Origin of the sequence: Pedobacter hiemivivus (assembly GCF_005144565.1) — a bacterium.
In the GTDB taxonomy this organism is placed as follows: Bacteria; Bacteroidota; Bacteroidia; order Sphingobacteriales; family Sphingobacteriaceae; genus Pedobacter; species Pedobacter hiemivivus.
Genome location: NZ_SWDX01000014.1, coordinates 1 through 57671, shown reverse-complemented (window position 1 = coordinate 57671; position 57671 = coordinate 1). Strand labels below are relative to the sequence as shown.

Here is a 57671-nt window from a genome sequence, read left to right as displayed (position 1 = left end):
AACTCTACAAAACGTAAAGCATCATCATCCCAAACAGCAGTGTTGCCTGAAGTTTGGTAAGCTACGTGTACATCTTGTTTCTGATCCGCTAATCTGATAAATGTACCGCCCATAGAGATTACATCATCATCAGGGTGTGGTGAGAAAATGATAGAACGTTTTTTAGCCGGCTCTGCGCGTTCAGGTCTTTGCGAATCATCAGCATTAGGTTTACCACCTGGCCAACCAGTAATGGTGTGTTGTAGTTTATTAAATATATCGATGTTGATGTTGTACACCGGACCTCTTTCAACAGCCAGTTGAGCCATACCGTGGTTGTTGTAATCGTCTTCAGTAAGTTTTAATACTGGTTTTTTAAGGGTATTGGATAGCCAGATTACTGCTTTTCTAGTTATTTTTTCATCCCATACACAGTCTTTAACCAACCATGGTGTATCAAAACGGGTTAATAAACATGCTGCATCCTGATCTAAAATGAATTCAACATGCTGAGATAACTGTAAATAAGTTGCAGGAACTTCACTTGAAATTTCTCCTTCAACGGTTTTCTTAATGATTGGTGCTTTTTTCTTATTCCAAGCCATTAGGATAATTTCCCTGGCTTTGAAAATGGTACCTACACCCATGGTAATTGCTTTTGTTGGAACAAAAGATTTACCCCCAAAGTCTCTTGCCGCATCTCTTCTGGTCAAATCGTCTAGTGTAACCAGACGTGTTCCAGAGTTTGGTGCAGAACCTGGTTCATTGAAACCGATGTGACCTGTACGTCCGATACCGAGGATTTGTATATCTAATCCTCCCAGGTCCCCAATCTTTTTCTCATAATTCAGGCAAAATGCAGGAATTTCTTCTAAACTTAATGTACCATCAGGGATGTTCACATTGTCCTTATCGATGTCGATATGATCAAATAAGTTTTCATTCATGAAGGTCACATAACTCTGCGCAGCATTTGGCTGCATAGGGTGATATTCATCAAGGTTAAAAGTAACCACATTTTTAAAACTCAAACCTTCCTCTTTATGCATTCTTACCAGTTCGGCATAAACGGCAATTGGTGTAGCTCCAGTAGCTAAACCTAAAACTGCCTGAGCATTGTTTTTTTGTTTTTCCTTAATCAGTTTCCCGATGCGATGAGCAACGCTAAGTGATGCTGCTTTAGGGTTTTCAAAGACAGAAACAGGCAGTTTTTCAAAGCGTGTTTCTTCTAGAAGATTTAATCTAGCCATTTAGTTTGTTCTTAAAATTTGTACGGAGCAGTAAATATAGGCACTCTTGGGACTTTATCAAATTTTTTAATTACAAGATACTCTTTTTAAAAAATGTTTTTTTGAAGCGCTGGCTTCCAAAAGGTTGGTAAAATAACAAATCATCCTGTAAAAAAGTTCTTCATGGAGGTCTAATTGCGGACCTCTCATTAACTTAATGGTTTAGTGGATGTTGTATTGGTATTTATATTATATTTATAACAAGATAACCGTTTGTAGCCAATGACAGAAAACAAGGGTTTAAAGAAAACGCTCAGTCCTTTTATGCTCTGGGGACTTGGGGTAGGGTATGTGATCTCGGGCATGTACTTTGGTTGGAACCTAGGCCTTGAGAAAGGAGGTACCGGGGGAATGGCCATTGCAACCCTCGTAATCATGGTGATGTACGTCACTTTTACTTTTAGTTATGCTGAGCTGGCTTGCGCCATTCCAAAAGCCGGTGGGGTGTTCGACTATGCGAATAAAGCAATGGGGAAAAACATCGGGTTTATAGCCGGCATTGCCCAGATTGTCGAATTTATCTTAGCACCACCTGCGATAGCTTTTGCCATTGGCGCTTATTTCAACGCCTTTTTTCCGCAAGTACCCATACTGGCCTCTGCGGTATCAATCTATTTTGTATTCACTGCCCTAAATGTTTATGGTGTTAAAGCTGCTGCTTCTTTTGAAGTGATCATCACCATCTTTGCAGTTGGCGAGTTGTTGCTTTTCTCGGGAATAGCAGCGCCAAAATTCCAGATGTCTAATCTTACTCATCATGCTTTCCCCAATGGATGGGGAGGTATTTTTGGCGCTATTCCCTTTGCCATTTGGTTTTTTCTGGGAATAGAAGGGATTGCAAATGTAGCCGAGGAGACTAAAAACCCACAAAGAGATATCAGTAAAGGATTTGGCTGGGCCATATTTACACTTGTCATTCTGTGTATATTGATTTTTGTTACAGCCACAGGGATTTCAGGCTGGGAAACGATTGTCTATAAAAATGGCGTTAGTGGAGAAACGTCAGATTCGCCGCTTCCACTTGCCTTGGCAAAAATAACAGGGAGCAATCATTTGATGTATCACTTACTCATCACTGTTGGCTTGTTTGGCTTGGTCGCTTCCTTTCATGGCTTGATCCTTGCAGCTGGTCGATCTACCTATGAGATGGGAAGAGTGCACAACATACCTGCTTTTTTAGGTAAAATCTCCCCGCGGTTTCATACCCCGGCCAATGCGCTGATCGGAAATATGATCATTGGTATTTTGGCGCTATTGTCAGGTAAAACATCCGAAATTATTATCATATCGGTTTTTGGTGCGCTCACATTGTACATCATTGCAATGGTCTCCGTTATTATCCTCAGGAAAAAAGAACCGGAATTACACCGACCTTTTCGCTTGCGTTTTTACCCTGCTTTCCCTATTATTTCTTTGCTGATCGCCGTGGTATCTATTGTCGCCATGTTTATTTTTAACCTTAGGCTGGGACTTATCTATTTTTCGATCCTGATTATTACTTTTTTACTGTATAAATTTTTTAAACCTGTAGACCGATGACAACAGAAGAGATTTTAACCTATGTAAAAGAACATCCTTTGGGCAAAGTAAAAATTGCCGTATCTGATATTGATGGCGTGTTAAGAGGCAAGTACATTTCGGCAGAGAAGTTTGCTTCGGTTGTAGCGGGACGCTTAGGTTTTTGCGATGTAACCTTTGGGTGGGATATGGGCGATGTGGCTTATGACAATGTAAAGTTTACAGGATGGCATACCGGCTATCCCGATGCACAGGTAAAGCTGGATCTTACGACTTTCCGAAAAATCCCATGGGAAAACAATATCCCCTTTTTTTTAGGTGATTTTGTAGATGAAAAGCTTGTTCCTGTATATACCTGTCCAAGGCAATTGCTTCGAAAAGTGTTGGCGGATGCGGAAGCTTCAGGCTATCAAGCCTACTTTGCACAGGAATTCGAGTGGTTCAACTTCGCGGAAACTCCTGAAACAGCGCATCAAAAGAATTTTAGTGGCCTAACGCCGCTAACTCCAGGTATGTTTGGTTATTCTATTTTGCGTAGTACGTTGAAAAATGAATACATGAGCGACCTGTTTGATCTCTTGAGCATGTTTGATATTCCTATAGAAGGCTTACATACCGAGACCGGGCCGGGGGTATATGAAGCTGCCATAAAGTATGCCTCGGTTTTAGTCGCGGCTGATCAGGCGGTGTTATTTAAAACGGCAGTTAAGGAGATTGCTTATAAGCATGGGGTCATGGCTACTTTTATGGCCAAGATTAGCGAGCACCTTCCGGGCTGCAGCGGGCATGTGCATCAGAGTTTATGGGATAAGGAATCTAAACAAAATCTATTTCATGATGAAACGGATGAACATCAGATGAGTGGGCTGATGAAAAGCTATATCGCCGGACAGCTGCATTGTCTGCCTCATATTTTACCCATGATTGCCCCAACTATTAACAGCTATAAACGATTGGTGGAGGGCGCTTGGGCACCAACTACGCTGACTTGGGGCATCGACAACAGGACTGTTGCCTTAAGGGCATTGCCTGGTCATGCGAAGACCTGCCGACTGGAAACCCGTGTGGTAGGTTCTGATAGTAATCCTTATCTGGCTTTGTCGGCCTGTCTGGCCGCTGGATTGTACGGCATCAAAAACAAGATGAAGCTAGATAAAGAAGCGACCAATGGTAATGGTTACAAGGATCTCTCCAATGGTGTTTTGCCTCAAAATCTTTATGAAGCAACACAACGAATGAAGCAGTCGGAGATTGCAAAAGAGCTGTTCGGAGCTGATTTTGTAGCGCATTTTACGCAGACCAGAGAGTGGGAGTGGCGTCAGTATGCAAAGGCAGTAACCGATTGGGAATTAAAAAGATATTTCGAAATTATTTAACCGTAATTATTCTATTCGCTATGACATTTGATCACATATATCAGTATAATTTTCCAACTACGATCCGGTTTGGAGCTGGGGCGATTAAAGAATTGCCGGCGTACCTCAGGCAAAATGGGTTAAAACGACCATTGATCGTCACAGATTCAACAATTGCTGCTCTTCCTTTTTTTAAGACGATTGTCAGTGATTTGCGTATTCACGGTATTGCAGCAGAGGTGTTTAGTGATATTCATAAAAATCCCGTAAAAAGCGATGTGTATAAAGGTACGGAGGTCTGGGACGATACCGCCAGAGATAGTGTAATTGGAATTGGAGGTGGTGCAGCGCTGGATGTGGCCAGGGCAATTGTGCTGCGGGTGAATCATCGTGAGGATCTGTTTAAGTACGATGACCTGATTGGGGGTGATGTTTATGTGACCAATGAGGTGCCACATTTTATTACAGTACCCACTACTTCAGGCACAGGTAGCGAGGTGGGGCGGAGTGCAATTATTGCCGATGATGAGACTCATCAGAAAAAGATTTTGTTCTCGCCAAAGCTCATGGCTAAGATTGTATTTGCGGATCCTGCCTTAACAATGGATCTGCCATCATTTATTACCGCGGCGACAGGTATGGATGCGTTAACGCACAATATGGAAGCTTTTTTAGCCAAAAATCCACATCCATTATGTGATGGGATCGCCCTTGAAGGTATTTCGCTAATCAAGGACGCACTAGAACCTGCAACAAATCGTCCGGATATCGAAAGTCGAAGCAAAATGTTGATGGCATCTATGATGGGGGCTATTGCGTTTCAAAAGGGGCTTGGGGTGGTACATTCCCTTGCGCATCCGCTTTCTTCTTTATTAGATACGCATCATGGCCTGGCCAATGCTGTAAACCTTCCTTACGGGATGGAGTTCAATATTGAAGGATTTGAAGATAAATTCCGTCGCATTGCCCGAACGCTGGAATTGAAGGAGGAAAACGGAAAGGCTGTAGTCGAATATCTGTTTAACCTCAATACTAAAATTAATATCCCGCATCACTTGGGTGATATAGGCGTGAAATCGGAGCATATTGAAACACTGGCCGATCTCGCCTTCGCCGATTTTGCCCACCCAAATAATCCAAAACCAGTGAGCAGAGCTGACTTTAAGCATTTGTATTTGACTGCGCTTTAATTAAATTGCAGTTGAAACAAATTTATACTGATGAAAAAGAAGTTAGGGATAAGTTATAGTGAAGCTAATTTTCAGAACTATTGGAACTGGTTTACTGCCGATGAGCTTGGTATTGAAATAGAATTGGTCGAGCTTTCCTTCCGGAAAAACAACAGGAGCGATATAGAGAAATGTGATGGTTTTGTATTGACCGGAGGAATTGATGTACTGCCCGCAATATATGGCGGAGCGGAAGAGTATCCTTATAAACCAGATGTATTTTTACCAGAACGGGATGAGTTTGAGCGATTGATTTACGACTATTCGCAAAAGGCCAAATTGCCGGTGTTGGGTATTTGCCGGGGGATGCAGTATATCAATATCCTGGAGGGGGGAAAGGTTTTTGAAGATAATGGTGCAGCGCTGAACGAGTTACATAAGAAAGGTTCTGAAGATAAAGTACATGGGCTAAACATTGTTGAAGATAGCTTGTTATATGCGGTGACTGGTAAAGCGGTAGGGCAGGTAAACAGCGCCCATCATCAGGGAGTTGATCCTGAGCGTTTGGGCAAGAACCTGATGGCGAATGCTTATGCAGATACGCCAGATGCACTTATTGAAGGATTGGAATTTAAAGATAAAACCGGGAAAGCTTTTATGCTTGGCGTACAATGGCACCCCGAAAGAATGAAAGAAAAGGAACTCAATCCTTTGTCACAAAAAATTAAGGAACAGTTTATACAGGAAGTCAAAAATCATAAACGATGAACATTGTTAATCCCGCCACCGAAGAAATTATAGCAACAGTAAAGGAAGATGACAGCAAGTCGCTTGCTCATAAGCGCAATCTGCTCAAAATGGGACAAAAGGACTGGGCTTCCAAAACTTTGCAGCAACGTATACTGATTATCGAAAAGTTTTACAATCTGCTAGGTGTGGAAATAGAGCGCCTTGCTGCAGTATTGACTTCGGAAGTGGGTAAGCCTCTATTGCAATCTCGCAATGAGATTAACGGGGCAAGAGGAAGAGTTAGGTGGATGTTGGATCATGCGTCGCAGTACCTTTCTGATGAAATCGTAACGGATACACCAGAATTGAAGGAACAGATCTCCTATGATCCCTTGGGTATTGTATGTAACATATCGGCCTGGAATTATCCTTATCTGGTAGGGGTAAATGTTTTTGTGCCTGCGTTATTAGCAGGGAATGCGGTGATGTACAAGCCTTCGGAGTATGCGACTTTAACCGGACTGGAAATAGAAAAATTATTAAAACAAGCCGGATTACCTGATGAGGTATTTAAGGTGGCTATTGGTGCAAAAGAAACGGGAGAACATTTGCTGGATATGAATTTTGATGGCTACTTTTTTACCGGATCTTATAAAACAGGCAAGTATATATATGAGCGGGTGGCGCCAAAAATGGTGCCTTGCCAGCTTGAGTTAGGGGGTAAAGATCCACTATATGTTGCTGATGATGTAAAGGATATTGCTGCTGTGGCTGCGGCGACAGCAGATGGCGCCTTTTATAATAATGGCCAGAGCTGCTGCGCAGTGGAGCGGATTTATGTGCACGAAAAAGTTTACGACGATTATATCGCCGCCTTTGTGGCAACGGTACAATCCTGGGAAATTGGGGCGCCAACAGATGCTGATGTTTACTTGGGGGCACTGACCAGAAAAGAACAAATTGAAGTATTGGAGCAACAGATTAAAGACGCGTTGCAACATGGTGCTTTACTTTTAACCGGAGGTAAAAGAAAAGGACAAAAAGGCAATTATTTTGAACCTACAGTATTGGTTAATGTTACCAATCACATGAAGGTGATGCAGGAGGAGAGCTTTGGCCCTATCATTGGTATTATGAAGGTGAATGATGATACTGAGGCCACCTATTTAATGCAGGATACGGTATATGGTTTAACTGCCGCTGTTTATTCGGAAAGCATGGATAGGGCAAAGCGGATCCTTTCTCAAATGGATTCAGGTACAGGTTACTGGAACTGTTGCGATAGGGTAAGTGCAGGCCTTCCTTGGAGCGGCAGACGTCATTCTGGTATCGGAGCAACGCTTTCTCATCAGGGCTTGCGTGCCTTTACCAAGCCCAAGGCCTGGCATTTTAGAGCTTAATTAAGTTTATTGCTACTTTTGAATTATTCACCTTATTTTTAAGACCACGCTTATGAACTCAAACTGGAAAAGAATCTTCAATATCATTCAAAAGTCTGAACGCTTAATTATAGGATTGATGTCTGGCACCTCTATGGATGGCTTGGATATTGCCCTTTGTGGGGTCACGGGTAGTGGGATTGAAACTCGCGTTAGGCTGATCGAATTTAAAACGAAAGACTATACCAATGAATTTAAAGCGGAGATAAAGTCGATTTTCTCCAGGCGTGATGCTGATTTGCAAATGGTATGTCTGATGAATGAAAAAGTGGCGCTTTTGCATGCCGAAATGATATTGGAAGCAATTGCCGAATGGGGGCGCCAGCCGGAAGATATTGATGTGATTGCCAGTCATGGGCAAACTATTTTTCATGCGCCAAAGTCATTGCATGGCCTTGAAGATTATCCTAATGCGACTTTGCAGATTGGGGATGGCGACCATATTGCTGTTAAAACCGGGATTGTTACCATTGCTGATTTCAGACAAAAACATATTGCTGCGGGTGGCGAAGGTGCTCCATTGGCTGTTTATGGGGATTATCTGCTTTTCTCAAAAAAGGATGAAGACCGCATCATGTTGAATATTGGTGGAATTGCCAATTTTACCTACCTGCCTGGTAGTAACGATGCAACTAAAGTATTCTCAACTGATGTTGGGCCCGGAAATACCTTGATGGATCAGTTTGTACAAAAACATTATAAAGGGTTGTATTACGATGAAAATGCAAGTATAGCGAGTGCTGGTGTGGTTAACGGTCAGCTTTTAAAAGAGTTGATGGAATCTGATTTTCTGGAGGCCGATTTTCCTAAAACAACGGGGCCGGAACTTTTTAATTTAGCGTATTTAGCAGCAGCACAAAACAACTCAAATACTTCGCAGATCAGCAAGGAAGATGTTATGGCTACGTTATGCAGTTTTTCTGCTCAGGTAATTGTCAATTCCGTTGAAAAATGCTTCGGAAAAGATAAAACTCCATCTATTTATATCAGTGGTGGCGGGATGCACAATCCCTTGCTTTTGCAGCAGCTTAAAACAAAGTTGAGCAATGCAAGCTTTCACTCCACTGATGCCCTCGAAATAAACCCAGATGCAAAAGAAGCGGTTTTATTTGCTATTCTGGCCAATGAGACATTGGTGGGCGATAAAATTGATTTTGGTAATCGTGCTGGAGTGCCATCTGTACAGATGGGAAAGGTCTGTTTGCCTTAGGGTTTACATTATTCTATACACTTTCTTAACAAAAAGGTGCTTTTTGTGGATCGGGAATGAAAAAGGTGTGAATAAGGTGTGAAGTAGTGTGCAATTTTGGGTTAGTGTTTTCTTTGGCGTAAACAATTTTATTCGAAAGAATGTTTTGTTTGAAATAGATAACTCACATGAAAATACTGTACTCACAAGGCTTCTTCAAAATTAAGTTTATTTTCTGGGTGCCAATCCTTCTGTTGCTGCTTGCTCATGTCGCAAACGCACAGACAAAACGATACACTTTAACCGGCAGGGTTACAGACGGTACGTCTGCTGCTGGGATCCCGGGGGTAGTTGTTAAAGTACAAAGCACAAATTTTGCAATGGCAACGAATGAGGATGGCCGGTTCAGTTTAAATGCTGATCTGTCACCAGGGACTTATCAGGTTGTGTTTTCTTCAATTGGTTACAAGTCTCAAACTAAATCTGTAGAACTGGGTGCTGCTACTCAGGTTACAGTCAACGGGGCGCTTACGGCTGATAATATTGGTCTTGATGAGGTCATCGTGACGGGTACCTCCCAAGGTACTACGCGTAAGCAAATGGGTAGTTATGTAAGCTCTGTAAAGGGTGATGATTTAGTAAAGGCGCCAAGCGGAAATGTGCTTTCCTCTTTGCAGGGTAAAGCACCTGGTGCGCAGATTACGCAAAACTCCGGGGATCCGGCGGGTGGAATGTCGGTCAGGTTAAGGGGAGTAAGTTCTCTGAATTCAAGTTCAGAACCTCTTTATATTATTGATGGGGTAATTGTTAATAATACGACAACACGGGTAACCAATACATCGGCTAACTACGATGGGGGTGGTAGTGGTGTGGGGGGTAATGGCAACTTTGTAGGTGCTATTGGTCAGAATAGAATGAGCGATATCAATCCGAATGATATCGAACGTATAGAGGTTTTAAATGGGGCAGCTGCGGCAGCTATTTATGGATCGAGGGCAAATGCGGGGGTTATTCAGATCTTTACAAAAAGAGGAGTAAGTGGTAAGCCTGTCATTAGTTTGTCTACTAGTTTCACCACTAGCCACCTGCGCAAGGAAATTGAAGTTAACCAGTCGCCTGTTAAATTTGGAGGGTCGGTTGATGAATTGACGCAGGATTTGATATCGCTCGTAGGTACCCCTCCCGCTTTACCTACCACTACCACACCTGTGACAAGGTATAATTATCAGGACTATATTTTTCAGTCTGCGATTGGAACAGACAATACGGTTTCTGTAGCTGGGGGGAATGATAACACCAAGTTTTATACCTCTTTAGGGTATTTTTCTAATCAGGGAATTATCAAGAATACCAATTATAGAAGGATGAATATGCGGGCAAATCTGGATCAGAAAATTAACGATTGGGCAAAGGTTTCTGCAAATTTTAATTATATACATAGTGATGCAGATGAAAAACCGGATGGGAACTCATTTTTCTCGCCAATGAACTCTGTTACCATTATAGGTAATTTTCATGATATTTTTGCCAGGGATGCGTTGGGTAATTTAAAAGCGGTAGGTGAGCGGGGTAGGGTAAATCCTGTATCAGTAATTGAGGATATTAAACAGCGCCAGGCGGTTAACCGGGTTATTGCAAATGCCAAATTGGTTTTAAATCCGACTAAAAAGCTGACCGTAGATTATACTATAGGTGTTGACAATACCATTCAAAATGGAACTACTTTTATTCCTCCATTTGCCTATAATGTTAGCACAGGCTTTTATGGTGGCGGACCAACTTTAGACCCTAGTCTGAATGGTTACGCCAGTTCTGCCAGTTCTACGGCAACCTTATTTAACCATGAGCTCAACTTTACTTATGATACCAAGTTGAGTGATGATTTGTTGTCTACTACGCAGTTGGGGGGCTCTTATCAATATGAAAAATCAAACTATTTATTATTAAATGGTAGGGGGCTTGCACCATTCACGGAAAGTGTGAACGGCGCAAGTACGATTTTGCCAAATAACGATCTCAGGTTGCAAAGCTCTATTAGCGGAGCATATTTGCAACAGAACTTTAAGTATAAGGATCATTTGTTTTTAACAGGTGCTGTCCGTGTGGATCAAGCATCTGTTTTTGGAGAGAAAAACAGGACCAAGGTGTACTTCAAGGGGAATTTAAGTTATGTGCTCTCATCCGCAGATTATTGGAAGGGGCTAGCGGTGTCTGACTGGTGGGATACTTTTAAAGTTAGAGCAGCTTATGGGCAGTCAGGTAACCTAACCGGAATCGGACCTTATGATCGATTTAATGAGTATTTGTCTTCTTCTTATATTAGTAAAACCGCCTTGGTTTCAAAAACCAGTCTGGCTAATGTGGATATAGCTCCGGAAAAGCAAACAGAAATAGAGCTGGGAATGGATCTTTCATTTTTGAAAAACAGATTAGGCCTGGTATTTAACTGGTATGATAAAGAGGTTAGTGGTTTGCTTGTTCCTGTTGTAATTGCGCCAACTACGGGTTTTTCTTCCTTATTAGAAAACAAAGGTTCGTTAAAAAATAGAGGGATAGAGGTGATGTTAACCGGAGCGCCTGTTGCTGGGGAGGATTTTAAATGGAATGTTTCATTTATTTTTAATCGCAATAGAAATAAAGCAGTAGGTATTGGTGCATTGCAGTTGCTTTCTACCAATGCAGGTGCTCCTGTAGCTATAATTGATGGTCAGCCAATTGGCGTATTCTATGGTACTTTCTTTGCCCGAAATGACGATGGTAGCTTGTTGACTAGTTCAGTTGGAATTCCACAGATGGAACGGGGTATTCAAAATTCTTCATTAACTTTTACTCCTCAGCGTGGTCCGAATGGATTGCCGCTCTCCACTGGTACAACCTTGCGTAAAGTAGTTGGAGATCCAAATCCTGATTATACCGCTTCCTTCGTGAATGATTTTTCTTATAAAAAATTTGGTTTGCATATACAGTTGGATGCTTCACAAGGAGCGGATGTATGGAATGCAGATTGGCGCACCCGCCAAGGTGTAGGTGGTGGAAAGGTTGCTGAACAAGAGCAGATGGGATTATTGCCAAGAGGTTATATTAATGGAGTGTATGCTATCGAAGAGTGGAGGATAGATGATGGTTCTTATGTTAAATTAAGAGAGGTATCTATAACTTATAATATTGGTAAGGTTAAGTTTATACAAGACCTGAGCATAAATCTAAGTGGAAGAAATCTGGTTTCATGGGATAATTATAAAGGATACGATCCTGAGCTGAATTCGGGTGGACAATCGACTATTCTAAGAAATATTGATTTTGGGTCGGTGCCTATTCCACGTACGTTTAGTTTAGGTGTGCGGGCTAAGTTTTAATTTAAGCTCATGATAGCTTTATAATCTTTAAAAAATAAACTATATACAGATGAAAACTTTTTTAAGTAAAATAGCATATATCTTTTTGATCCTGATTATAATATCAGCGTGTAAAAAGGAATACAAAAATCCTTCGGGTGCAAATGCCAATGATGTGGTGACTACCGCAAAAGGTATGACAGGCATAGTTGTTGGCTTGCAAAAATTATATATATCAGGAAGATTGGGTGTTTATTTTAACTCCGTATCCGTTTCAGGATTTGTAACCAACGAAATTCTATTAAGGAATGCGGGTAATATTCCAGAATTACAGTTGTTTACTGGAGGTGGTGCCGTTGATGGGACAAATAACATTCTGGCAAATTTGTGGACAACCAGCAATAAGATTATTTACGATGCTGACAATGTGCTCAATAATGCACCTGGTTTGGGTGATAAGGGGTATGCTTCAGGGTTAATCGCTTATGCGAGTATTTTTAAAGCGCTTGCATTAGGGAATCTTTCTCAATGCTGGGAAAGCATACCTGCTGGTACCGGGCAGAATGTTAGTTTTATAAGCCGGGCTGATGGTTTTAATAAAGCTATTGGAGTGATTGATAATGCTTTTGCTGTCATAGCAGTAACTCCAATCAGTTCAGGGTTTATGAGTAATATGCCTCCCGGGATTGATATCCTTAATACTTTGAATGCTTTAAAGGCACGTTATGCGCTTTTTGCAGGAAACTATCCCCTGGCATTGGCTGCTGCTAATAGTGTGGATTTAACGAGGAGATCGACCTTTAACTTTGATGCGCTGACTTTTAATCCAATATTTGAAATTGCTACTTCGACAAATAACGTATTTCAACCAACGGATGCTAATCTGGGCTTGACTGGAGCGAATGTGCCTGATCCGGCGGATAGAAGGATTTCTTTTTATACGGCAGTAGGTGTTAATCCTGTAGTTCGTTTAGCGGGCTTTGGTGCAGGGCTTGCTACTCCGATTCCACTTTATTTGCCTGGTGAGATTATTTTGATTAAAGCTGAGGTTTATGCACGTCAGGCTGCACCGGATCCTGGGAATGCCTTGACTGAGCTGAACAGGGTAGTTACAAAGTTGCCGACAGTCGATATTTTTGGTGTAGGGGCGGCTTTAGCACCAATTACCGGATCTTTAACTCCAGCTCAAATCCTGCCATTGATTTATAAGCATCGTTGTATAGAGCTTTATTTGTCCGGGTTGAAACTGGAAGATATGAGAAGGTTTGGTTTACCGAATTCTGAGAGAAAGCGGAATTTCTTCCCATATCCTTTTACGGAAAGGGATAATAATCCTAATACACCTGCTGATCCAGCGTTTTAATTGTAATCTTATTAGGGTTTTTATGCAGTCCTTGAATGGTTCGTGTATGCTTTTGGTAAAATCCATAGTTAATTATACTTAAGTGCATTATTAATCCATGTTTTTATAGAAATACACGGACTCAGTATGGACTAAACATGGACTTTGCCAAAAGCATACACGAACCGTTTATAGCGGCTAATCCTAATTGGGCTATACGGTGATTAAAGAATCTGTAAAGATTTTATTCTGTAGGCATTCAATTCCGGCGCCTGTGGATCAAGTTCGGTGATTAAATAATCTATGTTTTCTAATGGGGCTACTTTTAGCCTCAATGAAATGTCTAATTTTTCTGATATGCAGAGGATTCCTGCTTTTTTTGAAGAATTGAACATTGCTTTTTTTAATTGATTGATTTCCCAATCGGTATCCGTTAGTCCGTCATGCGGATGAATAGCGCTGGTTCCAAGTAGGCAAAGATCGGCATTGATCTCCGACAGCTGATTGATGACATGGCCCCCGTAAGTTACCTGTGAATTTTTCGAGAATAAACCGCCAATCAGAATAACCTCGACTTTGGCATATTTGGCGAGCTCTATGGCTACAAAAGGGCTAATCGTAAAAAAAGTGGCGTTTAAATTTTCAGGCAGCTGCTTTGCCAACTCAATAATTGAAGTTCCGCCACCAGTTAAAATAACCATTCCGTCTTTAATTAAGGAGATGGTCTTTTTAGCGATGCTGATTTTGGCGTCCTTGGCGTATACTTCACTATCGTCGAAAGAAGATTGGTATGACTTTGAGAGTGCACCTCCATGTACTTTGGACAATTGGCCCTTTTCGGCTAATTCCTGAAGATCACGACGGATCGTATCTTCTGAAACACTAAGTAGCTGAACAAGATCAGAGGTGAGTACACGATTATGCAGATTGATTTGGCGCATTATAAAGTCGTGCCTTTCTTTTTTAAGCATATTGAAAATTTTAGCTAATGTAAATAAAAAATAAAGAAACCAAAATGCAGGGTTGTGCGTGTTTATGCGCTATTTGCCATAAATAAAGTTAAAATTAGCTTAATAATTATATTTTAATAGAAAAATATTCTTTACATTTAATAAAAGATTACAAATCTGCGGGTTAATGCGTGTTTTTGTGATTTTGAAACAAGCAACCAAACCAACTTAACAACTTAATTTTCTAATCAAAATTGACGTTTTATGAAAAAAAAACTACTCCTTCTTACTTTAGGTGGGTTATTGTTTTTTGCGCATGTCTTTGCCCAACAAAAAACAATAACTGGTAAAGTGAGCTCGTCGGGTGATGGCTTAACCATTCCTGGCGCTTCTGTTAAAATTAAAGGAACAAAGACCGTAACTCAGACAAATGCATTGGGTGTGTATTCGATACAAGCTAAAGTAGGGGATGTATTGATGTTTAGTTACATCGGAATGCAATCGCATGAGCAGACGGTTGCAGCGGTTTCCTTAATTAATGTGGTGTTGAAGCCTGATACGAAGTCGTTGAATGAAGTTGTTGTAACAGCTTATGGTATTGAGCGGGATGCAAAATCATTGGGTTATTCTACGCCGAAAGTAAAGGGAGATGAGGTTTCTGATACGCAGCGGGAATCTTTCTTTGCCGGATTGCAAGGTCGGGTTCCTGGATTGACGATCAATCCTAGTAGTGGTGACCCCGGAGCTTCTTCTCAAATTGTTTTAAGGGGCTTTGTCTCTATGAGTGGAAATAACAGTCCACTAATTGTTGTGGATGGTTTGCCGATCGATAATTCGGTTATTAATCAAACGGATGACTTAGTTGGTGGTGGAGTTAATCGCAACTCTGATTATTCGAATCGGGCGCTCGATCTTAATCCCGCGGATATTGAAAGCTATGTGATTATGAAAGGCCCAGAGGCGACGGCACTTTATGGTAACTTGGGCGCAAGTGGTGCTATTCTGATTACTACAAAGAAAGGAAAGGTTGGTAAAGGAACGGTTACTTATAGCAATGCCTTTAATGTCACTACGCAAGTAAATATGCCTGATATCCAGCGGAAGTATAATCAGGGAGAAAGTAACGGTATTTATAGTGGTGGTTCTACTAATTTTTTTGGACCTGTTTATCCTGTAGGGACAAAAATTTACAATAACCTTGATCAGTTTCTTAATAATGCTTTTTCCCAAACGCATAATTTGAATTTTGAGGGTGGGTCGGAGAAGTTTACTTACAGATGGTCAAATCAGTTTGCGGAGTTTAATAGTCCTATTCCTAATACCAGGCTCAGTAAGTTCTCTACTAAAATTACGGCGGAAGCAGAAATATCACCGCTGTTGAAGTTAACGACTACTATGAATTACATGAATAATTCCAACCGTAAGCCTGCCCGGGGTATTTCTGGATATTTATTTTCTTTGATGCGTTTCCCTTCTCAGTATGATATTAACGATTGGCAGGATGAGTTGGGTAACAGGGTATTGCATGTTGGTTCAATTTTCGGCGAGTACGATAACCCTTTTTGGAGTGTATATAAAAATACGAATGAAGATAAAACGAATCGTTTTATCATGAATAACCATTTTCGTTTTACCCCGAATAAATGGCTGAGTGTTCTAGCTATCCTTGGCGCTGATATTTATACGACAAATGGTATAATGGTTTTTCATGCTCAGTCTTATTCGGGATCGGGTACTGCGGCTAGTCCTACAGGGGGGAGTGTGAGTACCTATGATAAGCTCAATAGAAATCTGAGTGGGTCTATCACGGCTACGGCAAAACAGAAGTATGGGAATTTTTCCGGTACATATGTCGTGGGCGGAAATGTTGCTGACAACTATTACACAATTAATTCGATGCGGGGTGATAGCATGTATGATCCTAATTTTTATAACATCAATAATACGCTTCCTACTACGCAAAGATCGCGGAATAACATCAATAACTATCGTACTGTTGGTGCCTTTGCTCAGGCGATTATGGGTTATAAATCCATCCTTTATTTAACGCTTTCGGGAAGGGTGGATGGTGCCTCTCGTTTGATGCCTAATAACCCTTATTTTGCGTACCCTGCTGCCAGTGTGGCCTTCAATTTTTCTGATCTCGACTACTTTAAAAAGTTTGATTGGCTGAGTGGGGGTAAAATTAGGGGCTCGGCAGGAATGACGGGTAAGGAGCCCTGGAAAGTTTATGGGATTTTATCTAATTTCACGCCAAGGGCTTCCAGTGGTGGTGGTTTTGCTTATGATTACTATGGTGGAAATGAATTGTTGAAGCCTGAAACAACAACAAATGTAGAGGCTGGGTTTGAGTTGCAATTATTCAAAAATCGATTTGGCATTGATTTTAATTACTATTATTTGCTTAGTAAGGATCAGATTATACAGCCGCGAACCAGTTATGCTACGGGCTATGTGCTTCGTTTGATTAATGGTGGGAAGGTAGAGAATAGAGGTATTGAGATTCAATTGAATGCGAATCCGGTTAGAAGTGAAAAAGTTAATTGGGATCTGACATTTAATTTTGCTAGAAATAGAGGGACTGTAATTTCTATTGCCGACGAATTGCCGGAGTTATATAATTCGGATACCTGGATTAATACAGTGAGAAGTGCTGTTTTTCCAGGTAAAAGTACGGGCTCTATGTCTGGTTTGTCATTAGATAGGAACAATAGAGGAGATGTGTTGATTGATCCGGCCACGGGGCTACCTTATGCTACTAATGAAAATTATTCAATTATTGGAGATCGAACCCCGAATTATACACTCGGCATTGTGAATCGGTTCAGGATTTTTGACTTTTCTCTATCTTTTTTATGGGATTTTAGTGTTGGAGGTGATGTGTATAATGGTACTGAGCATATTAATTATGTGAAAGGGATTAGTACGAAAACACTTGATCGCGAACAGCCCCGGGTTGTTAAGGGGATTTTAAAAGATGGTTTGGAGAATACAAATAACCCTACCCCTAATTCTATCGCAATTACACCTTATTATAACTCTAGATTTTACGGGGAAACTGTTGCTGCACAGATGTTCGTGGAGAAAGATATTAATACCATTCGCCTAAGAGATATTACATTGAGTTATAGATTTGGTAAAAATCTAATGTCGAGAATGCCCTTCTTGAAAAATGTAAGTGTATATACGACGTTGACAGATGTATTGCTGTTTACGAATTATTCGGGAATGGACCCGGAAAGTAATTCCAATAACGCAGCGCTTGGCGGTGTTGGTGGGTATCGGATGGACTTTGGTAATATGGGACGTCCACTTGCTATCAATTTTGGTTTAAATGTTAAATTATAAAATCGCAACATCATGAAGACGATTAAAAAATATATGCTGATGTTATTCCTTTTGATGGGACTATTGGCTATGAGCGGGTGTAAGAAGTTTTTGGATATCAATAGGAATCCTTCAAATCCCCAGATTCCAAAAGCAGAGTTTATGATCTCGAGGGCTATTTTTCAGATGGCTAATGGTACCTCTGAGGATTATATGCAGTTGTTTAAGCTGGTTCAATACTGGTCAAGCACTACTACTGATGATCGGTATGATCGACATGGGATGTCGGCGACGGGCTCTGATGTGACCGGAGTGATCTGGCGGTTGAATTATGTTGACCTTGGTTTGAACATAGAGGAGATGATTAAAGATGGAATTGAAAACAAGAAGTATGAGTATGCTGGAATTGGGTATGCGATTAAAGCATGGTCTTTCCAGATGACAACAGATATGTATGGGGAAATTATTCTTGATGAGGCTTTTACGGACCCGAATAAGCTGACGTTTCGTTATCAGTATCAAAGGGATGTTTATGAAAGGGTGCGGGAATGGAGTCAACTGTCTATAAAGTATTTAAATATGAAAAGCCCGTCAGATTATAGTGGGGCGCTTGCAGGTCCGTCGGGTGATTATATGTATAGAGGGGATGTAAACAAGTGGAAGAAGTTTGTGTACGGGAATTTGGCGCTTCAATATGGCCATTTGGTGAATAAGCCGAGTTTTGCAACTACCTATGCGGATAGTGTTGTGAAATATGTGGACTTGTCTTTTACGAGTGTTGCTGAGGATGCAACGGTGAAATTTACGGCTTCGAATGAAGATGATTCAAATGTTTTTGGGCCGCTTTATGGTAGGTTTTTTACGGTACTTAATACTGCAAACGGACGGATTTCATCGACGATTTTAAATTTATTAGCTGGTGGTGTAAGAGGTGTTCCGGTTGTCGATCCTTTGGTTTCTGTTGATCCCAGGTTAAGTAGGATGTTGACGCCTACAATTATTGCGGGAAGTCCGCCAACTTTGGGTCCTTATAAAGCGATTACCCCGACTAAGGGAGGTACTGGTGTGCCTCATGTTTTGGGCCCACCGACAAACGTTGTGACTGCGCCTTATGCCGGAAAATATCTTTTTAGCAATGCAAGTGAGTATGTGATTATGAGTTATGCACAATTGCAATTTGCTAAAGCAGAAGCGCTGTTTCTTAAAGGGGATAAGGGGGCTGCACTTATCGCATACAGAAATGGGATTCGCGGCCATATGGCTTTTGTTAACCGTTATGGTATGGCCGGACCTAATGTAACAATTGCTGCGCCTGAGATAGAGCTATATATGATTTCTACTGAGGTCGCTCAGAATGAGGCTGAGCTGACTATTTCTGACATTATGAATCAGAAATACATTGCGCAATGGGGTTGGGCAGGCCTGGAACAATGGTGTGATCTGCGAAAATATCATTATGATCCTGCTGTGTTTACGCAGTATCATCAAATGTCTGGATCGGAGCTCCATGTAAATAATAATGGGAAGTATGCTTATCGATACCGTCCGCGTTACAACTCGGAGTACGCCTGGAACAGGACTGAGTTAGACAAATGGGGTGGCCTGGCGTCTGATTACAATACAAAGGAGACTTGGTTTAGTACGCCTGAAAATTAGAATTAATGTAAATCTATAATTATATAGTTATGAAAATATTTAAGAGTTTACTGATTGTGCTTTGTGCGGCATTGTTTTTCTCCGGTTGCACAAAGAATGTCCTCGATTATGGGGAGGTTGAGAAGATAACTGACGAGCAGCCGCTGATTAAAGTTAACTATGCCTCTAGTTATCTGGATGACCGGTTTGTAGTGATCAGGTTTAATGGTAAAAGAGTTAGCCCCCGGATTCAGGGTCGAACGCCTTTTCCCGGTGGTGGATATAATACCCGGGGGGATGTGCGGGCTGATTATTTGACCATCGATGTGGGGCAAGTAGAGTTGAAGGTGGCTTTGCCTTTTAAAAAGGACAATGGGTTGGATTCTTTAGAGTTGTACAAAACAACCCTTAACATTGAGAAAGGAAAGCGGTATGTGGCTCATGTTACAGATACAGCTGCATTTACAAAAACAGTGTTGACAGAGGAGAATTTCTTGAAGCCTGATTCTGGTTATGCTACCTATCGATTTATTAATTTAATGCCTAACGTGCCAGCAATTGATTTGTATTACGGTATAAGCGCAACTGTGCATACGGCTGACAGGTTGGTGGCGGGGAATATAAAATATTTGGAGATCAGCAATTACTTTACGTTGAATAGATATTCCGCCAGAACATGGAAAATTCGCCCCGCGGGGGCAGCACTTACTACTGCTACTGTTTTAGCGAGTTACTCTAATGTGGGGAGTTTATTGAATCAGCGAACGTATACGGTTTATGCAATGGGTTATAGTGGTTTTACCACAGGGACACGACGGCCTTTTGTATCCTTTTTTCACATCAGGTAGGATTAGTTAATTTAAATATGAACCGATAAATTTTGTATAGATATGAATAAGATATTGAATTTAATCTTAGTGCTGGCCATGGTTTCGGTGCTGTATGGTTGCAAAAAGGACAAGAAATTAGCTTCGGAAACTGAGGTGCCGGAAGAGGAGGTTGTTGACAATACGATTGAGCCGCTTACCAAGAAAATTATGGATAATACGACGGTGATTGGCACTTTTGTTTCGGACGCGACTACGGCTGTGATGGCTGGGATAAAACAAACTCAAATCAGGTTTAAAAGGAAAGATAATCTTCCTGTGAAGATTTTTATCCTGGAGGCGGATATGAATACGCCAAAATTGGAACTTCTGGGCTTGGCACCGTACAATGATTATATACCAGGCTTGCAGAGGCTTTCGGAGATGTGTAGGGATAATGAGGCGGTAGGTGGCTCTATTGTGGCGGCGATTAATGGAGATACTTATAATACGACGACTGGGTTGCCAACTAGTACTTTTTATATTAATAATAGAGTTTACGTGAGCACTTTGCCTGCCGGTAGAACTTTTATAGCTGCGCTAAACGATGGGACGATTGCGATTGGGGGGAAGGATACTAAGGGGATTGATCGGCCTGTTAATTTGGCCTTGATTAAGAATGCTGTGGGGGGTAGCCAATGGTTGGTTGATAATAATGTAAAGGCGACTTTAACCGATGTTACCATTTCGGCAAGGACTGCATTTGGCTATACTGCAGGTAAGGTGGTTTATGCCGTGATTGTAGATGGTTCGCAGGCCGAGTATTCAAATGGTTTAAGTTTGGCTGATGTGAGGGATATTATGGCTGCGCTTGGGGTAAAAGATGCAATTAATCTGGATGGGGCTTCTTCTTCTACGCTGGTTGTTAAAGACCAAGCGAGGGGCGCCTGGGTAGTTCAGAATAAGCCGCCTTTGGCTAAAAATATAGAAAGGATGATTGGTAATGGATTGGGATTTGTGATTAAAAATTAATCGTAGATGCTTTGGTGAATTCTGTTTGGAGGTATAAAAAAGAGGCGCTAGCCTCTTTTTTTGTATTTAGTCGATGTTTTAATGAAGAAGGGCTGCGGTTAGTGTCTGCGTCTTTGTGCGGGTTACTGCAACATCTTTTTTACAAATTGAGGAAAAATCTTTATTATTTGCGGGAAAAAGCTGAAATATATTATCCATATTTACTGGCGCTTAGATTTTTGCGGTAATTTGCGTGTTTACGTGCGTCGTTTAAATTCTAAACAAAAAGAACTTGAATTATTAACCAAATAAGCTTTATGAAAAGAAAAATACTCATGCTATTCTTGAGTACGTTTTTGTTGGTTGCTCATGCTATGGCACAGCAAATTACGGTTACAGGTAAGGTAACATCTGCTGATGATCAGTTGGGTGTTCCGGGAGCCTCGGTCAAGATTAAAGGTTCGTCATCTGCGGTTCAGACAAATCTAGATGGCGTTTACGCTATTAAAGTTGCGAAAGGTGAGGTGCTGGTGTTCTCTTACATCGGTTTCGCAACTCAAGAAAAAACAGTTGGTACTGCGGCTGTGATTAATGTTGTACTTGTCGCAGATTCAAAAGCACTGGGTGAGGTTGTGGTTACTGCGCTTGGTATTGAGCGTAACAAAAGGACGCTGACTTATTCAGTTCAGACTGTAAAAGGAGATGATTTACGAGATGCCAACCAATCGAATATTATTAACGGTCTGCAAGGGCAGATTGCCGGTGCGCAGATTACTTCATCTGGTGGTTCTCCGGGGCTTCCTTCTGAGATTATTTTGAGGGGTGTTTCGTCCTTGACAGGTGATAACCAGCCATTGATGATTGTGGATGGGATCCGTGTAAGTAATGCATCCTCGGATGGTACGCTGAATAGGTTGGCCGATTTTAATCCGGCTGATATTGAGAATATTTCGATATTAAAAGGTGCTGCTGCTGCCGCTTTATATGGTATTGATGCGGCTTCTGGCGCAATTATTATCACGACTAAAAAAGGAAAAGAAGGGAAGATGCAGTCTAATCTTTCTTATAAATCTTTTATAGAGACTGTAGGTCGTACTCCTGAACAGCAAAAGCAGTATACTTCAGGTACTGGAAGCGGTTTTGATGAGAGTTCGATCTCATCATGGGGAAGGAAATACAGAAGTGACGAGTTGATATACGACAATATAGATAGGTTCTTTAAAACAGGTGTAGTGCATGATCTGAATTTTAACACGACAGGTGGTGCTGAAAAGTTTAACTATTATATGTCTGGTAACTATCGCGATGGTTCGTCTATTATTCCTAATACGGAAACAGATAAATTTTCTGTATTGATTAAAGGATCTGCTAAACTGGCTAAAAATCTGGAGTTAAATGCCTCTGCCAATTATATCAGGAACAATATTAAAGAGGGAATTGTTGGTGGGTCTTCAGGAGGTTATGCGAACGGTATTTATATGTATCCGTTACGTTATGATATCAATAGATATCAGCACCCTAATGGAAACCCGTACTATGAATATTATGAAAATAGTGGTTCGGAAGAAACAGCAAGAATATCACCAATGTGGTCGGTAATGAAAAACCCGCGAAACACGGGGACACAGCGTATTGTAGTAAATGGTGAGCTGACTTATAAGGTTAACAATTGGATTAATTTATCCTATCGCTCTGGACAAGATTTTTACAATCAGGAGTTTTCAAATATTACTGTCCCAGGTACACCGGGGAGTTATATAAAGGATGGTCGTTTGTATCAAACCAAAGGAAACTATAAGTACCAAACAAATATTTTTAACAGTACTTTCGATAGAAATATCATTAAGGACTTAAGAGCTACTTTAATTTTAGGTGCAAGTTCAGAGTATTTTGAAGCAAGTACAAATTCTTTTACAGGGACAGGTTTTATTGTGCCTGATATCTATAGTGTAAATAATATTCCAGCGACTAACTTAATAACGGCCGAAGGTCTCAGGAAGAGGCAGCGATATGCTATATATGGTGATTTTAAGTTAGATTATAAGAATGTGCTGAGCTTTGGAATAACAGGTCGTAATGATTGGTCGTCTACGCTGCCGATAAAAGCCAGATCATTTTATTCGCCTTCATTCTCGGGTAGTTTTACTTTTTCTGAACTGTTTGAAAATAAAGACAGTTGGTTTGGTAAGTTGAGAGCTAGTTATGCTAAAGTTGGTAAGGATGCACCAATTTATGCTACTTATACAACCTTATCCCCATATTTTGGCATTGGTGGTGGCTATCAGAATAACCCAACTATTGGTGGTAATATAAATCTGGTTGCTGAGACAACCAGAGAAAAGGAATTTGGTGTAGAATTTAGGTTGTTTCAAAGCCGCTTAAACATAGAGGGCGCATATTATGACAAGGAAAGTCATGACCAGATCGTAACGGCGAGGGTTCCACTTCCAACTGGATTTGTGACCCAGACTTTTAATGCAGGTAAACTCAGGAACAGAGGTTTCGAATTATCTATAACTGGAATTCCGGTTAAAACTAAAGACTTTACCTGGTCTGCAACATTGAACACCTGGGTTAATAGATCTAAAATGTTGGAATTCCCTGGACTAATAGAAGTGTTCCCCTATACTTTTGGGCAGCCTTATACCGCGGCAATAGCTGCTTCGATGCTAAATAAGCCTGTATTGGGCTTGGTTGGAACTGATTATATGAAAAATTCTGATGGCTATACTGTTATTGGAAGCGATGGTTATCCTGTAATTAAGAGCGAAGGCGCGGCCGATTATATTGGTAACCGCGAGCCTAAAATTAACTTCGGATTTTTAAACAAGCTGAATTATAAAGAATTCTCACTGTCGTTCTTATGGGATTTCCGTTTCGGTGGAGATGTGTATAATGCAACTCGTTTAGGGATGACTGCAAGAGGTATTTCTAAGGAAGTAGGCGATTGGAGAGACCAGTCATTCACTTTTAATGGGGTGGTTTTACAGGGGGACGGTTCTTATGCTAAGAATACGAAACAGGTTCCGCTCAATTACACTTATTTCGTGAATAATTACGCTGCTGTAGGTACCAATTTTATAGAAACTGTTAACTGGGCAAGGGTTAGGTACATCACCTTCGGGTATACACTTCCAAAGAGATACACAGACCGGTTAAAATTGTCCAGGGTAAGTCTTGAGTTATCGGCGCAGAATCCTATTCTGATTACAAACTATTCAGGTGGAGATCCTGAAGTAAATAGTGCCGGACCAAATGCAGGTGGTGGTGGCGGTAGTACTATGGGTGTAGATTATGGTGCTATACCGTTATCAAGATCTTATTCAATAGGTATATCCGTTGGATTTTAATATTATCAGTTAAGATTATGAAAAAGATATTTAAATTAATACCAGTACTGCTTATTGTCATTTTGACTTCATGCAGTAAAAATCTGGACATCAATATAGATCCGAAGCTGCCGGTAACTACGGCGCCAAATTTAAGATTGCCTGCGATATTAGGTAATATGGCTTATCATTTGTATTCCCATGCCCGGTTTTCTTCTTATCATTCCTTTTATATAACCAGTCGAAATAACACAAATAAAATTGAAGCATTGTGGAATTATAATGATGTAACTCGTTTAGGTGCATGGCGTTGGCATTATTTTGACGTAGGTAGTAATTGTCTGGGTATGATTGAACGTACCGAGATGGATGGAACATATAATTACAGAGGTGTAGGTAAAATTATGCTGGCCTTTTCTTATTTAACAGCAACTGACTCTTTTGGTGATATGCCTTATAAAGAAGCTTATAAAGGTATTTATTACCCTAAATACGATACTCAAGAGGTTGTATATGCTGAAATAGTTAAGTTACTTAACGACGGGATTGCTGATTTGAATAAGACAAGTTCATTAGATCCTACTATGAATGGAACTGCTGATTTAATTTATCAGGGAGATTTGAATAAATGGAAAGCTTTTGCGGAAGCAGTGAGAGCCCGATTATTGTTACATACTGCAAATTTCGACAATGGTTATGATGCGGTTCTTTCTGCTGTAAATACATCTTTAAATGGGTTTTCGGATGCGATTTTTAAGTATCCGATTGCACCTACAAAAGATTGGGAGAAAAATATGTGGGGTCCTTCTATTCCAAATCCACAATGGAATTTTTCTGACATCACGAATATATTGAATAGTTCTGTTAGCACAGATTTGTTTATGAATTATATGACTGTTGGTGATGCAGGTTTAATCTATGATCCAAGATTATATAAATTAACTACGCCTGGTGTAAGGAATACCTACTATGGCGCAAAACTGTCTGAGGGCCTGATTGTGCCGAACTGGCCGATAACCACCCCGCCGAAGCCGCCGGTTATGGATGATTTTGCAAACTTGTACAATGGATTTTGGACTGCTGATAATTCGCCATCGCCCTATATTTTGAAGGAAGAATTGTATTTTATTAGAGCTGAAGCGTCATTTTATAAAGGAGATAAAGGGGCTGCTTTTGATGCTTACAAACAAGGGATAAAGTTGAATATGCAAAGATTGGGCATTGCAGAGGGTGAGATAACAGCTTATTTGGGGTCATCAAAAATAAAACAGGATGCTGCGGCTCTGGTGATCAGCGATATCATGGTGCAAAAGTATATTGCGCTGTATTTGCAGGCTGAAACTTGGGTAGACATGAGAAGATATGGCTACAGTGCCACTGCTTATCCAGGTATATATTACCCTGCTAAAGTATTAAGCGAATGGGGGGGCAGATGGATACAACGATTGCCTTATGATAATCAGACCGAATACATTTACAACCCCAGGGAGATGGCTAGACTTGGTGCTACAGCACGAAACTGGGTTTTTGCACCTGTTTGGTGGGCAGATAAATCTACACTTAAAAATTAGCCGCTATGAAAAGATATATAATGGTTTTGTTAACAGGATTATCGCTTTTAACGCTTTCCTGTAAGAAAAATATTCCAATGGAAGATCTTGGGATACCGGGAGGAAAATTTAACGCACAATTAAGTGTTGCTTTAAGCAATAAGACTCCAGTCTTAGGCGAAATAACCGTTGTAACAGCAACAACTTCGCAACGGAATGATAAAATTGCGAAAGTGGAGTTTTTACATACCCTGTCTGAACGTTTTGGTGTTCAGCTTTCCTTAGCTAATGTAACGATCAAGACATGGGACGGAACTAGTCCGCTAATGGTGGTAAGAGACACAATGGTTAAAGATGTGCTTTGGAAAACAGTTAGCGCTACGGATAAATCATTAGACAATTATTTCGTAACATCTGCTAATAATTATGTTATTCCAGAGCCGTATTCACTTTTTGTTCGGATAGATGGTAAATATGAATTCAGTGGAGCTGGTTTGTTGCGCCAGCTTCCTGATGAAGCCTTTGAGATTATTAAAAGCCAGTTGACTTTTGTAATAGGAGTTGCGGACTATGTTAAGCTATTTCCGGCTGCCCCGGATGCTAATTTTGTGATTATAGGTGGTGTGAAAACAAGTGTTTCGGACGTTGGGAAAATTTATCTGAGACAGAACCTTACACGCGAGTTGTTGATTAGTAATGGTTTAAAGGAAATAAAAAAAATGGGTGCAATCACTGCTACGGTAACCGTTACAGTAACTACTGTTGATGGGGCCCAGACTGGTGTAAGTAATAGCTTTGAATCTACTTATTAAGTTTAGTTATGAAAAAATATAGCTTTTTATATATCATGTCTTTCCTCCTGTTATTTGCAGGGTGCAAGGAAGATGAAGTGGGCAGAATTGCACCAGAAGGTGATTTTGCGGTAAACTTTACAGTACCTGAAGGTGTCATTACCGCACCTGCAAAGGTACTTTTAACTAATCGGTCTAAGTACTCTGAAAAGTATCTTTGGAAGTTCCCTAATGGGCTTGCGTTGACTAAGGCTGGTTTAACAGAGAGAAGGACAAGTGAAAGCCTGGTGCCGGATACGATTTTTTATAGTTTGCCGGGTGAATATAAGGTTACGTTACTTGCATGGCAAGGAGGTAAACTCGATTCTGTTACAAAAATACTGAACGTGGTAAAAATGCAGCCACAGATTGTGGTTCCTACTGGTATTGGTGTGATGAGGGATGTGCAATTCAGTGCGAAATTGTTCCAGTACCCTGGGCAAGCAGTAACTTATGCATGGGATTTTGGGGAAGCAGGATTAACTTCTTCAGAAGCGAGTCCTAAAGTGACTTTTACCCAAGAGGGTATTCATACAGTTAAACTGACGATTAATGATGGTACAGAAACCTTAACTACAACTGTGGAGGTAATGGTGATGGGAGAGTTAGTAAAGTCACTTTATTTTACGGACGCGATAACTAAGAAAATCTATAGGTATCCATTTAAACAATTGCAAACTCCAGTTATTACACCGCTATCTACTATATTGGGATTGCACCCGTTAGCGATGACGGTGTATAACAGTAGAATTTACATTTCGGAGACGGGAGTAGGTCTGAAATTTAGCTCTGGAGAGGCGGCAAAAGCAGATGGGAAAATTTATTCTGTTGATCTGATGGGCGCTAATCCGATTACGGTAACGGCTCCTGTTGATGTTAGTGCTAGCGGCTATCAGGTGGATCCATGGGTCCATACGATTGATGCAAGTGGTAACGTCTGGTGGACAACCCGTAACAATTCAGTAAGAGTAACTTCTGCTGCGGGGGTAGAAGCTGTGTATCCAGGGACGAGAATTCAGTTGACTGCAGCCAATGCTGGAGTGTCAAGTGTAGCTACTTATTTTGACGGGGGTGTTCAGGTTGTAAACGATGAGGTATGGATTTCTAAGACGGGTACTACCGGAAGGGGGATCTGGAAATTTACAACTGCAGGAGCGTTTAAGAGCAAGCTTTCGACTACGTTGGATAATTATGCGATTAGAAACTTTGTTGTGGACAAGGTGAATAATAAGATCTATTTCGTAGTGAGTGTTCCATATACAGGAACTCCTGCTATTGGTCAAGGTTTATATAAGTGCAATATTGATGGGACTAACATTCAGTTGATTGATGCCTTGCCAACAGTGGCAACTGGTGCAGGCTTCTCTAATGAAGGTGGCGACAATGAGTTTGTGTATATCACTGGTTTGACATTAGATACGGATCCTGATGATAAAACTTCAGGCTACCTTTATTATGGGTACAGGGATAATATGGACATTAATGGTAATGGTCCTACCATAAGTGGAAATGGAAGCCGTTCTGGTATTAAAAGATATCCATTGGATGGAAGCACCGCGCCACTGTTGTTCATAAAAGGATATGTTCCTTATGGAATTGCTATTGACAATACCAGGAGGTAGTTATTTAAATAAAACCAAGATCTCATGAAAAAAATTATATATGCGTCGCTTATTCTTTTTACAGGGCTACAGTCTTGTAAAAAGGATGTGAATTGGGTGACAGAAGATTATACGAGTGGTACTCATGAAGTGCCATCAGGGCCATATGTGGCAGATAATAGCTTCAAGATTGTGGCTTATTATGCGGAAGCTAATGAGCTGGATTCGATTGCAGTTGAAAAATATAAAATGATTACGCACTTGCACTATGCTTTTGCTTATCCAAATGCTGATGGGACAATAAAAGCCATCGCTAAGCCTGCTAACCTTGCAAAGGTGATGCAGAGAGCAAAGGAAAACGGCGTTAAAAGGGCAATTTCATTTTCGGGAACGGAAACTATTTATTCGGCTGTAGCTGCTGATCCAGTATTGCGTTCGAAATTGGTTCGAAATATTATTGACCTGGCACTAAAATACGATTTGGATGGAATTGATATTGACTGGGAATATCCTAGATCTAATTTGTCCAATGACATCACGTATGAAGCTTTTATGAAAGAGTTGTCGGCTGGCTTGCATACATACCATAAATATTTGAGTGCAGCAGCTACAGCTGGAGTATATGCCGGTGGGGTTAGAGATGGCATAAATAAGGCGGCTATTGATGCTACTGATTTTATTAATTTAATGGCTTATGATGGTGCGAACTGGGCTGGAGATCCTAATCACTCGTCATATAAATTAGCTGAGGATGTGTTGAATGTTTGGTTAAATCAAAAAGGGCTGCCTAAAGAGAAGGCTGTTCTAGGATTTCCGGCATATGGTAAGGATACAGGGAGTCCCGCTAAGTCCATGACATATAGAAATTTATTGTTGCGAGGGGCAAGTCCCGAACAGAACTCTTATACCGTGGAGGGTGTTTTATATTATTATAACGGCGTTCCATTGGTAAAAAGTAAAGCAACTCTTGCTAAAACAAGTGCTAATGGAATGATGGTGTGGGAGTTTTATCAGGATGCTAATGGCGCTAATTCGCTACTTAAGGCTGTAAATGATGCATTAGGTAGGGCGTATTAGAAAATAAAATGCAATTAATTAAAACATCTTGGGCAACTAAGGTGTTTTTTTATTTTATGATATTCCTTTTTTGCGGTATTCCTGGGGCGAAGAGTCGTTTTTTCTATTGATGTGAGGCTGGGTTGGAATACGCTGTCCGTGCATCTTGTTTTATTGAATTCGGTTTTCGTGTATGATTTTGTCTGAACTACAGAATATAATTACTAACTAAAATTGATCTATATGAGAAAAAAACTACTCATGTTATTTCTGGGGATAATCTTGCTAAATATGCAAGTTGTCGCACAACAAATAACAGTAACTGGTAAAGTGACATCATCAGATGATGGCTTGCCATTACCGGGAGTCTCGGTGAAAATTAAGGGAAAAGTAGGAGGTGTAATAACGGATGCATCGGGAAATTATTCCATTAAGGCGCAAAATGATGAGGTTTTGCTTTTTAGCTACATTGGTTATTTGTCACAGGAAAAGCCAATTGGGGCTGCAAAAGTCATTAACGTAGTGCTTAGTGTGGATTCTAAAGCGCTAAGTGAAGTTGTGGTAACTGCATTTAATATCGCCCAGGATAGAAAGTCGATCAACTATGCTTTTCAAAATGTTGCATCCAAAGATATAGAAGAGTCGAGGCAGCAGAATATTGTAAATGCCTTGCAGGGTAAGATTGCAGGAGCGGTTATCACCAGTTCTGGTGGTGGACCAGGTGAAGGTGCTAACATCGTATTAAGGGGGGCTACTTCTCTCGATGGGGATAATCAGCCCCTTTTTGTTGTCGATGGGGTGGCCTTAGATAATAGCTCTTTCGCCGAGTCACTAGCTCCCGGAGCGGGGAGTGGGTTTAATGGTATTTTAGGGCGGAGTGTGGGAACTCCCAATAGAGCATCTGATATCAATCCGGAGGACATTGAGAGTGTGACAGTTTTGAAAGGGCCTGCGGCGGCAGCACTATATGGGGTAAAGGCTGGAAACGGAGCAATTATTATTACCACAAAGAAAGGGAAAACCGGTTCTACCAGTATTGTTTATAACAATGTGTTTTCCTGGGATAATGTTTTGAGGTTACCTGAAACGCAGTCTATTTATAAGCAAGGAACGGGTGGTGTTTTTGATCCAACCAGTAGAGATTCTTACGGTTCTCCATTTTTGCCTGGCGAAACGATGTATGATAATCTCGGGGACTTCTTTATTACAGGGAAATCACAAACACATAATGTAAGCGTGTCTGGTGGTTCAGAAAAGTATACATTCAGGCTTTCTGTATCTAATGCAAATCAAAATGGGGTGGTGCCGGAAACAGAATATGGAAAGACCTCTGCCAGGCTGGCTGGGACGGCAAAAGTGAGTGATAAGATTTTTATAACGGGCTCCGCAAATTATATTCGTACTACTGGAAAACGGCCTTTGCAGGGGCCTGGTTTATTTGGTGGTACAGGCGGCTTTTTGGTGAGTATTTTTAACTGGCCAAAAAATGATAACATGAAAAATTATCTGAATCCTGACGGGACAAGGAGGAGGTTGATTGCCAGTGCAACGGGTGATACAGATAATCCTTATTTTACAATTGATAAAAACCCTCAGTCAGATTCTAATGATCGGTTTTTGGGAAATGTTGGTGTGGAGTATAAACCATTGAAATGGTTGTCGTTTAATTATACTTTTGGAACTGACTTATATACAGAAAGAAATCGTAGTGTTAGGGCTGTTGGAACTTCGCTTCCGAATAACCTGAATGGTGGTGTTGGAGAAACGGTGAATTCCTTTCAAAGTCTGACTTCGAACTTTTTGGTGACTGCAGAAAAATCTTTTGGGGATTTTAATACCTCAATAATATTGGGTAATGCTATCGATCAGGCTAAGTTTAATACGATTGATGTGCTTGGACTGATTTTTCAGAATCCTGATTTTATAAGTATTAACAATACGGTTAATAGAAGTATGATTCAACGAAATTCAGTAAAAAGAATTATCGGGGTATTTGCAAGTGCCAGCGTGGACTACAAAAAGACGGTTTTTTTGAATGTTACCGGACGGAATGACTGGACATCTACTTTGCCGGTGAAAAACCGTTCTTTCTTTTATCCATCGATTAGTTTGGGATATGAGTTTACAAAAACTTTACAGCTGGAAGATGACCATTGGCTGAATTATGGAAAGATTAGAGTTTCGTATGCTGATGTTGGAAAGGATACCGCTCCCTATAGAATTGAATCGCCATTACAGTCCAATACTTTTATTGGGGGAGGATTTAGAAATGGTTTCTTTGGTAATAATCCGGAGCTGAAACCTGAAAATCGAAGATCTTATGAAATTGGGTTGGATTTACAGTTTCTCAAACAAAGGCTGCGATTGGATGCAACCCTTTATCGTGATCGTACTATTAATCAAATTATTGCGCCAAGGGTTAGCCAGGCAACAGGGTACATTCTTCAATACATCAATGGTGGCTCTGTCCAGAATAAAGGTATTGAGTTGATGCTTTCTGGTACGCCAGTTAAAAATGCGAACTTCAGCTGGGACGTAAATTTTAATTTCGCCAGAAATATAAATGAAGTGCTTTTCTTGCCCTTCCCTTTGACTATTCTTAGGAACTCTGATGCTTCAATTATTAATGTTGCCGAGGGGGCTTCTTATCCTGGAAAATCAGTTTCTTCTATCAGTGCTACGGATTATATCAGGGACCCAGAAGGCAGAATAATAATTGATGCAAATGGTTACCCAACATTCAATACGCTGTTTTCTTATGCCGGCGATCGTGCTCCAAAATACACATTGGGCTTGAACAATACTTTCAGGTATAAAGAGTTGGAATTGAGTTTTCTCCTTGATATAAGAAAAGGTGGTGATGTGATTAATGGTAATGAATGGGAGTTGGTTCGGAGCGGCTTGAGTAAGCAGACCGAAAATAGAGGTAACCCGGTCGTTTTTGATGGTGTAGTAAAGAATCCGGATGGAAGTTTCAGCAAAAATACTAAGCAGGTCGAGTTAACTCAAGGTTATCTTGAAAACAATTTGGCGGCCGTTGGAACAGCTTTTATTGAAGATGGTTCGTGGATTCGTTTAAGAACGGTGACTTTGAGCTATACGGTTAAGAAAAAGTATTTGCCAAAAGTGTTTTCGACTGCAAATGTTTTTGTGACTGGTCGTAACCTGATGTTATTGACCCATTATTCGGGGATAGATCCTGAAGTTGGTGTGGCTGGCGCTGGTGTTCGTGGCGGTGGTTCTGCTGGTCTAGATTATGGTGGGGTACCAAGCCGAAGGGGATTTGATTTGGGTTTAAAGGTTGGATTTTAACTAATCGATTATGAAAAAGTTTATAATATTTATAGTTGGAGTGGTTTCGCTAACCGCAATAACATCTTGTAAGAAGTTTCTGGACGTGAATACGGATCCGAATAACCCGACTTCTACAACACCGAATTTTTTGCTGCCAAGTATTATTGCAAACGGATTGGCAATGCAGGGCTTCGAGGCTTATCAGTTCACAGGAATCCTTACTCAGAATATTGGAAGAAGAGGGGCGGCAAATAGTGGGGTTGATCAGTATTTTATCGCTCCTAATGTAAGGCCATTTCAGGACACGTACCAGATCGTGGGGACGAATATTCCCCCTATGATCTCGATTGCTGAGAAGGAGGGTTCGCCTTATTACGTAGGAGCAGGAAAGATCATGTTTGCTTTAATTTTAGCTCATGCTACAGATTTAATAGGGGATATTCCTTATACGGAAGCATTTCAACCGGCCTTAACCATAGCGCCAAAATACGACCCTCAGGAGCAGATTTATGCTACAGTGAACAAGCTTCTGGATGAAGGGATCGTAGAGATGCAAAAACCGGCAAGCAGTAATTTCAGACCGTTTTATACTACTGTTCCTAGTATTAGTGGTGATATCTTGTATAAAGGTGTTCCCGCGTTGTGGATTAAATTAGCTTATTCACTAAAAGCAAGACAGGCGAATCATTTAATTAAGAAAGCTAATTATGACGCGAACACTGTATTGTCTTATATTGATAAGGGGCTTATTTCTAATGATGAAGATGCACAGTTGCAATATCAAACGGTGACAAGTACGGTTTTGAATTCGACGAATGTTTGGGGGGCTACACGTAATAATATGTCATTGCTAACGTACGGGCGTTACTTTATCGAAATGTTGAATGGAAAAAACCTGTTAGGAGATGAATCCTTGCCTGATGATCCCCGATTGGCGGTTATGGCTGCTGTAGGAAGCACAGGCACTCAACCGGCGGCGAATAATGCTCAAGCATTACCTGCAGGGGTAGTGTCTGATTTTTATGCAAGTTGGTATGCTGCCGAGATCTTTAGTAGTACAACCAATGCGGGTGTTTTGCAGGTGTTAACAAATGCTGAAATGCGCTTTGTTGAGGCTGAAGCTGCATTCAGAGCGGGATTGTTGCCTCGCGCATATACCGCTTATATTGCAGGAATTAACGCGCATATGGATAAACTTAAAATCCCATCAGGAGGGGCGCGGGCATTGTATATGGCTTCGGCTGCTGTGGCACAAACGCAGGGGGCTTTGACATTAAAAAATATCATGGAGCAAAAATATATTGCTTTGTTTATGAATCCTGAGGCTTGGGCTGATATGCGTAAACTAGATTATGACCCAGCAATATATACTGGGTTTTATTATCCTGTTAATGCAAATCCGAATGCAAAAGGGCTATATCCTCGAAGGACTTTATATCCTTTAACTGAGATTCAACTAAATCCTTTGGAGGTGGACAAGCAAGGTGGAAATGCGCAGGATTATTTTCTTAAACCATTATGGTGGAATCAACCATAATTAATGTATTCAGATATGAAAAAGCTAACTATATTATATTTGTCATTTGCCATATTAGGCGTATTGAGTGCTTGTGATCGTACAGAGGAGCCGATTTATGAGAAGCTATCTGATGAGCATTATCCCGTTATTGTCCAAAATACAAATTTTTTTACACCAGCTGTTCCTTCGGCGGGCTATGTAAAGGGAACTGCCGTAAAGATAGAATTTGATTATTTTGTAAGAGAGCCAATCAACGAAATTCAGTTTTGGGAGAAAATCGGGACGGCGGACTCTGTGGCCCTTTTTAAGGGACCCGCTGTACCAGCATTCTCAAAGATTAAAAACTGCGACACTTTGATTTATAACTATATAGTCCCCTCAGCTCCGGCTAGCGGAACTACCATCGCGATTCGTGGTCGTGTGGTTAATAAAAATGGGTTGACAAAGGATCGGGTCTTGACTTATAGAATTAGGTAGGTCGCATTAAGTTTATTTTTGAAAAGATCTTGGGGAGCCAGGATCTTTTTTTATTTTACAATGCCTCTCTCTGGATATTTCGGAGAGTGATTAGTTGTTTTAAAATAGAAGATGATAAAGAAGGATGTCATAAAGCTGATGTTTTTGATTTTACTATGTAGCACTGTAACCCTTAAATTAAGGGCCCAGTTCACTTTTAGAATCTTTGACAAGCCAATTATATTTGATGCAGAAAGGAAACGGCTTTCATTGGAGTACCTGGAGAAGCGACATGGCTTGAAGCAAGAACAGCCGACCATTAAGCCGATTATGATCGTGCTACATTGGACTGTCATTCCTACGGTAGAGCAAACATTTGATGTGTTTAACAAATCAAGATTGCCTGGCGCTCGTAAAGAGATCGCTAAAGTAAGTTCGCTCAATGTGTCTTCGCAATTTGTGATTGATAGAGATGGAACTGTCTTTAGGTTGTTGCCGGATACCGTTTTTGCACGGCACGTGATTGGCCTTAATTATTGCGCGATTGGCGTGGAGAATATTGGGAGCGATAAAAATCCTTTGACTGCTGCTCAGCTTATTGCCAATGAAGAGCTGATTAGGTACCTGAAACGTAAGTATCCAATCCAGTATGTTATCGGTCACTATGAGTATACGCGATTTAAGGGGACTCATTTGTGGAAGGAGTCTGACCCTACTTACAATACTGAAAAAACAGATCCTGGAGTTGACTTTATGAAAAGGATCAGGGAACGGATCAAAGATTTGAATATAAAAGGTGCTCCCGTTTATAAATAAGGGTTATTGTATTACAATTATTTATATTTTTGCAGTATGGCGAATTTTACATTGACTCCTGAAACCTGGAAAAAGGTTAAAATTAAATTTCTAAGAAAATACCGTGACCTGGCTCAGGTTGATATTTCCTTTGTTCCTGGACAGGAAGATCAACTGGTAAGTCAATTGATGGAGTTGGTAAAAAGAGACAGGACTTATGTTGAGTTTACCATTCAGAAAGCACTAGCCGATCCAGAAGGTAACAGACTTTAATTCCATTAGGGGCTATTGAAATACAAGGCTTTTTTGTAAATTTACCATCAACGGATTGATCAATCCATTCTTTATATGATGAAAATATATAAAATTGCTGCGGCCGCTATCCTTATTTCTTTTGCTTCCTTAACCTGGTCTTTCAAAGAAGACCTTTTTCAGGTATCTAAGAACCTGGATATTTTTGCATCGCTTTATAAAGAGATCAATATCAACTATGTTGAGGAAACCAATCCTTCTAGCTTAATGCGAACCAGCATTGATGCCATGCTGGATAATCTGGATCCTTATACGGAATATGTACCCGAGTCGGAAGTTGAAGATTATAAGCTGAAATATGTAAGTACACAATACGGAGGCATAGGGGCAAGCACCATTTTTATTGAAGGCAAGCTATTTGTAAATGAGGTGAACGAAGGTTATCCTGCGGATAAGCAGGGGATAAAACCGGGAGACCAACTTGTGAAAATCAATGGCAATGAGGTGAGGGGGAAAGAGCGTGCCCAAGTGAGCCAGTTGCTGCGTGGGCCTAAAGGTTCCCCTGTAGAACTATTGATCATTAGGGAGGGAGCCTTGTTGACCAAGACATTGGTCCGTGATGAAATTAAACAGCCGAATGTGTCTTATTCTGGCATGACAGCCGATAACATTGCTTATATCCGTTTAGATAAATTTCTTGAAAACTCTGCACAGGAGGTAAAAGATGCTGCAACTACTTTAGGTAAACAGCAACCTAAGGGGATGATTCTTGATTTACGCTACAATGGCGGCGGAATATTACAGGAAGCCGTTAAAATCGTGAATATCTTTGTAGATAAAGATATCTTGATCGTTACCCAAAAAGGAAGAAATCCTCAAAAGACGATTAGCTATAAAACACTAAGTCAACCATTATTTCCTCAAATTCCTTTAGTTGTACTGATTGGTGGATCATCAGCCTCCGCATCAGAAATTGTTGCTGGAGCGCTACAGGATCTCGATAGAGCGATTATTGTTGGTCAGCGGAGCTACGGCAAGGGGTTAGTACAACAGACCTTTAATTTGCCTTATAATAGCCTTGTAAAGGTTACGGTGGCCAAGTATTTCACGCCATCGGGTAGGTGCATACAGGCGCTTGATTATGCGCACAAAGATGCGAACGGGAAAACGTTGAAGTTTGCGGATTCGCTGATGAGGAAGTTCAATACCAAGGCAGGTCGTAATGTGTATGATGGGAATGGGATTTATCCAGATGTGTTGGTCAATACGCCTAAGTTTAATCCGATCACCATTTCGCTAGTCAATAAATATCTGTTTTTCGATTACGCCAATAATTTTAAAAAGAACAATAAGGTGATCGCTCCTGCGGCTTCTTTTCAGTTGACGGATAATGATTATACCGCGTTTGTAAATTCACTGGCCGGTAAGGATTACTCTTATGTATCGCGTACAGAAAGACTGCTTGCTGATTTGAGAACGGAGGCCGAGAAGGAGAACAAGCTTACTGCGGTAAAGACTGATCTTGATGATTTGAAAAGCAAGATGCTAGGGGCTAAGAAAACGGAGCTTACGATTTATAAGGCCGAAATAAAAAGAGTACTGGAAACGCAAATCGTTAGCCGTTATTATTACGATAAAGGGAAAGTAACACAGGGATTTCAGTATGATAAAGAGCTTAATGCAGCAAAAAGCCTTTTAAATGACAACGGTAAGATGCTGGCCATATTAAAAGGCGAAGGGGAGTATAAAACAATCGGCAGCCCTGTAAAAACAATCGCTGCCGCTGTAGAAGATAATAATCAATAAATATTTTTTATTCTGCGTGGTGTAATTTAACCACCAAGCCGTCCATTGCAGGGTTTAATTGCAGTTGGCAGGCTAATCTTGAATTTGGTAATACATCAGGTAAGGTGTCGAGCATTGCATACTCGTCATCTGTCATTTCGTTTAATTTATCTTCGCCTTCCAAAACATCCACACAGCAGGTCGCACAAAGTGCCATCCCACCACAGGTAGCCAGGATATCGTATTCGCAAGCTTTTAGGTATTCCATTAAACTTAAGCCCATATCTACAGGGGCTTCCAGGGTAGTTCTGCTACCATCCGGGTTTTGTACGTGTAGGGTAATGTTATTTTCTTCCATGCTTAAAATTCTGATACGCCGTTTACAGTGGTGTATTTCATGGTGTATTTAACTCCAGGGTTCATGTATTGGTATGCGCTATGACTCATTAAAGCAGCTTCGTGGAATCCACATAGAATAAGTTTAAGCTTGTTGGTGTAAGTATTGATGTCGCCAATTGCATAAATTCCTGGGATATTGGTAGAATAGTCGTCTGTGTTTACTTCAATAGCACTTTTGCTGATGTTTAGGTTCCACTGCTCTATTGGTCCTAATTTAGGACTTAAACCAAATAATGGGATCAAGTGATCTGCATTGATGCTTGTAGTTTCTAGGCTCTTATTATGGATCAATTCAACAGTTTCTAGTTTTCCGTTTCCGCTTACAGAATTTAGGTTGCTATTTAATACCAGGTTGATTTTTCCACTTTCTGCCAATTCCATTACTTTGTTTACCGAATCTGGAGCACCACGGAAGCTTTCGCTACGGTGAACTAGAGTTAACTCGTCAACGATGTCCGCTAAAAAGATGGTCCAATCTAATGCTGAGTCACCGCCACCCGCAATCACCATTTTTTGTCCACGATATTTTTCAGGATCCAGGATCATGTAATTTACACCTCTACCGTTTTCGAATTGTTCTAATCCCGCTACAGCCGGTTTACGAGGCTCGAAACAGCCTAATCCGCCAGCAATAACAACAACTTTAGATTCTATGATGGTACCCATGTTGGTTGTCAGTACAAAGTCGCCTTCACCACGTTTTTCTAAGCCTTCGATACGCTCACCAAGGGTAAAGCCTGGGTGGAAAGGTTTGCCCTGTTCCATCAGGTTGTCGACTAATTCCTGAGCCAATACAGTTGGATAGCCGGGAATGTCATATATAGGTTTTTTAGGATATATTTCGGAAAGCTGTCCACCAACTTGTGGTAGATAGTCTATTAAATGACAACGCATTTTTAGTAAACCTGCTTCAAAAATCGCGAATAAACCTACAGGTCCGGCGCCAATGATGGCTATATCAGTAGAAATCATAGTTTAAATTTTGTGCGAATTTACGAACTTTTGTTTTAATAACGATGTTATTTGTAAATAATCTAGATAATCGGTAGAATATGTGAAAGGCGGCTGAGCGGATATTTTATTTATCTTTGTTTACATTAATGAAAAAGAACATATATTTTGCTTCTGACTTCCACCTGGGCGCTCCTAATCATGCGGAGAGCAGGAAGCGGGAAGATCGCATTTTAAGGTGGTTAAGTTCCATAACGCCAACATGTAGCGAATTGTTTTTAATGGGCGACATATTCGATTTTTGGTTTGAATATAGCACCGTTGTACCTAAAGGATTTGTGCGGTTACAAGGTAAATTGGCCGAGATGACCGATGCTGGTATCAAGGTGTATTTTTTTAAAGGTAACCATGATATGTGGGTTAATACCTATTTCAGCGAGGAAATGGGAATAGAGATCGTAAGCGACGAATTGATCATTGAAAGGGAGGGTAAGCGCTTCTTTTTACATCATGGTGACGGTTTGGGACCGGGGGACAGGAAATATAAGTTCTTAAGAAAGATATTTAGAAATCCGGTTTGCCAGTGGTTATTTGGCTTGGTCCCACCGCGAATTGGTTTGGGAATAGCAAATTGGTGGTCGGGAAGTAGCAGGCTTGCCAATAGCAAAGAAGAGGTTTTTAGTGATGTTGAGCATGAATGGCTGGCTGTATATGCTAAAGAAATGTTGTTAAAGGTGCACTTTGATTACTTTGTTTTTGGACATAGGCATCTCCCCTTAGACATTAACCTAAATGATAAAAGTAAGTATGTAAATCTTGGGGAGTGGATTAATTTCAATTCCTATGCGGTATTTGATGGCAATGATTTAAGCCTTAAGTACTTCGAAAAAGTATAGCACTGTTCGTGTTTACAATTGGACATGTGCAAATTTTTAGTACGGTTAAGTAAAAAAGCCGTATTTTTGCTGCCCGAATAAAAAACTGTTGCTTGGGGAAATCAGGTCTGTTGATTAGACCTTTATCAAGTAATAACATTATAAAGTTTCTGAAAAAAGATATGTTAGAAAAATTAGAAGCAATTAAACTGCGTTGGGAAGATGTTGAGGAGCAGTTGAGTAATCCTGACACGATGCAGGATATGAAGCGTTTTGCGGCTTTAAATAAAGAGTATAAGGACTTAGGCAAGATTGTGGATGAATATAAAATCTACAAAAATGTAATGAGCAATATTGACGCTAATAAGGAGATTTTAAGTACCGAGAAAGATGCAGAAATGCGTGAAATGGCAAAAGAGGAACTTGATCATTTATTGGTTCAGCAAGAAGAATTGGAAGAAAAAGTCCGCCTGATGTTGATTCCTGTAGATCCTGAGGATGCTAAAAATGCTGTATTTGAGATTAGAGGTGGTACTGGTGGTGATGAAGCGGCGCTATTTGCAGGTGATTTATACAGGATGTATAGCCGTTTCTTTGAGCAAAAAGGCTGGAAAGTTGAAACTGTTGATGTAACAGAAGGAACTGCTGGTGGTTACAAAGAGGTGATTTTAAAGGTTAGTGGGGAAGATGTTTACGGACAATTGAAATATGAATCAGGAGTACACCGTGTACAACGTGTGCCAGATACGGAAACTCAAGGTCGTGTACATACTTCAGCTGCATCGGTAGCAGTTTTGCCAGAAGCTGAGGAGATCGATCTTTACATCAATCCTGCAGATATTGATTTGCAAACTTCCCGTTCGGGTGGTGCTGGTGGACAGAATGTAAATAAGGTAGAGACTAAAGTACAGCTGACGCACAGACCTTCGGGGCTTGTAGTTGTTTGTCAGCAGGAGCGCTCACAGCTTGGTAACAGGGTGATTGCAATGGAGATGTTGCGTAGTAAATTATACGACATCGAATTGCAGAAGAAAAACGGTGATATTGCTGCAAGACGTAAGACTATGGTTTCGACTGGTGACCGCTCTGCAAAGATCAGAACTTACAATTATCCGCAAGGTAGGGTAACAGATCACCGTATCGGATTGACACTTTATAACCTAAATAACATCATGGATGGTGGTGTTCAGGAGCTGATTGATGCACTGCAGTTTGCAGAAAATGCAGAAAAGCTAAAAGAAGGTTCTGTGATATAGGTAGTTACAGTTATTTAAAAAATAGTTTGTAAATATAAATAAACGCTCTATATTTGCAATCCCGAAACGGACGAAAGAAAGCAAAGGGAAAACGGACCGGTAGTTCAGCTGGTTAGAATGCCGCCCTGTCACGGCGGAGGTCGCGGGTTCGAGTCCCGTCCGGTCCGCAAAAATACTCAACAGAGTGTTTTTTATTGAAGCCTTTAGAAGCTATATTCTAAGCCCTCCTGAAAAGGAAAACGGACCGGTAGTTCAGCTGGTTAGAATGCCGCCCTGTCACGGCGGAGGTCGCGGGTTCGAGTCCCGTCCGGTCCGCAAGATTAGACAAAATATTAAAAACCTGCATATCATAAGATTTGCAGGTTTTTTTATTTCGAACGCTCTCCCGAATATTTGGATTCTATCTGTATATTCGTTACCCTGGCAGATGTTAAATATGTATAAGACTCAAATTAAAGACGCGGGCTTTGTGACGATTAATAATGTGTTTTCAGATGGTGAGATTGAAAAAATTCTCGAGCTAATTAATCAAGCTGATACTTCCAGAAAAACATTCAGAAAATCCGCTGATCTATTTGCAATCAGGCAATTTTTAAAGGAAGTACCTGAAATAGGTAAGCTAATTCTTAATGATGAATTTAAGCTTCTCATTCATAATCTTTTTGGTTCAGATTACTTTGTTGTAAAATCTATTTATTTCGATAAGCCGGAACAATCTAACTGGTTCGTTTCCTATCATCAGGATTTGACAATATCGGTGGACACGAAGGTAGAACTTGACGATTACAGTAAGTGGACAGTAAATCAAGATCAATTTTCGGTTCAGCCACCGTTGGATATTTTAAAGCAGATATATACCGTTCGTATTCATCTTGATGATACGGATGAAAATAATGGGGCATTAAAGGTTGTTCCTGGCTCTCATTTAAAAGGTGTCTATAGAGCTGAAGACATTGACTGGTCAAATGAGACCGAATATATTTGCGACGTTCCTAAAGGAGGTGTAATGATCATGAAGCCGTTATTGTTGCATAGCTCTAGCCGTACGACCAATAATAATAAGCGGAGAGTGATCCACATTGAGTTTTGTAATCAGGAACTGCATGAGGAATTAAAATGGATAGAACGAGTAGATTTGCAGTAATGCCCCAAAAAACATCAATTCTAATAACGCCACTTAAGATAATCAATCAAATAATGAAGGACAAAAATATCCATAAGATTTTAACCATCTGTATTGCCCTGGTTTGGATTGTAAATGGGCTTTTTTGTAAAGTGTTTAACTTTGTTCCACGGCACGAGCAAATTATAGCAAGAATTTTAGGTGATAATTATTCCAGACCATTAGCCGTTTTAATTGGGCTTTCAGAAATGGGAATGGCGATTTGGATTTTATCTAGGATTAGCCCACGTTTGAATGCTATTACCCAGATTATAACGGTCGCAATGATGAATGTTCTTGAATTTATTCTTGTCCCTGATCTGTTGTATTGGGGTAAAATGAATTCAATATTTGCCTTTATGTTTATCCTGACCATATATTTCAATGAATTTTATTTGAAAAAAAGTACAGTTTTGCCCATCTGATATGAATTCACCTCTCAAAAACCATCCTTTTGCCGTTGAGGCTTTCTTTGAATACTCAGTTGTATTAACGTACGCAGTTCCAAAAGATCAACTTAAAAATCTTATTCCGGAATGTTTAGAGTTGGATACATTTGATGAAAAATGGGCATTCGTGGCAGTGGCTTTAGTTAAAACAAAAGCATTGAGACCAAAAGGTTTTCCTAAGTTTTTGGGTAACGACTTCTTCTTAATCGGTTATCGTGTATTTGTTAAATATACTAATGCATCCGGGAAAAGATTAAGGGGTTTATTTATTCTTAAATCCGAGACAGACAAAAGAAGAATGGAATTTATGGGTAATATTTTTACTCATTACAACTATTCTACAACCGATATTACGCTAGTTAAGCAAGGGAGTGGTATGCTGATAAAATCTTTGCATTCAGATTTTACTATAAAAATTGATGAAGCTGAGGGAGAAATCCCCTTGCCTCAAGATTCGCCATTTACCGATTGGAAGGAAGCAAGAAGGTTTGCAGGGCCCTTGCCTTTCACATTTACTTATAATGAAATTAACAAGGAGGTGTTGGTTATTGAAGGCCTGAGAGAGAACTGGACACCCAGGCCAGTAAAAGTAGTCGAAAATAACATTTCATTTCTTCAAACATTGGATTTAAAAGGCCATGTCCTGGCTAATGCATTTGTTATTACAGATATTCCGTACCATTGGAAAAAGGGAAAAATAGAGCAATGGGAAAAATGAGGAAGCCATTTCAGGGAGTTTTAAATATTCTCCGCTTTAACTGGCATTTTTATGTGCTATCCATAGGGTTTCTATTGCTATTTTTTGTTTTATCCATTACATATGAATCTTTATATGGCTATTTATGGATGGTATATATTGCAATTCTTTGGGTGAATATAATTTCACTATCTGTTTCATACTATGTATATGATTTATCTGCACTATATGACTTTAACTGGCTTGATATGCAGGGAACCGAAGGCAAAATCATTAATATAAGTGCAGGATTTGATGAGACAAGTGCTATCCTAAGAAAAAAGTTTATGGCTGCAGAATTAATTGTACTTGATTTTTATGATCCCTCCAGACATACTGAAGTCTCCATAAAAAGAGCTAGAAAAGCATATCCAGTATTTCCGGGTACTCAAAGCGTGGAATCAGTTAATTTGCAATTGGAAAAAAATTCTGCAGATAAAATATTTGTAATTCTGTCAGCACATGAAATCAGAGATAAAGATGAGCGGATAAAATTTTTTAAGGAGCTAAAACGTTTGTTGAAGCCTACAGGGCAAATCTTTATTGTTGAGCATTTGAGAGATACAGCTAATTTTTTGGCATATAGTATTGGTTTCTTTCATTTCTATTCTAAGCCCATTTGGTGTGAAGTCTTTCAGGCAGCAGAACTTAAAATTCAAAATGAGATAAAAATTACACCGTTTATTTCGACCTTTATACTTGAAAAGAATGGAAGTACATTTTAAAATTATTGGCGTCTTATTGGTTATATTGTCTTTTGTCCATGTGATTTTTCCACGGTATTTCAATTGGTCTAAGGAATTGGTTTCTTTGAGCTTGGTTAATCGCCAGATGATGTATGTTCATACATTTTTCATTGCTTTAGTTGTGTTTCTAATTGGAGTTTTATGTTTAACCTCGTCTGATGAATTACTCTCGACAGGACTTGGAAAGAAGGTTGTGTTAGGATTTGGTATTTTTTGGTCAATCAGATTGTTTATGCAGTTTTTTGGATATTCTTCGGTGCTTTGGAAAGGTAAGTTTATGGAAACCGCAATACATATTGTGTTTTCATTTTTTTGGGCATACCTAAGCATATTTTTTTTCGCGTCATACTGGATTTGAAAATGATTAATTATACTTAAAGTTAGTCAGGGGGTTAAATGTGTAAGGTCATCATAGGCTATGTACTCCAACATATTAACTCAATGCCAATAATTGGAACAGCGAAGTGCTCTTGGTCGGTTTGGCAACTGAATTTTACTAACTTTAATCTTAAACTAAATTGCGCCTATGAAAGTAGAATGTCCAAATTGTCATTGTTCAAAAATATTTAGCGAAACCAAAATTAAACGGTTAATTAAGATAAAAGTTTGTGCTGTTCTTTTTATTCCATTTGTGTTATTATCCTATTTTGATTTTAGAGCTATATGGGTGTTTTTTAGTTTCTTTTGCTTTTTCTTAGCAATCATTGAAGCTTTTAGACTTAATAAGAAAAATAGGGGTCTGTGTTTAGCTTGTAAACATAAATGGGAATATTAGGCTGGATTGTCCTATTTGAATTGTCATTTATAGCGGTGGGCCTTCAGAAATCTACTTTAATCTTTTAATAATTTCTATACAGGCTCTGCCATTATGGTAGGGACATTTCCAAAACCCAGCCTTGTCTTCGCCCTGCATTAAGGTGTAATCGCTATAGATACCCCAATGCCATTCTCCATTTTTGCTTTTAAGGTAGTTTTTTATAAAAGACCAGCTTTTGAAAGATTGGAGTAAGAATTTTTGATCACCATTTATTTGCCAGGCATTCAAAAAGCCAACCATAGCTTCTGCTTGTGGCCACCAGTGCATTTCTTTTGACCACTGAGCTGTTTTGTAATCAAATTCATGCAAGAGGCCATCGCTTTTATCTAAGCCCTTTAAAGCTGCATTACTAAGCTGCAGCGCAATGTGCTTAAAAGCTTTTATCTCCATTTCATCTGCGATGAGGGTTGCAGCCTCCTGTAATAGCCAGGAGGCTTCGATGTCATGACCAAAAGAAACCAATGTAGATTTAACATCCCAGGTTTCTGTGAAAAACAATTGTAGGTGGTAATGCTCTTTATCTATAATATGGTATTTAAAGTTGGAAAGCAAGCTCTTGATGGCGAGTTTTAGTTTTTCATTTTTCCAAACCGAATATAAATTGGCGTAGGCCTCAATCACATGTAGATGTGTGTTCATCGATTTCTTTTCGTTCTGATCTTTGTCACTCAGCCGGAAGTCTTCAATTGCCTTCCAGTCTTTGGTTAAGGCTTCAACATAACCGGTATTGATCGGATCAAAGCTATGTTGTTCTAGTAGTTCAAAAGTATTTTTAGCTAAAACTAAAGCTCTTTCATTTGGGGTAATCTTAATGTACTCAGCAAGCGCGTAGATTATAAATGCTTGTCCGTAGACCTGTTTTTTGTCGTCTAACCTGTGGCCGTTAAAATCTACCGACCAGTAAAATCCTCCGTTTTCTTCATCTAAAAAATAGGCGGTCAAATAATCAAATGCCCTATTGGCGATAGCCAAGTACTCTTCTTTCCGATTTAACAAGTAGGCCGAGGAGAAGGTGTAAAGAATCCTAGAGTTTAATACGAGTCCTTTTGGAGCAGTAGGTGCTGCTAAATTATCATCATCTACTTTTCCATAGAATCCTCCGTTTTCATGATCAACGGTATAGGTCATCCACCATTTCAGAATGGCAGATAGTTCGTTGGTTACCTCCGATTTATAAGTCGATAAAACTGTTGAATTCATACTTTCTTATTTCGGTCTATGATATTTATGATGGTTTTAACAGAGCTGGCAGACCTTAGCCCATCCTCAGGGTTATGGGTTACATAATCCAGTAACTGTTGAATGGTACTTGTTGCCACATGCAGTCTGGTGTCGGAAGAGGCATAATAGATAAAAACAGTTCCATTGTCATCTACGATCCAGCCATTGCTAAAAACTACATTTGATACATCGCCAACTCTTTCCTCAGCCTCTGGAGCCAAAAAATACCCTCCTGGCTTATGTGTAACTTTGGTTAGGTCGTTCAGATCGGTCATAAACATATATAATACATATCTTAATCCGGCTGCGGTATTTCTAACCCCGTGCGCAAGATGTAGCCAGCCTTGGGCTGTTTTAATAGGGGCAGGGCCTTGTCCATTTTTCGCTTCATAGACCGTATGATATACTTTTTTATCAATTACAGTTTCTTCCTCGATAATTGCATTTTCTATTGATGAGGATAGGCCAAAGCCGATACCGCCACCCTTGCCCGCCTCAATAAAACTATCTTGTGGTCGTGTATAGAAGGCGTATTTTTCGTTAACAAATTCGGGATGTAGTACTACATTTCGCTGCTGGGGAGATTTAGTTTTTAAATCGGGCAATCTTTCCCAATCGATTAAGTTTTTTGTTCTTGCAATTCCGCATTGCGCTATCGCTGCCGATTGATTTCCTTCGGGTGCGGAGGGGTCTCTTCTTTCTGTGCAGAATAACCCATAAATCCAACCATCTTCATGTTGAACTAACCTGATGTCGTAAACATTCGTATCCGGCTCATTGGTTTCGGGCATGATGACCGGGTAGTCCCAAAACTTAAACTGATCAATTCCGTTGGCGCTTTCGGCAATTGCGAAGAATGATTTTCTGTCATTTCCTTCCACCCGGGCCATTAAAATATATTTATTTTTCCATTTGATGGCCCCAGCATTTAATACTGCATTGATGCCAAACCTTTCCATTAAATAGGGGTTGGTTGAGGGATCGAGGTCGTATTTCCAGTTAAATGGGACATGAGCGGCAGTTAAAACTGGATTTTTATACCTATTGAATAGCCCGTTCCCGCCCTCAACCTTCTGATTAGGGGTCTTAATTAGTTCATTCTGGTTTTTAGCTAGTCGCTCAATATGCTCTTCGAAATTCATTTTCATAGGTCTTTCTTAATCTTCTAGTCTATTCCACCAGGTTCTTTTTAAAATAAGGATGATTACAGTTAAAATGCTTACTGTAATCCATAGAGGGGTATACATCCCCGTAATTAAATACATTGGGAAAATGGTTAAGCACAGCTGGGCGGTAATACCTAGTACGACGTTAAACATATCCAGTTTAAAGTTCTTGTTGGCTTGGAAGGAGGGATCTTCTTCCTTTACCATTGTATAGATGGGGGCCCAAAATCCCCATGGCTTAACATTTTTATAAAAAGACTTTAGTACTTCGGTATCAGTAGCAGGGGCAGTGTAAGTGCCGATTAAACAGCCCATGAATGACAAGACAAAAAGCAAAGGCCACCAGTATAGTGGCAAACCAGTTGTGATGTAGGGCATCAGCAATGCCGCGCCAACACCAACCGTCATCCCCCAGAAAAAGCCATTGGCATTGAAACGCCACCAATACCATTTTAAGCAATTTGCAGCTACATAGCCCCCATATAAGCCTCCAACTATCCATTGTAGGATGTCATTGACGTTGTGGGCTAAAAAACCGAAAAAGACGCCTACTGCAACAACTAGAATGCCTACAATGTAGTTCATCGAAATGATCTTTTTGGTCGGGGCGCCAGGGTTCACGTATTTCAAATAGATATCGTTTACAATGTAGGCTTGTGCGGCATTTAGTGTTCCGCTAAATGTTCCCATAAATGCACCAAGCAGGCCTGTAAGTACCAATCCCAAAACGCCTACGGGTAAGAAATTGTTAATGGTTGCCGGTAAAATTCTTTCAAAATCTGTCACGCCATCGGGGCCTTTTAGGTAAAGTTGATTGTAATAAAGCAGGGCTAGAACAGTTAGGCCGGTGATCATCGAGTAACGGATGGGCAATAATATGATGCTTACAAAGCCAGTCATTTTACTGGCCTCTTTTGGGTTGCGTGTGCTGAGCACTTTTTGCATATCGTAGTTTGGTGCTGGACCGGCAAGGGAGGCGAATATGCCTTTCATCAGCATCATCATAAAGAAAATGCCGAACAGGCTAAATCCGTCGTCGGCAATTTTTTTATTGGCATCAGCGGCGATTTTACTCCAATCCAGGTTTAACTCCCAGCTAAAGAAAGGATCATTCCAACCATCAGGCACATTTAATTTTTGTCCATGCAGGTGTTGTACGGCAATAACGCCTATGGCAATACAAGCAATAGTCATGATCAGGTATTTAATTGCATCTCCCAGTACAATGCTATGCAGGCCGCCAATAATAGAATAAAACATGGCAAACAGGGTAAAAACGATGCCATAGAAGTGAGGGACATACTTATCTGCGATGGAAAAAGGGACATAATCTTTTACGACATCCCAGGGAATGAAAACCTGAACGAACTTACCCAAACCAACAAATCCGTAGGCCAAAAAGCCTAAGCAACTAATTAGTGCAAATGCAATCACAATGATGTGTGAGCCGGTAACGCCTTTCCCTGTTAAGCCAAACCTTGTTTTTAACCATTCTGCACCGGTTGTGGCATTAGACCTTCTGAGCCATTTGGATAAAAACATCATCATAAATACCTGATTAAAAACAGGCCATAACCAGGGGATCCAGATGCTTTTGAAACCATATACAAAACAAAGGGCAACCATCCACATGGTACCACTGATATCAAACATATCACTGGCATCACTGAGGCCAAGCATGTACCAGGGTAATTTTTTGCCACCCATTAAGTAGCTTTCTTTATCCTGTTTCGCCTTGTTTCTCATGTAAAAGCCAATGAGCACCATGGTGACTAAATAGGTTAGGAGAATTAAAATATCTATCAGTTGTAATTTCATGTTAGTTGAGCTCGTATATATTTTTTGCCCCTATTGACTTTTCAAATAGGATTCTTTTGTACTGATAGAATTTTTTAAAATCAGGTGCCGAAATCTGCCCCTCGAATGGCGCGTAATAGTGCATTTTCTTCGTTGAGGGCCTATATCCTGCATTGCGCCAAACCAAAACATAGGAGAGTGGGTAGTCTTTTATGGCAGGCCATAGGGTTTCGGTCCACCAGGTTGCATCTGGGACCGCCTCATATCCTGTTTCGGCAAATGCGGCTAACTTGTTTCTTTGTCTCGCAATTTTGCTGAGTATGTCCAGGTCATTTCGTACTGCATTTATAAATGCTTCTTTTCCCTGGTTTTCGAATTGATAGAGGTCAAAACTGACTACATCAACAACATCATCACCAGGGTAGTATTTCAAAAACTCCTGTTCGTTCGCAAAGCCATTGGTGTTATAAACAAAAATGAGGTTATGTAATTTCTTGGTGTTATTCAGGTAGTCGACCGTAAATTGCCAGGCTTTCTTTATTTCTGCGGGGCTGCTGCAGTTTCTTCCCCACCAAAACCAATTTCCAGATACTTCATGAAATGGGCGGAAAAGAATCGGAATGGCTTCCTGTTGGTCTCCTTTTAGGCTGGAAATAAATTTCGCGGCCTTGTCAAGCCAGGAAATATAAAGTTGATGTTTTGCGCCTCCGGGCAAAATTGCAGCAACAGAATTTTTGGTTGTATCCCAGGATGATCCTCCAGTTAAGGGATTATCAAAATGCCAGCTTAAGGTGATGGCAGCTCCTTTTTTATATCCGTCTTGAATATACTTGCGGATTTTGTCAAATGGAACACCGTCAATATTTTTAAACGAATCATGCTCAATGCGACCTAAATCCCATCCATAGATACCTGGGTAATCGTTAACCACATCTTTAATGTCACTTTTGCCTTCTATATATTTCCAAGTTACACCATAAGCTAAGTCATCCTGGTGACCAAATATGGTGTGTTGCATGCTTAATTTGTGAAGGTTTTTATATAGGGCAACAGTTTCTTTACTGGCTGCTTTATCACTTAACGATTGTGCGTTTACCAGGTCGCTGGCGATTAAGCATCGGCTGAATAAAATGATAGTTAAAAGAATCTTGTTCAATTTCATATATAAAAGTTAATAGAAGCCTACATCGTCTACATAGATCTGAGAGAGGAGTCCGCTGAATTCCTGGAAAGTAATAGCCGTCATACTAGCCGGGTTTCCCAGATTTGTAAATGGAATCTGGTAATCTGTCCAGCTGCCTTCAGTTAAAATCAAATCGAAAGTGCTAGCTGCTGGGGTGAATGAAATCCTCACTTTTTTGCCTGCTGTTCCAGCGCCTCCATAAATAGAAATTTTAACACCACTATAGCCTGTGGTACTAAAAGCCGGTGCGGATTTTGTAAATCTGATGGCACCAAAACCGACGGTAAATTTATTTACAATGGCTTTCGTTCCCCGTCGGATGATGGTGGTCTGGGTCATGTCGTAAGTGTTGCTGTAAGAGGTGTTTGACCAGCCGGGTGCCATTGCATCATCAAATATGGTAGCTTTTAAACCAAATACATTTGTAGATTTTATGGTTCCCATTGGTGTGGTAACAAAAATATAGCCCGAAGCAAAACCTACTGGTATTTTTACTTTTATTTCTGTTTGCGTACTGGACACAATAGGCACCGAAGTTGTTTCGAATTTAACGGCTGTTACTCCTGTAAAATAGTCGCCTTTAATGGTTATTAGATCATTTGGTAGACCTGCTGGAGGGTCAAAGCTCGATATTTTGGGTGCTGGTTGCTTAATTTGGAAGTTTAAAGTGGCTGAGCCATATTTGGTAGTGACTGTTATCGGATTATTGAGGAGATCTGTTAGCTGTGCTGGAATTTTTACGGTAATGGTGTTGTCGTCTCCATAAATCAGGGAATCTGCAGCTAAAGTCCCATTAAAATCGACTTTGTATGTGGTGCTTAGATTTGTTCCCCTAATCGAGATCCATTCTCCATAATCTACAATTGTTAACGGTGTATTTCTATCCACTAAGTTGGTGACTTCAGTTAATGTTGGTGGAGCGGTGTTTACTGCATCGTCTTTTTTACAAGCATTAAAAAGAAAAAGCATTATCGCAATCATTGCATAGGTGCTTATTGATGGCGTTTTTTTCATAATTAAATGATTTAAATTTTTGATTAAATATGTTTACCAACCTGGATTATTTCCAGGGATCGATTTGTTTGCGTTTAGTTCGCTTAAGGGCAAGGGAAGTAATAAATTTCTGTTCGCCCGTACCTTTGTAATATTGTTTTGTCCGGTTGATATTTTATTCATTACCTGCAGGTAAATACCCCAACGCATCAAATCAAAGCGTCTGATTCCTTCCAGGTTAAATTCACGTGCTCTTTCTGCCAGGACATAACTGCGGAATTGCTCTGGATTCATGTTTGCAGGTGCATATGCGGCAGGTACAGGAACGGCAGGTGTTCCTGTTGTAGGGTAGGAACGGAATCTAACGGTATTTAAAGCATTGTAAGCAAGTGTTGTTGCGCCATTAACTTCATTCTCCGCCTCTGCATACATGAGTAAAACTTCGGAATAACGTAATAGGGGAAAGAATGCGTCACTATTGGCTACCGAAGGGTCGGCAACTGAACTAAATTTAATGGTATAGGCTCTTTCTGCAGTTGTGGTATTAGTATTGTTGTATGTTATGCCACCTACTACTTTGTATAGTGAGGCCTGTGCAAATGGATAAAAGATGTTAGTCCCTTGTAAAGTCGTGTAATTATGAGTTATGCCGTCTAAAACCCGCTTATCTACAAGTTCATAATCGTTATAGTGATTGTTTGTTGTCCAAACTGCACCCTGTCCAAAAGTAGAGCGGGCGGGGAAATAAGCACTTAAATTGTTGACAAAAGCTGTTCCGGCAAGGGATTGTAGTTCCCACATTTGCTCTTTATTATTTCTGCCTGCAATGCTCCATAAATCTTTCCAGCTTGGGGTTAGAGCATATTGGTTGTCGGTGATTACTTCTGCAGCTTTATCTCTAGCTAAAGTGTAAAAGGCTTTTGAATCTATTCCTTCATGGCCTGCCCCTACAGTTTTGACATAAGTATAATACCCATTATCTGTGCCGCCACGCACAGTAACATTGCCTGTAGCGGCGCCAGAAGCCATTGTTAAATAGGTTTTGGCTAAAAATGCTTTCGCGACACCCTGATTTACCCGGCCAACTTCGCCAGCTTTTGCATGGCCTACAGGAAAGAGCTTAGTTTCAGCGTTTTTGAAATCACTGATTACGACATCATAGGTTTCTTTGACGGTTGCCCGGGGAATATTGGTCTGAGGTTCTGTCGCGGATAAGGATTTTAGACGGATTGGTACCCCGCCATATAATTGTACCAGTTGAAAATAAGCCCAGCCCCTTAGGAAATAAGCTTCACCTAAAATTCTATTTTTGATGTCGCCATCCATATTGTTGATGTTGACTACGTTCTCTAAAACGGTATTTGCTCTGGCAATAATGGCATAGCAGCCAACCCATGGCTTTTCCCAGCCAAAATAAGCTTGCGGGTTACCTGCGCCTGTAGTGCCTAAAAACCAATCAGCTCCAGACACATGGTCGTCATCTAAGATGGTCATGTTCCAAAATGGTTGCAGGTATAAGTCGTAAGTATAAAGTTCAGCGTATACACCATTGATTGCTGTCTTTGCATCGCTTTCATTTTTGTAAAAGTTCTCTGGTGAGTAAAAAGAGTAGGGTGTTTCTTCCAGCGCTTTTTTGCAAGAGCTGGCACTAAGTAAAATCAGTCCGGTAGCAAATGCTGTAAAATATGTTGAAATTGCTTTCATATTATATTTTTAAAAAGGTTAAAAATTGCAACGTAGAGAAAGATAATATGTTCTTGAGTTAGGGTAGCCGCCCAAATCAACTCCAAATAGTGCTGGGTTATCGCCGTAACTATTAATCTCAGGATCGTAGCCAGAATAATTGGTGAAAGTGTAAAGGTTGTTAACTCCCAAGGAAACTTTCAGGTTAGTAACGGTTTTAGATTTTAGGGGAAGTTTATAACCAAGTGTTACATTTTTAATCCTTACAAAGCTTCCGTCCTCAATAAAACGTCTGCTAAATAGCTGGTTTCTAAAAAACTGTCTGATTACTTTTGGTCCGGTAGCATTGGTATTGTCCTTCCCTTCTGCCCAGGCGCCATCGAGCATTTCCTGAGTAATATTTTTGTTGGTGCCCAAGTTTCCATTAAACCGGGTATTCATGTTAATGATGTCATTTCCCTGGACGCCGTTGATGAGCGCACTGAGGTCAAATCTTTTATAGTTAAAGTTGTTCGTAAAACCGAAGGTGTAATCCGGATTTACATCTCCAATAAAAGTTCTATCGGTTTGAGAGATGTTAGTCCTGTCATTGTCCAGGTTTTTGTATTTGATCTCACCAATTGTTCTTAAAATAATTGCAGTTCCTTGTCCGCTATAAGCAGGGTCACTTCTAACTTCAGCCTCATTGTCATAGTAGCCATCTTCAACATAACCGTACAAAGCGCCAATTGGCTTGCCAATGGTTTGGATGAATGGTGCATCGCCTGTAGAGATGTTTCTGCCGTATTGTTCTGTCACATCGGGACTCAAGCTTAAAATTTTGTTTTTGATAAATGCGACGTTGAAGCTGGAGTTCCATTCGAAGTCTTTGTTTTTCAAGATAACACCGGCAAGTTTAATTTCTAATCCTTTGTTTTCTATCGAACCTGAGTTTACTAATTTTGTTAAGAAGCCCGTAGAAGAAGGGATAATTAGGTTTTGCAAAAGATCATCTGTTGTTTTCTTGTAAAGGTCAACCGTAAGGTTCAGTCTCGTGTTAAACATGCTCAAATCTAGTCCTAGATCGTACATTGTCGTTGTTTCCCATTTCAGTTTCTCGTTTGGGGGGCCAGAATAAAGGTCGTTGGCCAGACCGGTTTGTACCGCCCCGCCAAATACATAATTATAGACACTCAATTTGGCAAGGGAGGCGTAAGAGCCAATTCCCTGATTGCCCGTTTGTCCATAGCTCAACCGCAATTTTAAGTCATTAATCGCTTTAATATCTTTCATGAAGCTTTCATTTGATAATCTCCATGCAATCGCCGCGGATGGAAAACCGGCCCATTTATTGTCTTTACCAAATTTACTTGATCCGTCCTGGCGATAAGATAGTGTCAATAGGTAGCGCTCGTCATAGTTGTAATTTGCCCTGCCTAAAAATGAAATTAGCGTAGATTGAAAGCGTGAAGTAATAATTGGGAGGGTAACCTCGCCGGCAGCCATATTCTCATTTTCTAAGGCATCATTTGGAAAAGTTTTGGCTTCCGCTCTTTTACTATTGCCATTGGTGCGTTCAAAAGTGCCTGCACCAACAATATTTAAACTATGTTTTTCTATTTTTTTATCATAGGTAACTATACTTTCGGCAACGCCACTGCTCCAGATGTTATCCGATTTTAAGCCCCAACCCTTAACTGCAAAACCTTCATAAACACTTCTGGGATAATATTGGTCTCTGGCGTTGGACGCATAGCTAAAGCCAATGTTTTGTCTGAATTTGAAGTCTTTTAAAAAGGTAGCTTCCAGGTAATTTGAAGTAAAAATGTTTATCCCATTTACCCGGTTTAAAACATCGTTTACATAAATGTAAGGATTGGTAATGAATGCATCTCCAACACCATCATAGTCAATTGGCTCTGATTGGGTGGCGGGAAAGGTGATCGCAGAACGAATAACCCCGGCGCTTGCTGCATCGGATTTGTCTGTTCCGGTTTTTACACCGTTTGTGCGTGAATTTGCAAAAGAGGTGCTTGTGCCAATTTTAAAAGTTTTACTGATGTTCCTTTTTAGGTTTATGCCCAGGCCATACCTGTTGTAATCTGAATTTGAAATGATCCCTTCCTGATTCAGGTAGCTAAAAGAAAGGCTGTGGCTGCCATTGGCACTTCCGCCAGAAACATTTAAAGTGTAGTTTTGAGATAATCCAGTACGGAAAATTCGGTCTTGCCAATTGTTGTTGTTTCCTATATAGTCTTGGGGCCCTTTGGCATAATAGGTTTTTCCCGGATTTAAAGGATCTGGTAGATTGCTGCCTGGATAAGGTAGGGTATAGGCTGTTCCGGTATATTTGTTCGAGTTTAGGTAAGCTAGATTTTGATAGTCCGCGTATTCAGATGCGTTTAAAACATCCAGCTTTCTGGATACTTTCGCCTGTCCAACGATTGCGTTGAATTCAATCTTCTCTTTTCCAGATTTTCCTTGTCTGGTGGTAATTAAAACTACACCATTTGCACCGCGGGAGCCGTAAATTGCTGTTGCAGATGCATCTTTTAAGATATCAATGCTCTCTATGTCGCTTGGGTTTAAGAACGACATTGCATTTAAGGTTTGCTTTTCATCTTCACCGATGGATAAGGGGGTAGCGCCTGAACTGCTGTTGTTAAAAGGAACACCGTCAATTACATAAAGTGGCTCGGTGCCACCTAAAAATGAGTTGGATCCCCTTATTCTGATACTTAGGCCCGCACCCGGTGCACCATCGTTTTGGGTTACATTGACTCCTGCAATTTTACCTTGCAAAGCTTGAAGGATATTTGTTGGGGCGTCTTTAATCAGATCCTCCCGGTCAACTCTACTTACAGACCCTGTTAGATCAGTTCTTTTTGCCGTGCCGTAACCGATTACAATTACATCAGAAAGGATATTGCTCTTGGTTTTTAAAACAATGTTGAAGGTTGTTTTGCTTCCAATCGTAACTTGTTGTTCTTCCATTCCTAAATAGGAAAAGGTTAAAGTTTGTGCTGTGGGTGGAATGCTTAAGGTGAAGTAACCATCCTCATTTGTAATGGTAGCTGTTTTTGTATTTTTTATACTAACAGAAACACCAGGAAGAGGGGTGTTACTTTCATCGGTTATTCTGCCAGATACTTTTTTGTCTTGGGCAAAGCCGTTAGTAATTGATAACAGGCATGCAATTGTTGCCAATAAATTAATTGATAGTTTATTAAGCATAAGCGGTCTATTTGGTTTATATCAAAATTAGTGTTCGATATGCTTTTAAAAATAATACTATTTTATCCATATGTGATATTTTAATCACTTTGATCTTTGTTGTAATTCAAATTAGGGCTATTTAGGTTTGCTCATGGCTATTTTATTGCTGAATGAATGTGCTTTAGTCTATATTTGATTATTGATATTATTTTATCCTATTGATTGATATTATTTATTCATTTAATGTGCAGAAAAGTATGCTAAAAGAAATCACTCCCCTCACCAACGGTGATTGTTTCACTATTTTTGAGCGAAAAAAGCATAATTTCGACTTTCCATTGCATTATCATGAGGAGATGGAGTTGAACTTTATTTCTAATGCATGTGGTGCAAGAAGGGTAGTTGGCGATCATATTGAAGAAATCGGAGATATAGAGTTGGTATTGATCGGCTCCAATCTCCCTCACGTTTGGGAAACCCATAATTTGAATGGGAGGGAGATTCATGAGGTAACCATTCAATTTCATAAAGATCTTTTTGATGAGAAGTTTTTGCGTAGGAATCAATTGCGTGTGGTCAGGGAGATGTTTGAAAAATCGAAGTGTGGAATTTTATTTTCTAAAGAAACTGCACAACTCATCGGCCCAAAACTGGTAAAGTTGAATAAAAAACATGGGTTTGACTCTGTTTTAGAATTGATGTCAATTTTACATGATCTATCCACTTCCAGAAATATGCGTACGCTTTCAGATTCGACCTTTAGTCATGCTGAATTTTCCTACAACAGTAGAAGAGTTGAAAAAGTAATGGAGTATATTAATTTCAATTTTGATAAGCAGGTTAGTTTGGCAGAGGTGGCAAGGATTGCGAATATGACAGAAGTGTCGTTTAGCCGGTTTTTTAAAAGTAGAACAGGGATTAGTTTTACGGATAGTCTGACCGAAATCAGGTTAGGACATGCATCTAGAAAATTGATTGATACTACTGAATCGGTTGCTGAGGTGGCTTACAATTGTGGTTTCAACAACATTTCGAATTTTAATAGGATATTTAAAAAGAAAAAAGGTTGTACACCTAAAGAGTTTAGAGATAACCTTTCTGGTAACCGGGTTTTCGTTTAAGTGATCCATATTGAATTTTGTAATCAAAAGCGGCATCGGGAGGAACATAAAGAAGCCAGTATCATACGATAGCTGGCTTCTTTGTGTGCGCCCGGCACGGGCGCAAGCTCTAGGGTGGAAGTCCCGAACGCGCCTTGATAGTGGGAAGCGTTAACCTAAGGCAAGGGTGTCCTCCGTGAGGAGGAATCTGAAGGAAGCCGGCGGTAAATCTCCGGCCTGACGAACAGGAAGCGAATCAGGCAGTTGGATGTGGGTGAGTTTGCACAACAAAACAAAGCCCTAAACTATCCGAAACATCCTGCTGTATATTCGACAGGTATATGGAGAGAAAGTTTGCGCTCTTACCCGGGGAGATCTGCCGGGCAGTTGCCGGAGGGGGAT

The 57671-nt window shown here is 40.3% G+C and carries 41 protein-coding genes and 2 tRNA genes (1 of these 43 running past the window's edge); 32 read left to right on the top strand and 11 right to left on the bottom strand.

What is annotated here, in order from left to right; translation table 11 throughout:
- A protein-coding gene (nagB, locus tag FBD94_RS23970; RefSeq protein ID WP_136882098.1) for a glucosamine-6-phosphate deaminase crosses the window boundary here: on the bottom strand, positions 1–1229 show its 5' portion. The gene continues 691 nt to the left of window position 1, outside the view; 1229 of the gene's 1920 nt are visible here — the first part of the coding sequence; the start codon lies at positions 1227–1229; the stop codon falls past the left edge of the window.
- Between the two features lie 261 nt (positions 1230–1490).
- Between nagB and eat the strand changes: the two genes are divergently transcribed.
- The 8 genes from eat (at position 1491) to FBD94_RS23930 (ending at position 13365) form a co-directional block, all read left to right on the top strand.
- The gene (gene eat / locus FBD94_RS23965) at positions 1491–2807 is read left to right on the top strand and encodes an ethanolamine permease (protein WP_136882097.1); all 1317 of its coding nucleotides are present in this window, start codon (positions 1491–1493) and stop codon (positions 2805–2807) included.
- Positions 2804–4162, top strand: a complete 1359-nt coding sequence (locus FBD94_RS23960) for a glutamine synthetase family protein (protein WP_136882096.1) — start codon at positions 2804–2806, stop codon at positions 4160–4162. Before eat ends, FBD94_RS23960 begins: the two co-directional genes overlap by 4 nt.
- A gap of 20 nt (positions 4163–4182) precedes the next feature.
- A complete protein-coding gene (locus tag FBD94_RS23955; protein ID WP_136882095.1) occupies positions 4183–5331 on the top strand; it encodes an iron-containing alcohol dehydrogenase in 1149 nt (382 codons plus the stop codon).
- A 30-nt stretch (positions 5332–5361) separates the two neighbouring features.
- Positions 5362–6078, top strand: a complete 717-nt coding sequence (locus FBD94_RS23950) for a gamma-glutamyl-gamma-aminobutyrate hydrolase family protein (protein WP_136882094.1) — start codon at positions 5362–5364, stop codon at positions 6076–6078.
- A complete protein-coding gene (locus tag FBD94_RS23945) occupies positions 6075–7439 on the top strand; it encodes an aldehyde dehydrogenase family protein (RefSeq protein ID WP_136882093.1) in 1365 nt (454 codons plus the stop codon). Before FBD94_RS23950 ends, FBD94_RS23945 begins: the two co-directional genes overlap by 4 nt.
- 52 nt (positions 7440–7491) lie before the next feature.
- On the top strand, positions 7492–8688 hold the full coding sequence (locus tag FBD94_RS23940) for an anhydro-N-acetylmuramic acid kinase (protein ID WP_136882092.1): 1197 nt from the start codon (positions 7492–7494) through the stop codon (positions 8686–8688).
- Between the two features lie 167 nt (positions 8689–8855).
- Positions 8856–12023 (top strand): SusC/RagA family TonB-linked outer membrane protein, encoded by a 3168-nt coding sequence (locus FBD94_RS23935; RefSeq protein ID WP_136882091.1) that lies wholly within the window; start codon positions 8856–8858, stop codon positions 12021–12023.
- Between the two features lie 49 nt (positions 12024–12072).
- Positions 12073–13365, top strand: coding sequence for a RagB/SusD family nutrient uptake outer membrane protein (locus FBD94_RS23930; RefSeq protein WP_136882090.1), 1293 nt, complete (start codon positions 12073–12075; stop codon positions 13363–13365).
- Between the two features lie 203 nt (positions 13366–13568).
- On the opposite strand, the gene FBD94_RS23925 is transcribed toward FBD94_RS23930, so the two are convergent.
- Entirely contained in the window at positions 13569–14315 is a 747-nt protein-coding gene (locus FBD94_RS23925) for a DeoR/GlpR family DNA-binding transcription regulator (protein ID WP_131611971.1), read from the bottom strand.
- Positions 14316–14558: 243 nt separating this feature from the next.
- Between FBD94_RS23925 and FBD94_RS23920 the strand changes: the two genes are divergently transcribed.
- From FBD94_RS23920 to FBD94_RS23850, 15 genes are all read left to right on the top strand, one after another.
- On the top strand, positions 14559–17642 hold the full coding sequence (locus FBD94_RS23920; RefSeq protein WP_136882089.1) for a SusC/RagA family TonB-linked outer membrane protein: 3084 nt from the start codon (positions 14559–14561) through the stop codon (positions 17640–17642).
- A gap of 12 nt (positions 17643–17654) precedes the next feature.
- Positions 17655–19277 carry a SusD/RagB family nutrient-binding outer membrane lipoprotein gene (locus tag FBD94_RS23915; protein WP_136882088.1) on the top strand — a complete coding sequence of 541 codons (1623 nt, stop codon included), beginning with the start codon at positions 17655–17657 and terminating at the stop codon, positions 19275–19277.
- A 29-nt stretch (positions 19278–19306) separates the two neighbouring features.
- Positions 19307–20104 carry a DUF4397 domain-containing protein gene (locus FBD94_RS23910; protein WP_136882087.1) on the top strand — a complete coding sequence of 266 codons (798 nt, stop codon included), beginning with the start codon at positions 19307–19309 and terminating at the stop codon, positions 20102–20104.
- A gap of 42 nt (positions 20105–20146) precedes the next feature.
- Positions 20147–21094: a phosphodiester glycosidase family protein gene (locus FBD94_RS23905; protein WP_136882086.1), complete on the top strand. Its 948-nt coding sequence runs from the start codon at positions 20147–20149 to the stop codon at positions 21092–21094.
- A 296-nt stretch (positions 21095–21390) separates the two neighbouring features.
- The gene (locus FBD94_RS23900) at positions 21391–24423 is read left to right on the top strand and encodes a SusC/RagA family TonB-linked outer membrane protein (protein ID WP_136882085.1); all 3033 of its coding nucleotides are present in this window, start codon (positions 21391–21393) and stop codon (positions 24421–24423) included.
- 17 nt (positions 24424–24440) lie between these two features.
- Entirely contained in the window at positions 24441–25973 is a 1533-nt protein-coding gene (locus FBD94_RS23895; protein WP_136882084.1) for a SusD/RagB family nutrient-binding outer membrane lipoprotein, read from the top strand.
- 5 nt (positions 25974–25978) lie between these two features.
- Positions 25979–26764 carry a hypothetical protein gene (locus FBD94_RS23890; protein WP_136882083.1) on the top strand — a complete coding sequence of 262 codons (786 nt, stop codon included), beginning with the start codon at positions 25979–25981 and terminating at the stop codon, positions 26762–26764.
- 8 nt (positions 26765–26772) lie between these two features.
- Entirely contained in the window at positions 26773–28404 is a 1632-nt protein-coding gene (locus FBD94_RS23885; protein ID WP_136882082.1) for a PKD domain-containing protein, read from the top strand.
- Positions 28405–28428: 24 nt separating this feature from the next.
- Positions 28429–29460 (top strand): glycosyl hydrolase family 18 protein, encoded by a 1032-nt coding sequence (locus FBD94_RS23880; RefSeq protein WP_136882081.1) that lies wholly within the window; start codon positions 28429–28431, stop codon positions 29458–29460.
- A 222-nt stretch (positions 29461–29682) separates the two neighbouring features.
- Positions 29683–32751 carry a SusC/RagA family TonB-linked outer membrane protein gene (locus FBD94_RS23875; RefSeq protein WP_136882080.1) on the top strand — a complete coding sequence of 1023 codons (3069 nt, stop codon included), beginning with the start codon at positions 29683–29685 and terminating at the stop codon, positions 32749–32751.
- Positions 32752–32761: 10 nt separating this feature from the next.
- Positions 32762–34270, top strand: a complete 1509-nt coding sequence (locus FBD94_RS23870) for a SusD/RagB family nutrient-binding outer membrane lipoprotein (protein WP_136882079.1) — start codon at positions 32762–32764, stop codon at positions 34268–34270.
- Positions 34271–34285: 15 nt separating this feature from the next.
- The gene (locus FBD94_RS23865; RefSeq protein WP_136882078.1) at positions 34286–34729 is read left to right on the top strand and encodes a hypothetical protein; all 444 of its coding nucleotides are present in this window, start codon (positions 34286–34288) and stop codon (positions 34727–34729) included.
- Between the two features lie 111 nt (positions 34730–34840).
- Positions 34841–35524 carry an N-acetylmuramoyl-L-alanine amidase gene (locus tag FBD94_RS23860; protein WP_136882077.1) on the top strand — a complete coding sequence of 228 codons (684 nt, stop codon included), beginning with the start codon at positions 34841–34843 and terminating at the stop codon, positions 35522–35524.
- Positions 35525–35560: 36 nt separating this feature from the next.
- On the top strand, positions 35561–35776 hold the full coding sequence (locus tag FBD94_RS23855; RefSeq protein ID WP_131612823.1) for a hypothetical protein: 216 nt from the start codon (positions 35561–35563) through the stop codon (positions 35774–35776).
- A 75-nt stretch (positions 35777–35851) separates the two neighbouring features.
- Positions 35852–37561 carry a S41 family peptidase gene (locus FBD94_RS23850; RefSeq protein WP_235884641.1) on the top strand — a complete coding sequence of 570 codons (1710 nt, stop codon included), beginning with the start codon at positions 35852–35854 and terminating at the stop codon, positions 37559–37561.
- 7 nt (positions 37562–37568) lie between these two features.
- Here FBD94_RS23850 and FBD94_RS23845 read toward each other — a convergent pair whose 3' ends face one another.
- Positions 37569–37898, bottom strand: a complete 330-nt coding sequence (locus tag FBD94_RS23845; RefSeq protein ID WP_090785774.1) for a 2Fe-2S iron-sulfur cluster-binding protein — start codon at positions 37896–37898, stop codon at positions 37569–37571.
- Between the two features lie 2 nt (positions 37899–37900).
- Positions 37901–38911: an NAD(P)/FAD-dependent oxidoreductase gene (locus FBD94_RS23840; RefSeq protein ID WP_131612821.1), complete on the bottom strand. Its 1011-nt coding sequence runs from the start codon at positions 38909–38911 to the stop codon at positions 37901–37903.
- 128 nt (positions 38912–39039) lie between these two features.
- On the opposite strand from FBD94_RS23840, the gene FBD94_RS23835 reads away from it, so the two are divergent.
- The 8 genes from FBD94_RS23835 to FBD94_RS23800 all read left to right on the top strand — a co-directional run bounded on the left by FBD94_RS23835 (position 39040) and on the right by FBD94_RS23800 (position 44093).
- On the top strand, positions 39040–39786 hold the full coding sequence (locus FBD94_RS23835; protein WP_136882076.1) for a UDP-2,3-diacylglucosamine diphosphatase: 747 nt from the start codon (positions 39040–39042) through the stop codon (positions 39784–39786).
- A gap of 161 nt (positions 39787–39947) precedes the next feature.
- Positions 39948–41021 (top strand): peptide chain release factor 1, encoded by a 1074-nt coding sequence (prfA, locus tag FBD94_RS23830; protein WP_136882075.1) that lies wholly within the window; start codon positions 39948–39950, stop codon positions 41019–41021.
- Between the two features lie 93 nt (positions 41022–41114).
- Positions 41115–41188, top strand: a tRNA-Asp gene (locus FBD94_RS23825).
- A gap of 74 nt (positions 41189–41262) precedes the next feature.
- Positions 41263–41336, top strand: a tRNA-Asp gene (locus FBD94_RS23820).
- A 121-nt stretch (positions 41337–41457) separates the two neighbouring features.
- Complete coding sequence (locus FBD94_RS23815; RefSeq protein ID WP_169472396.1) at positions 41458–42165, top strand: phytanoyl-CoA dioxygenase family protein; 708 nt, start codon at positions 41458–41460, stop codon at positions 42163–42165.
- Complete coding sequence (locus FBD94_RS23810; protein WP_235884640.1) at positions 42138–42608, top strand: DoxX-like family protein; 471 nt, start codon at positions 42138–42140, stop codon at positions 42606–42608. Before FBD94_RS23815 ends, FBD94_RS23810 begins: the two co-directional genes overlap by 28 nt.
- 1 nt (position 42609) lies before the next feature.
- Complete coding sequence (locus FBD94_RS23805) at positions 42610–43350, top strand: DUF2071 domain-containing protein (protein ID WP_136882073.1); 741 nt, start codon at positions 42610–42612, stop codon at positions 43348–43350.
- The gene (locus FBD94_RS23800; RefSeq protein ID WP_235884638.1) at positions 43314–44093 is read left to right on the top strand and encodes a methyltransferase domain-containing protein; all 780 of its coding nucleotides are present in this window, start codon (positions 43314–43316) and stop codon (positions 44091–44093) included. The genes FBD94_RS23805 and FBD94_RS23800 overlap by 37 nt, the downstream gene beginning before the upstream one ends.
- Before the next feature lie 847 nt (positions 44094–44940).
- Here the strand turns inward: FBD94_RS23800 and FBD94_RS23790 are convergent.
- The 7 genes from FBD94_RS23790 to FBD94_RS23760 are packed head-to-tail and all read right to left on the bottom strand — an operon-like array spanning position 44941 to position 56187.
- Positions 44941–46131, bottom strand: coding sequence for an AGE family epimerase/isomerase (locus FBD94_RS23790; protein ID WP_136882071.1), 1191 nt, complete (start codon positions 46129–46131; stop codon positions 44941–44943).
- Positions 46128–47300 (bottom strand): glycoside hydrolase family 130 protein, encoded by a 1173-nt coding sequence (locus FBD94_RS23785; protein WP_136882070.1) that lies wholly within the window; start codon positions 47298–47300, stop codon positions 46128–46130. The genes FBD94_RS23790 and FBD94_RS23785 overlap by 4 nt, the downstream gene beginning before the upstream one ends.
- Positions 47301–47309: 9 nt before the next feature.
- A complete protein-coding gene (locus tag FBD94_RS23780; RefSeq protein WP_136882069.1) occupies positions 47310–49136 on the bottom strand; it encodes a sodium:solute symporter family protein in 1827 nt (608 codons plus the stop codon).
- Between the two features lies 1 nt (position 49137).
- Positions 49138–50277 carry a glycoside hydrolase family 26 protein gene (locus FBD94_RS23775; RefSeq protein WP_136882068.1) on the bottom strand — a complete coding sequence of 380 codons (1140 nt, stop codon included), beginning with the start codon at positions 50275–50277 and terminating at the stop codon, positions 49138–49140.
- A gap of 9 nt (positions 50278–50286) precedes the next feature.
- Entirely contained in the window at positions 50287–51312 is a 1026-nt protein-coding gene (locus tag FBD94_RS23770) for an IPT/TIG domain-containing protein (RefSeq protein ID WP_136882067.1), read from the bottom strand.
- Positions 51313–51345: 33 nt separating this feature from the next.
- On the bottom strand, positions 51346–52995 hold the full coding sequence (locus FBD94_RS23765) for a RagB/SusD family nutrient uptake outer membrane protein (protein ID WP_136882066.1): 1650 nt from the start codon (positions 52993–52995) through the stop codon (positions 51346–51348).
- An 18-nt stretch (positions 52996–53013) separates the two neighbouring features.
- Entirely contained in the window at positions 53014–56187 is a 3174-nt protein-coding gene (locus FBD94_RS23760; protein WP_136882065.1) for a SusC/RagA family TonB-linked outer membrane protein, read from the bottom strand.
- A 239-nt stretch (positions 56188–56426) separates the two neighbouring features.
- Between FBD94_RS23760 and FBD94_RS23755 the strand changes: the two genes are divergently transcribed.
- Positions 56427–57290, top strand: a complete 864-nt coding sequence (locus tag FBD94_RS23755) for an AraC family transcriptional regulator (protein WP_136882064.1) — start codon at positions 56427–56429, stop codon at positions 57288–57290.
- The last annotated feature ends 381 nt before the right edge of the window (positions 57291–57671 follow it).

Coding starts and splice junctions, on each gene's coding strand:
- eat (WP_136882097.1), top strand. CDS start 1,491: ATGACAGAAAACAAGGGTTTAAAGAAAACGCTCAGTCCTTTTATGCTC.
- FBD94_RS23960 (WP_136882096.1), top strand. CDS start 2,804: ATGACAACAGAAGAGATTTTAACCTATGTAAAAGAACATCCTTTGGGC.
- FBD94_RS23955 (WP_136882095.1), top strand. CDS start 4,183: ATGACATTTGATCACATATATCAGTATAATTTTCCAACTACGATCCGG.
- FBD94_RS23950 (WP_136882094.1), top strand. CDS start 5,362: ATGAAAAAGAAGTTAGGGATAAGTTATAGTGAAGCTAATTTTCAGAAC.
- FBD94_RS23945 (WP_136882093.1), top strand. CDS start 6,075: ATGAACATTGTTAATCCCGCCACCGAAGAAATTATAGCAACAGTAAAG.
- FBD94_RS23940 (WP_136882092.1), top strand. CDS start 7,492: ATGAACTCAAACTGGAAAAGAATCTTCAATATCATTCAAAAGTCTGAA.
- FBD94_RS23935 (WP_136882091.1), top strand. CDS start 8,856: ATGAAAATACTGTACTCACAAGGCTTCTTCAAAATTAAGTTTATTTTC.
- FBD94_RS23930 (WP_136882090.1), top strand. CDS start 12,073: ATGAAAACTTTTTTAAGTAAAATAGCATATATCTTTTTGATCCTGATT.
- FBD94_RS23925 (WP_131611971.1), bottom strand. CDS start 14,315: ATGCTTAAAAAAGAAAGGCACGACTTTATAATGCGCCAAATCAATCTG.
- FBD94_RS23920 (WP_136882089.1), top strand. CDS start 14,559: ATGAAAAAAAAACTACTCCTTCTTACTTTAGGTGGGTTATTGTTTTTT.
- FBD94_RS23915 (WP_136882088.1), top strand. CDS start 17,655: ATGAAGACGATTAAAAAATATATGCTGATGTTATTCCTTTTGATGGGA.
- FBD94_RS23910 (WP_136882087.1), top strand. CDS start 19,307: ATGAAAATATTTAAGAGTTTACTGATTGTGCTTTGTGCGGCATTGTTT.
- FBD94_RS23905 (WP_136882086.1), top strand. CDS start 20,147: ATGAATAAGATATTGAATTTAATCTTAGTGCTGGCCATGGTTTCGGTG.
- FBD94_RS23900 (WP_136882085.1), top strand. CDS start 21,391: ATGAAAAGAAAAATACTCATGCTATTCTTGAGTACGTTTTTGTTGGTT.
- FBD94_RS23895 (WP_136882084.1), top strand. CDS start 24,441: ATGAAAAAGATATTTAAATTAATACCAGTACTGCTTATTGTCATTTTG.
- FBD94_RS23890 (WP_136882083.1), top strand. CDS start 25,979: ATGAAAAGATATATAATGGTTTTGTTAACAGGATTATCGCTTTTAACG.
- FBD94_RS23885 (WP_136882082.1), top strand. CDS start 26,773: ATGAAAAAATATAGCTTTTTATATATCATGTCTTTCCTCCTGTTATTT.
- FBD94_RS23880 (WP_136882081.1), top strand. CDS start 28,429: ATGAAAAAAATTATATATGCGTCGCTTATTCTTTTTACAGGGCTACAG.
- FBD94_RS23875 (WP_136882080.1), top strand. CDS start 29,683: ATGAGAAAAAAACTACTCATGTTATTTCTGGGGATAATCTTGCTAAAT.
- FBD94_RS23870 (WP_136882079.1), top strand. CDS start 32,762: ATGAAAAAGTTTATAATATTTATAGTTGGAGTGGTTTCGCTAACCGCA.
- FBD94_RS23865 (WP_136882078.1), top strand. CDS start 34,286: ATGAAAAAGCTAACTATATTATATTTGTCATTTGCCATATTAGGCGTA.
- FBD94_RS23860 (WP_136882077.1), top strand. CDS start 34,841: ATGATAAAGAAGGATGTCATAAAGCTGATGTTTTTGATTTTACTATGT.
- FBD94_RS23855 (WP_131612823.1), top strand. CDS start 35,561: ATGGCGAATTTTACATTGACTCCTGAAACCTGGAAAAAGGTTAAAATT.
- FBD94_RS23850 (WP_235884641.1), top strand. CDS start 35,852: ATGATGAAAATATATAAAATTGCTGCGGCCGCTATCCTTATTTCTTTT.
- FBD94_RS23845 (WP_090785774.1), bottom strand. CDS start 37,898: ATGGAAGAAAATAACATTACCCTACACGTACAAAACCCGGATGGTAGC.
- FBD94_RS23840 (WP_131612821.1), bottom strand. CDS start 38,911: ATGATTTCTACTGATATAGCCATCATTGGCGCCGGACCTGTAGGTTTA.
- FBD94_RS23835 (WP_136882076.1), top strand. CDS start 39,040: ATGAAAAAGAACATATATTTTGCTTCTGACTTCCACCTGGGCGCTCCT.
- prfA (WP_136882075.1), top strand. CDS start 39,948: ATGTTAGAAAAATTAGAAGCAATTAAACTGCGTTGGGAAGATGTTGAG.
- FBD94_RS23815 (WP_169472396.1), top strand. CDS start 41,458: ATGTATAAGACTCAAATTAAAGACGCGGGCTTTGTGACGATTAATAAT.
- FBD94_RS23810 (WP_235884640.1), top strand. CDS start 42,138: ATGGATAGAACGAGTAGATTTGCAGTAATGCCCCAAAAAACATCAATT.
- FBD94_RS23805 (WP_136882073.1), top strand. CDS start 42,610: ATGAATTCACCTCTCAAAAACCATCCTTTTGCCGTTGAGGCTTTCTTT.
- FBD94_RS23790 (WP_136882071.1), bottom strand. CDS start 46,131: ATGAATTCAACAGTTTTATCGACTTATAAATCGGAGGTAACCAACGAA.
- FBD94_RS23785 (WP_136882070.1), bottom strand. CDS start 47,300: ATGAAAATGAATTTCGAAGAGCATATTGAGCGACTAGCTAAAAACCAG.
- FBD94_RS23780 (WP_136882069.1), bottom strand. CDS start 49,136: ATGAAATTACAACTGATAGATATTTTAATTCTCCTAACCTATTTAGTC.
- FBD94_RS23775 (WP_136882068.1), bottom strand. CDS start 50,277: ATGAAATTGAACAAGATTCTTTTAACTATCATTTTATTCAGCCGATGC.
- FBD94_RS23770 (WP_136882067.1), bottom strand. CDS start 51,312: ATGAAAAAAACGCCATCAATAAGCACCTATGCAATGATTGCGATAATG.
- FBD94_RS23765 (WP_136882066.1), bottom strand. CDS start 52,995: ATGAAAGCAATTTCAACATATTTTACAGCATTTGCTACCGGACTGATT.
- FBD94_RS23760 (WP_136882065.1), bottom strand. CDS start 56,187: ATGCTTAATAAACTATCAATTAATTTATTGGCAACAATTGCATGCCTG.
- FBD94_RS23755 (WP_136882064.1), top strand. CDS start 56,427: ATGCTAAAAGAAATCACTCCCCTCACCAACGGTGATTGTTTCACTATT.